This window comes from Amycolatopsis sp. NPDC021455 (genome assembly GCF_040640995.1).
In the GTDB taxonomy this organism is placed as follows: domain Bacteria; phylum Actinomycetota; class Actinomycetes; order Mycobacteriales; family Pseudonocardiaceae; genus Amycolatopsis.
The window spans coordinates 1-56,969 of the sequence record NZ_JBFACT010000024.1; the positions used below are offsets into that span (position 1 = coordinate 1).

Below are 56,969 nucleotides of genomic sequence, written 5' to 3' on the forward strand. Positions count from 1 at the left end.
CAATTACATGTCTCATATTTCTCCCCCCCAACAAAAAATTCTTCATTTTTGTTTTTTTTTTTTTGTGCGTGCCGCGCGCGCGGCGACCCCCCGGCCGCAGCCGTGCGATCGCCGAGCAGGCTGGTGTCAGCTACGGACATGCGCGGCGTGGCGCGGTGGCGTAGCTGCCACCCAGATAGCCCTGGAAGTTGGTCTCGGACAGCTGCGCGCCCGGGTAGCGCACGAAGATGTTGCTGAAACAGCTGTAGTTGTGCCGGTTCGCCATCTCGAGGTGCACGTGGGCACCTTGCCAGCACGACGTCCAGTTGTAGCTGCCTACGGTGCCGATCTGGGTTCCCCAGCGATTGATCCATTGCCCAGCCGACACGGACGGGTTGACGTGGCCGTACGTGACGGTGCCGATCTTGGTCGACCCGGCGTAAACGCCGACAGTGACGCGATAGCCGCCATCGGCGACGCGGCCGGACGCGCATGCCGGACCCACGGCGTCGACGTGCGCCGATACGCTGTAGCCGCTGTTGACCGGCGCCGCGTACAACATCACGCGTTGCCCGGCGGAAACGCCCTGGTCGTCGGCGGCCCAGTCGTTGACGGTCGTGCCCCAATCGAACGACGACGAGTACACGATGTGGTGCACCGTCGGCAGTGAGCAGGCATCGCTCGGGTAGCCGGCTCCCGAGCATCCTGAGGTGTTCGGCCACGTGCCGTTCACTGGCGAGCCGACCCACACCGCTGGATCGGGGGTACTCGCCGAGGCGCTCGTGGTGGCCAAGGCGAGGGTTGCGATCAGCGTCAGAGCGGCAGCCAGAGCCGCTCGGACGGCTGTGCGGTGGGCAGCCGGCGGGGCGATCGCGTGCCGTGAGCAGAGTTTCGGTTTCAAGATTTGCTCCAGGGATCCGGACGACGGGACAGAACGCGCTCGTCGGTCTGTTGCCGCTTCGCGCGTCTAAGCAGTCCTAGCCGCGTAACGCCTCGATCGGTGTCGGCGACGGTGTATGCACCAGCGACGGACAATGGCGGACAACTCATTTTGGGGAGATCACCGTGGTAGGGCGGCCGGAACGACCACTCGATCCCAACGCCGGCCCGGTGCAGCGCTTCGCCGCGGAGCTCCGCAAGCTGCGCGTCGATGCCGGGGATCCCAAGTATCTGAGCATGTCGCGCCGGACTGGCAGGTCGCGGACGGCGCTTGCCGAGGCGGCAGGCGGCGACCATCTGCCGACCTGGGAGACCGTGGCCGCGTTCGTGACCGCATGCGACGGAGACGTTCACGAATGGCGTATCAAATGGGAACGTGCGCGCGACGAACTGCGGCCGATCACATCAGACCGGACGAACCCGCCGATGCCGGAGAACCCCGTCCTCGGCTCGTCCGTGACCGCTACCGGCGGGGACCAAGTCACATCCGGCGACGGGCAGCCGCGGCCGGAACGTCGCTCTCTCGTGATGCGTCTTGCGCCATTCGTCGTCACAGCTGGTGTCGCGGCCTTACTCGGTGCCGCAGCGACCCTGGTCGTCGTCGGCAACGCCGACGGTTGGTCGCCAGTAGTCGCGCCGGCCGCGTCCGACCCTTCGCGGGCGGCTGTGATCACCGTTCAGAACAAGGTGGCCCTCGGCGCCGACAAGCTCCTGGAAGACTCCACGCCGTCTTATTTGTGCCAGAAGGCCGTGCCGTACTGCGCCAAATCCGGCTTCAAAGTCGATGGAACCGACATGGCGAGCGGGGCCATGCTCGTCGCCGTTTGTCATACGACTGGCCCGGAGATGGTCAACTACAACGTGAACTCGCCGGAGTCGAAGAGCAACCCGCACAAGGCGGACTCCGCGCTGTGGTACAAGGTCGTATTGCCGGACGGACGGTTCGGTTTCATCTCCGAGGTGTACATCGTGGAAGGTGATCGCGGTGGCAAAGAACTGACTCGATGCCAGCAGTAGCTTGGGCCGGCCGGTCGCGTCCTTGGGTTGCCTAGCCGGTGATCGCCGTGCGGCGCGCTGTCCCCGCCGCGGCCGTCAGCACGATCGCGAACAACGCGTAGGACGCCAGCAGCCCCGCGGACCCGCCGGTCGAGCTGAGGGTGCCGCCGATCGCGCGGCCCAGCAGCTGCCCGGTGCATTCGGCCGTGATGACCGCGGTGGCGAGTTCCGCCGCGGTGAAACCGCTCGTGCCCACGGTCGTCCCCCTGATGTACACCGGATACGCCAGTCCGACTCCGACGCCGCCGACGGCCCAGGCGGCGGCCGTCGCCGCGAACGGGATGGCGACCACCAGCCCGGCGGCGAGCACGGCCGTGCCCAGCGCGGCCAGGCCCAGCCCGGCGGCGGGAAAGCGCCCGGAGGTGAACCGGGCGGCGAGCAGGCTCGTCACGCCCCAGGCCAGCGGGGCGGCGCTCAGGACGATCGCCGCCTGCCCGAGGCTCATCCGCAGGCCGGCCGTCAGCAGCACGGTGATCAAGCTGTCCGCGCCGAAGTAGCCGACCGCGAACAACACCATCACGGCGAGGGCCGCCGGGGTGCCCCGCCGGAAACGCGCGGTTCCCGCGGGCAGGATCGTGAGCATTCCCGCCAGCGCGACGACCGCGCCGGCGATCGCGAGCGGCCACCACCCCGTGCTCAGCACCACCCCCGCGGCACCCAGGGGAATCAACAGCGTCCGCGCCAGCGGACGGGGTCCGGACTCGTCCGGCGGGTCTCCGCGGACCGCGCGGACCACGAGCAGGCGTCCGAAGAACACGAACGGCACCGGGACGAGCAGCGTCCACCGCCAGCCCACGAGGTGCTCCAGGCCCAGCGTGGCGGCCGGGCCGGCGAGGGCGGGCAGGATCCACATCGCCGACGACGCCGCCACCACGCGCAGGCGCAGCCGCTCGTCGAGGTGCCGGATCGCGGAACCGATGCCGAACACCGCCAGGAGCCCGCCGGCGAGCCCGTTCGCGAACTGCCCCAGGGCGAACACCCACGCCGTTCGCGCGGTGGCGGACAGGACGAGCCCGCCGATGTAGACGACGATTCCCGTCCCGAGGGTGCCATTGGTGCCGAGCAGGCGGAGAACGCGGCTCGCGAGCGGCAGCGCCACGAACAACCCGAGCGTCGACCCGGCGATCAGGAGGGCCAGGCCGGCGCGCGCGTCCAGATCGGCGGAGATGACGGGCAGGAGCGTGGAAGCGACGAAATTGGTCACCGCGGCGGCGAACTCGAGGGAAACGATTCCCACCGCGAGAACGCCTGCCCCCGTCCGTTCGTCCAGCCGGCCGCCCCTCATTCCGACACCGTAGGCGATCGGTCCGGGGCTCGTCAGGTCCCGGCCGCGCCGAGTTGACGACGCCGGGAGGCCGGGAGAAGGTGGGCGGATGGAATTAGGTGTCCTCGCGCGGAAACGCTGGCTTGCGTCCGGATCTTCAACGGCGCGCTCGGGCTGTTCGCGCCCGCCAGGATGGCGGAAAGCCTGGGCGGTGAGCTGGGGGAGGACAAGCGGTTCGGCTATCCCGCCCGCATGTTCGGGATCCGCACGCTGGTCCTCGGGGCGGATCTGCTGCTGCTGAAGGCGGACGACGCGTCGGCTCCGCGTGTTCTGCGCCAGGCCGTCCTGATCCACGCGACGGACACCGCGGCCGCCGCCTACGCCGGCGCGCGTGGCGAACTCCACGGCAAGGCCGCGAAGTTCACCGTCGCGATTTCCGCGCTCAACACCGCGCTGGCGGTGGTTTCCCTCGTGACCGCCAAGCCGCGCTTCGCGCAGCATCCGCTCGACCGACGGCGGGTTCTCCTCCGGGTCAGACGTTGAGCACGGGGCCGGGGTAGGCGCCGTCCGGGTGCAGGCGGTGCCCGGCGCGCTCGGGCCGGATGTGGGAACCGCCGGACCGGGAGTCCGGCAGCCGGTGGCCGGCGGCGGCGATCGTCTCCTCGTCGAGGCGGATGCCCAGGCCGGGCTGCTCGGCGAGGACAAATGCGCCGTCCTCGACGTGGTGGGCGAACGAGACGCCCTGCGGTGGCGTCAGGTCCTGCAGCTCGGTGACCAGGTGGTTGGGCACCGCCGTCGCCGCGTGGAGCAGGCCGATCGGTGACGTGCCGATGGGGCTGACCGGCAGGTCGTGGGCGTGGGCGAACGCGGCCACGCGCAGGAAGTGGGTGACACCCCAGCCCCCGGCCGTCTGGACGATGTCGACCGCGCCCGCCGTGACGAGCGGGCGGTGCTGTTCGAGCCCGGTGAGGTTCTCGCCGGTGGCGACCGCCGCGCGCACACCCCGGCCGACCGCCGCGTGCCCCTCCACGTCCCAGCGCCGGACCGGCTCTTCGACCCAGGTCAGGTCGAGCGTCCGCTCGAGCTCGGCGACGTGGCGGACCGCCTGCTTGCGCGTCCAGGTCTCGTTGGCGTCGAGCATCAGGCTCGGCCGCGCGCCGTGGCCGGCCTCGGTCAGGACGTCGCGGACCAGCGTCAGCCGGTGCCGGTCGCGGTCGACGTCGAGGCCGCCCTTGAGTTTCGCCGCCCGCAGCCCGCGGTCGGCGTAAACCTGGTACAGCGCCACGAGTTCGTCGTCGCCCAGCGCGATGTCCAAACCGGACGCGTAGGCGGGCACGCGGCGGTCACGGCCGCCGAGCAGCCGCCACAGCGGTTCTCCCGCCGCCTGGGCCTTGATGTCCCACAGCGCCGTGTCGAGGGCGCCGATGGTGCCGAAGACCGCGCCCGCGTGGCCCGCCTTGAACGTCCGGCGCAGCATCCGGTCGTAGAGGGCGGTGACGCCGCGCGGGTCCTCGCCTTCGATGGCGGCGAAGACGCCGTCGATCTCGACGTGCGGTCCGAGCCCGACGCCGGTGATGCCTTCGTCGGTCTCGACGACGACGATCGGCACCCGGACGAGACCGTCGGTGTACACGCCGTTCGCGTCGCCGATCGGGCGGCCCCAGTCCTGGACCGTGGTGAGGGTCCGGTAACCAGCGATGCGCATGTCAGCCCTTCGTGGATCCGGCGGTGACGCCGTCGGCGATCTGGCGTTGCAGGAAGAGGTAGACGACCAGGACGGGGATCGCGGCGATCAGCACGCCGGAGGCGAACGTCGGGATGTCGTCGGAGTACTGCCCGCGCAGCGAAGTGACGCCGACCATCAGCGTGCGGTGTTCGGCCGAGGGCATCATCAGCAGCGCGATGAGCACGTCGTTCCAGCAGAAGAGGGCGTTGAGCACGCCGACCGACAGCAGCGCCGGCGCGCCCATCGGCAGCATGATCCGCCAGTAGACCCCGTACACGCTGTTCCCGTCGATGCGCGCGGCGTCGACGATCTCCGCCGGCACGGTCGAGTAGTAGCTGGTCATGAGGAAGATCGTGAACGGCAGGAACTGGGCCACGTAGACGAGGACCAGCCCGGGATAGGTGTCGATGAGGCCGGCGTCCGCCATGATCCGCGCCAGCGGAACCATGATCACCTGGAACGGGATGAACAGCGCGGCGAGGATGCCCAGGAAGAGCGCGCGGGAACCGCGGAAGCGCAGCCGGCCGAGCGCGAAGCCGGCCATCGACCCGAGCAGCAGGAGCAGCACGACCGAGCACACCACGACGATCACCGAGTTCAGGAAGTACCGGGACATCCCGACGCTCGTCCACGCCTTGACGATGTTGTCCCAGCGCAGGGAACCGGTCAGGGAGAACCGGTCGAGGATGTACTCGCGGCGCGTCTTCATGGCGACGTTGGCGGTGAACACCAGGGGGTAGAGGGTGGCCAGCGCGAGGACGGCCATCGGGACCGCGACCACCCACTTCGTCAACCGGGTACCGGACATCAGTCCTCCTTGGCCGCGCGTCGCAGGATGCCGATCTGGGCCAGTCCCACCACGAGCATGATCAGGAACAGCACGGTCGACGCCGCCGAGGCGAGCGCGGGCCGGTTCATCTGCCCCTGCTGGATCCAGATGTAGTACTCGGGCAGGTACGTCGACCCCGACGGCCCGCCGCTGGTCATCACGTACAGCAGGCCGAACATCGACGTCAGCATGCCGATCATCGTGGTGACGAAGACGAACTGGATGGTGCGCGACAGGCTGGGGACGATCACGTGCCGGATGGTCTGCGGCAGGGAGGCACCGTCCACTTTGGCCGCGTCCAAAAGGGACGCGTCGAGGGTCGAAAAGCCCGCCAGGAACACGACCAGCGCCATGCCGAACGTCGCCCAGACGTGCACCCCGACGACCGCGAAGATCGCCACGCCGGGATTGCCGAGCCAGTCCACCGGCCCGAGGCCGACGGTGCCGAGGAGCGTGTTGAGCGGCCCGTCGAAGGCGAGCAGCAGGTTGAAGATCGCCCCGACGATGACGGGGGAGAGCACCGCGGGGAAGAAGTAGACGCCGCGGTAGAGCCGGTGCCCCGGCACCTTGAGGTAGATGAACGTGGCGAGCAGGCCCGGAATGGCCACCGCCACCGGGAGCAGCAGCACGAGCAGGCCGACGTTGCGCAGCGCGGTGCGGAACAGGGGATCGCCGAACAGCGCCAGGTAGTTGTCGAAGCCGACCGGCGTGCCGTTGCGGTCGCCGTCGCCGGTGAAGGAGAAGTTGACGCCGAGCAGCAGCGGCCACAGCCGCAGCGCGACGATGACCAGCACCGCCGGGGCCAGCAGGACCAGCGGCGCGAGGCGCTCGGCCCCCGACCCGCGGCGGGTGCGCCGCCGCGACGGCCCGGACGGTGGGATGGCGGGCCCCTCGGCCGGCCCGGCGGTGGCCGGGCCGGCCGGGGACAGGGAATGTCCGGCCACGCCGATCAGCCCTTGTCGGAGGCGGCCAGCTGCCGGACCGCGTCGTCGACGGAGACCGAGCCGCTGAGCAGCTGCTGGGAGAGCCGGCCCATCAGGTCGAGCGTCTTGGAGGACAGCGCGACGTGGAGGGCGGGCTTGCCGGTCTTGACCTCCGAAAGGATCGTCTTGACCGCCGGGCCGCCCTGGCTGACGTCGATCGTGGTGTCGGAGGCGATCGCGCCGCCGTCCTCGTAGAAGGCCTTCAGCGCGTCGGTCGACGTCAGCGACCGCACCAGGTCGGCGGCCGGCTTCGGGTCCTTGGTCCACTTCGCGACGCCGTACCCGATGCCGCCGTCGTAGGGCAGGGTCGGGGCCGCCGCGGGGTTGACCGCGGGCGGTTCCATGACGCCGACCTTGTCCGCGCCGAGGAACTCGGCGAAGTCCTTCCAGTGCCCGACGTCGGACATCAGGCCGATGACGTCGGCCGCCTTGCCGGACTGGAAGAGCGCGAACGAGTCGTTGAACATCGCGGTGGAGTTGGGCCCGTCGTTGTTCAGGCCGGCGTCGTTGACCTGCTTCCACAGCTCGAAGATCCGCTTGACGTCGGGCGACGACCAGTCGCGTTTCCCGGCGATCCAGCCGTCGTACTCCTGCGGCGTCAGGATCGCCGATCCCATGGCGGACAGGAAGAACTGGATGCCGTCACCCTCCTTGTTGCCCAGCGCGAAGCACTTCGCGCCGGTCTTCTGGGTGATGACGCCGCAGTTCTTGACGAACTCGTCCCACGTCTTGGCCGGCGCCTCCGGGTTCAGGCCGGCCTTTTCGTAGAGCGCCTTGTTGTAGTAGAAGGGATGGCCCTGCAGGGTGACCGGTTCCGCGTAGATCTTGCCGGCCTTGGTGAACGCGTCCCAGCCGGCCAGCCGTCCCTTGTCGTCGGCGACGTAGGAGTCCAGCGGGGTGAGCGCGTCGGCGCGGTCGCGCAGCTGCCCGCCGCCGTTGAAGAGGATGACGTCGGGGCCCTTGCCCGCTTGGATCGCCGCGCCGAGGAGGGTGTAGTACTGGTCGTAGGGCTGGGCCACGAACTCGACGTTCACACCGGGATGTTTCTTGGCGAAGTCGGCCTTCGCCTTCGCGACGTAGCCGGCCGCCTTCGCGTCGCCGGACTTCCAATCCCAGACCACGAGCTTGTCGCCGGGGCTGCCGGACGGCGAACCCGGCCCGGCGGCGCTGCCGCATCCGGCGGTCAACGCCAGGCTCGCGACCAGGGCGGCGGACCAAAGTGTGCGCTGCTTCATTGCTGCTCACTTCTTCAGACGGGGTGAGTGGCGTAAACATAAGTCGTATGACGTGTGACGTCAACGCTCTTCGTGCCGTACACTCGGCGGGGAGAACGTGCGCGCCACCGGAGGACAGATGACGGCTTCAGGCCAGGAGACGACCGCGCCGGGCCCTCCGGCGTGGGTGCGGCGGCCGGCGAACCTCGCGAGTGCGGTCACGGCCGAGCTCGTGGACCGCATCGTGCGCGGGGTGCACCGGCCCGGGACGTCGCTGCCGGCCGAGCCCGCGCTGTGCGAGGCGTTCTCGGTGAGCCGGACCGTCGTCCGCGAAGCCGTGAAGGTCCTCCAGGAGAAAGGCCTGGTCCAGGTGCGCCAGGGCGCGGGCACGGTGGTGACGCCGCCGTCGATGTGGAACATGCTCGACGAGCTCGTCCTGGGCGCCGTCGTCGCGGAGGACGACACCCTGACCGTCCTCGACGACGTGGTGGTCACCCGCAGGCTGCTCGAAGCGGACATGGCCTACGTCGCCGCCCGCACCGCCGGCCAGGACACGATCGACCGGCTCGGTGCCCTGGTGGACCGCATGGACGAGCTCGTGGACGACGTCCTGGCCTATCGCGACCAGGACCTGGCCTTCCACGACACGATCATGCAATGCTCGGGCAACCGCATCGCCCGCGGCGTCGTGCGGGCACTGGAAAGCCAGGTCGGCAACACCGCCCGCTACACGGGCCGCAGCGAGCGCGCGGGGTGCGAGGCGTCCAACCGGGGACACCGCCGCGTCTACGAGCGGATCGCGGCGCACGACCCCGACGGCGCCGCCGAGGCCATGTCCACCCACATCACCGAGGCGTGGCTGCTGCGCCGTGGGGGATCCGTCGATCCCGGCCGCCTGGACCGCTGAGCCGGCCGGGCTCAAAGTGTCTCAGCCGCCGGCCAGGGCGTGGTCGAGGAGGGGGAGCAGGCGGTCCCAGTGCAGCCGCAGGGCAGCGGGGTCGAAGGCGTCGGTGTCGGACATGGTGAAGCCGTGGACGGTGCCGGGATAGATCTCGGAGGTGTAGCCGACCCCCGCGGCGTCCAGGGTCCGGTTGAGTTCGCCGAGCGCCTCGGGTGTCAGGTCGGTTTCGGCGTGGCCGAAGTGGACGCGGGCGGTGAGCCGGTGCAGGGTTTCGGGTCCGGCGGCGCTCACCGGAGCGTGGAACGCGGCGAGGGCCGCCACCCGGCCGGGGTGGGCTGCCGCGGTGCGGGTCGCCAGGAGACCGCCGATGCAGTAGCCGGTCACCGCGATCGGTCCGGCGCCGACCTCGGGCCGGCTGGTGAGGAACTCCAGGTAGGCGTCGGCATCGCGCAGGACGCGTTCGGTGATGTGTTCCTCGATCAAGGGCATGAGCCGGGCGAAGATCGCGGGCCTGGCGTCTTCGCCGATGTGCTCGGGAAGGTCGATCACCGGTGCCGGGCCGTGCCGGTAGAAGATGTTGGGGACGAGCACGTAGTACCCGTGACCGGCCAGTTCGAGGGCCATCTCCCGCAGCACGGGCCGGATGCCGAAGCCGTCCGGGTACATCAGCACCCCGGGGTGCGGCCCGTCCTGGCCGGGGTAGGCGGCGAAGGCGTCGGCCTGGCCGTCCGCGGTGGGGATCTGCAGTGTCTCGGTGGGCATGGAGTTCTCATAGCACAGGCCATCGGTCGATTAGCCGGCCGGGGCGACGGACGAGTGCAGGCCGCGCTCGTAGGTCTCCGACAGGCCGAGCTGGCAGCCGAAGGTGATCAGCGCGATGACCACGGCGTAGGCCGTCACCGACCACGACGAGCCGGTCGCGCCGTACAGCGCGGTGGCGACCAGGGGGAACACCGCGCCGCCGAGGATGGTGCCCAGCTGCAGACTCAACGAAGCTCCGCTGTAGCGGATCTCCGTGGGGAACAGCTCCGCGAAGAACGCCGGCTGCGGCCCGATGTAGGCCGCCTGCAGGACGAGCATCACCACCAGGTCGACCAGGATCAGCGGGACCGACGCCGTGTCCGCCAGCGGCAGGAACACCGCGGCCCACACGACCAGGGCGGCGCAGCCGAGGGTCATCACCCGCCGCCGGCCCCACCGGTCCGACCACCGGGCGAACAGCACGACCGTGGCGGCGAAGGCGACCGACGCGATGATCAGCAGGGTGAGGACCGTCGTGGTGGGCACGTGGAGCTGCTTGTTCGCGTAGGAAACGAAGTAGACGATCACCAGGTACCCCAGGCCGCCGATGCCCAGGTACGTTCCCGCCGCGAGCAGGATCGTGCGCGGGTGGCTGCGGAGCACGTCGACCAGCGGGGCCCGGCGGCGCCGGCGTTCGGTGGCCAGCGCGGCGCGGAACAGCGGGCTCTCCGCGATGCGCAGCCGGACGAACAGGCCCACCCCGACCAGCACCGCGCTCGCGAGGAAGGGGATCCGCCAGGCCCAGTCGGCGAACTGCGCCTTGCTGGTCGCCCCGGAGACCACCAGGAAGACCAGGTTCGACAGGACGATGCCGGTGGGCAGGCCGAGAGCCACGAAACCGCCGAAGAAGCCGCGACGGCGTTCGGGTGCGTGCTCGACCGCCATCAGCACGGCCCCGCCCCACTCGCCACCCAGCCCGAACCCCTGCACACACCGCAGGATGACGAGCAGGATGGGGGCCCACACGCCGATCTGGGCGTACGTCGGCAGGACGCCGATGAGGAACGTACTGCAGCCCATCAGCATCAGCGACCACACGAGCATCGATTTGCGGCCGATGCGGTCCCCGAAATGGCCCATCACGATTCCGCCGAGCGGCCGGGCCGCGAACCCGATCGCGAACGTCGCGAAGGAGGCGAGCGTGCCGGCGAGCTCGGAGGCCTGCGGGAAGAACTGCGGGCCGAACACCAGGGCCGCCGCCGTGCCGTAGATGAAGAAGTCGTACCACTCGATGGTCGTGCCGACCGCTCCCGCGAAAGCCACGCGGCGGGCTTCGGAGGTGCCGGAAGTGTCGGTGTGGCCGGAAGTGCTGCTCGACATTGAGCCTCCTGGCTGGGCTTCGCGCCAGTGGGAGTCCGTGCCGCTCAAAGTTATATTCCCGGTTGACGGCCGTCAAAGCCTCGGCGAAACGATCTGCGGCGAGGGCCCCGGCCTGCCTGCTTTTGCCGATTCCGGTGCGCTGATCGGCTGATTTCCGGCTGCACCCGGCTGCGCCGGGCCGTCGTCGATGCCACGGTGAGGCAAAACCGGAGCGAACAGGAGCGCTGATGGACACGGCCGCGCGTGAGCCTCTCCCGTACCCGTTCGGAGCACCGGTGGCGTTGGAGCCGCACGCCCGTTTCGAAGATTTGCGGCGGAGCGAAGCACCGGTCCGGATCACGATGCCCTACGGCGGCGATGCCTGGCTGGTGACCCGGTACGAACAGGTGCGGTTCGTGCTTTCCGACCCGCGCTTCTCCCGCGCGGCGGCGGCCGGCGCCGACGTCCCGCGGGCGCGGCCCGGCTTCGAGCCGGTCGGCAACCTGCTGTGCATGGACCCGCCGGACCACAGCCGGATCCGGTCGCTCGTCGCGAAGGCCTTCACCGTCCGCCGGGTCGACCGGCTGCGGCCCCGTGTCCAGGAGATCGTCGACGGCCTGCTGGACACGATGATCGAGGCCGGTCCGCCCGCCGACTTCGCCGCGGCGGTGGCGTGGGAGCTGCCGGTGCAGGTGATCTGCGAGCTGCTCGGCGTTCCGCTCGCCGATCGCGGGGTGATCCGCCGGTGCACCGAGACGATCGTGGCCGTGGGTAAGGACGTCACCCCCGCGGACGTCAAGGACGCGCGCGACCAGCTGGTCGGCGGCCTGACGACCCTGATCGCCCAGCGGAAGGCCGAACCGGGGGACGACCTGCTGACGGCACTGGTGGCCGCCCGCGACGAAGGCGATCGGCTCGGCGACAACGAACTGCTGATGCTCGGCATCGCCCTGCTGACCGGCGGCCACGAAACCACCGCCAACCAGATCGGCAGCTTCGTCTACCAGCTGCTGTCCCAGCCGCGCCAATGGGACGCGCTGGCCGGTGATCCCGGGCTCGTCCCGGCCGCGGTCGAGGAGCTGCTGCGGTTCGTGCCGCTGGTGACGGTCACGGACCTGGCCCGGATCGCCACCGAGGACCTCGAAATCGGCGGCCGCGAGATCCGTGCCGGGGACGCCGTCCTGGTGCAGCTGGATTCGGCGAACCGTGACGAGCAGGTGTTTCCGCACGCCGGGGAAATCGACTTCGGCCGGAAGGCCAACCACCACCTCGCGTTCGGCTTCGGCGTGCACCGTTGTGTCGGTGCGCCCCTGGCCAGGCTGGAATTGTGCGTGGTGCTCGAGACGCTGGTCCGACGGCTCCCGAGCCTGCGCCTCGCGGTGCCCGCCACGGACGTCGAATGGTCGGCCGACCGCCTGATCCGCGGCGTCCGGAAACTGCCGGTCGCCTGGTGAGCCCGGTTCAGTCCGCGGCGGGGGACTCGGCCGTCACCGCGCTCGGTTCCCGGGACTTCGGCTTGGCCCCCAACGCGATCGCCAGCACGGCGCCGGCGACCATGCAAGCGCCGACCACCCAGAGGCCCGTCCGCTGGCTGCCGGTCAGGTCGCGCAGCCAGCCGGTGATGTAGGGCGCGGCGAACCCGCTGACGTTGCCCAGGGAGTTGATCAGCGCGATCCCGCCGGCCGCGGCCGAGCCGGCCAGGAAGCTCGACGGCAGCGCCCAGAACGTCGGCAGCGCCGAGCAGACGCCCACCGCGCAGACGGTGACCGCGGCCATCGCGGCATACGGGTTGCCGAGGTAGAGCGCGATGGGGATGGCGATGCCGCCGAGCAGCATCGGCAGTGCGACGTGCCACGTCCGCTCGCGGGTCCGGTCGCCGTGGCGCGCCCAGATCACCATGACCACCGCGGCGACCGCGTACGGCACCGCGATGACCAGCCCGGCCTGGAGCACCGAAAGCTTGGTGCCGAACTGCTGGCCGAACCCGGCGACGATGGTCGGGAGGAAGAAACCCAGCGCGTAGAGGCCGTAGGCGATCGCGAAATAGACGAACGCCAGCCCGAGGATCCGCGGGTGCGTGAGAGCTTTCCGCAGCGGCCAGTGGTGCTCGGTCTCCTTCGCCTGCCGTTCCCGGTCCAGTTCGGTGACCAGCCAGTTCCGCTCGTCGTCGGTCAGCCAGTTCGCCTTTTCCGGCCGGTCGGTGAGGTAGAACCAGGTGACGAACGCGAGCAGGATCGCCGGAATGCCTTCGATCAGGAACATGAACCGCCAGCCGGCCAGCCCGAAGACGCCGTGGCCGTTGACGATGAGCAGGCTGGACAGCGTGGAGCCGAGCGCCGAGGACACCGGGATCGCCGTCATGAACAGCGCGACCGCCTTCGCCCGCTGCGCCGCCGGGAACCAGTACGTCAGGTAGAGGATGATCCCGGGGAAGAACCCGGCTTCCGCCACGCCGAGCAGGAACCGCAGGATGACCAGGGTGGCCGGGTTGGGCACGAAGGCCATCACGGTGGCCACCACGCCCCACGTGATCATGATCCGGGCGATCCAGCGGCGCGCGCCGAACCGGTGCAGCGCCAGGTTGCTCGGTACTTCGAGGATCAGGTAGCCGAGGAAGAAGATGCCGGAGGCGAACCCGAACGCGGTCGCGGTGAGGCCCAGGTCCTTGTTCATCCCGTTGGGGCCCGCGAAGCCGATGTTGACGCGGTCGAGGTAGTTGACGAAGTAGAGCAGCGCCAGGAACGGCATGATCCGAATGGCGACCTTGCCCAGCACCCGGTTACCGGCCTCGGCGGGAACCTCGGCATGTTCGATCGGTTTCATGACAAAGTTCCTTCTGGCGATACCGCGGAGCGGTAATGTGACGTGCCTGACATTGCTGAGCGAGTGTTTAACACAACGCCGCACAGGGGATCAAGGCAGCCCCCGCGCCGGCCCGCGATGGCGAGCCGGGGATTTCGTCATGGCCTGATTGACAATTCGGATCGCGGCTAAGACCGCGCCATGGTGCCCGCGATCAGGGTGGCGACGGCGTTCTCGAGCGTGGTGCGCAGGTCCAGGCGGAGCGCGGCCACGGCCGGGTCGGCTTCGTAGGCGGCCAGCGCGCTGGGGGAGGGCCGGCAGTAGGCCGAGAGGGTGCCGGCCAGGATCAGCGTCAGCATGGCCAGGCTCCGGGCGCCGTCGCCGAGTTCCGGCAGGTACCGGCGGAGGAGGCCGTCCGCGGTCGTGAGGTCGGCGAGCGCGGACCGCTTGTGCCGCACCACGACGTCGACCGACACGTTGTGCTCCAGCACGTTGGTCTGGGCGTTGACGAGATCGAGCAGCACCGTCTGGCGGGCGAGGGACGCGCTGAGCACGGCGGCGACCCGGTCGCCGCGTTCGCGCGCCGGCAGGTTCGGATCGACGCCCGCGGCCAGCTCGTCCGGCACCTCCGCCAGCCAGTCGCCCATGGCGCGTTCGAGCAGCTGGAACAGCACGGCTTCGCGGGACTCGAAGTACCGCAGCACGTTCGACTTGGCCAGCCCGACCCGCCGGCTCAGTTCGTTGAGGCTCACGTCGGCGACCGGCATCTCGTCGAGCATCGCCAAGGCCGTGTCGAGGATGGCCTGACGCCGGATCTCCCGCTGCTCCTCGTTGCGCGCCCGCTGGAATGTCATGCGCCACAGTTTACAAACCGCCAGTCTCTTGACAGCAGACCGGAGGTCTCTTACGGTCGGAAGCATAAGAGACCGACAGTCTTTAAGGAGACCGCCATGAAGTGGACCGAGCGCGACATCCCGGATCAGCGGGGCCGGGTCGCCGTGGTGACCGGCGCCAACACGGGCCTGGGCTTCGAAACCGCCCGTGCGCTGGCCGAGCACGGCGCCTCGGTGGTGCTGGCCGTGCGGGACGTCGAGAAGGGCAAGAAGGCCGCCGCGCGCATGGCCGGCGACGTCAGCGTGCAGGAGCTGGACCTGACCTCGCTGGATTCGGTCCGCGCCGCCGCGGACGCGCTGCGCGGCACGCACTCGCGGATCGACCTGCTGGTCAACAACGCGGGCGTGATGTACACCCCGAAGCAGACCACGCGCGACGGGTTCGAGCTGCAGTTCGGCACCAACCACCTCGGCCACTTCGCCTTCACCGGGCTGGTCCTGGACCTCCTGCTGCCCGTGGCCGGGTCGCGCGTGGTGACCGTCAGCAGCGTGGCGCACCGCATCCGCGCGGCGATCCACTTCGACGACCTGCAGTGGGAGCGGTCCTACGGCCGGGTCGCGGCGTACGGCCAGTCGAAGCTGGCGAACCTGATGTTCACCTACGAACTGCAGCGCCGGCTCGCGGGACACGGCACGACGATCGCCGTCGCCGCGCACCCCGGCCTGTCCGACACCGAGCTCACGCGCAACTCCCCGGCCGTCGTCCGGGTGTTCAATCCCCTGATCGCGCCGCTGACCTCCCAGAAGCCGGACCAGGGCGCACTACCGACGCTGCGCGCGGCCACCGACGCGGCCGTTCTCGGCGGCCAGTACTACGGCCCGGACGGGCTGGGCGAAGCACGGGGGTACCCGCGGGTCGTCACGTCCAGCCCGCAGTCCTACGACGTGACCGTCCAGCGGCGGCTGTGGTCGGTGTCCGAGGAGCTCACCGGCGTGAAATTCCCGGTGTAGGCGAAAAGCCTGCGGGACAAGGGAAATCCGGCCCCATTGCTCCCGCCGGGTGACGGCCGGGCCGACCGCTTCCTCCTCGGGCACGCTTTCCTCGCCCGACCGGATGAATTTCCTGCCTCTTGGGGCCGCCGAATGTTCGAGGCCGCCCGGGGGAACCGGTTCCTGCGTACGATTATCGGGCGGAGGCAGGGGGGATGTGCGGTGGATAGCGACCGGAATCCGCAAGTCACACTGGAAGTGCTCGTCATCGCCGGGATCCGGTTCTATCGTGACGGACTGGCCGCGACATTGGCGGGATTGCCCGAAGTCGGCGAGGTGCGCACCGCGGCCGGCGGCGGTGACGGGCTGGCCGCCGTCCGCTGGAGCGCACCGGACATCGTGTTGCTGGACATGGGTTTGCCGGACGCGGTGTCCGTGGCCCGGGCGTTGTCGCGGGTCGCGCCGCGGGCGTCGATCGTCGCGCTCGGCCTGCAGGAGACCGAGGACCGGGTGCTCGCCTGCGTCGAAGCGGGGATCACCGGGTACGTCGGCCGGGAGAGCTCGCTCGGCGACCTGGTCCGCGCGGTGCGCGCCGCGGCGCGCGGGGAAGCCGTGTGCTCGGCCCGGATCACCGGGAGCCTGATGCGCCGCGTCGCCGCCGTGGCCGGGGCCGTCCCGGCGGCCCGGCCCACCCGGCGGCTCACCGCGCGCGAGCGGGAAATCGTCGAGCTGATCGCGAACGGGCTGGTCAACCGCGAGATCGCGGACCGGCTGGGGATCGAGCTGTGCACGGTGAAGAACCACGTGCACAACATTCTCGACAAGCTCGGTGTCACCAATCGTGCCGCCGTCGCGGCCTTCGCGCGCGCGGCGATCTAGGGAACACCGCCGAGTCCGGGACGCCCGTAAGGGCAAGGGATCCGGATCCCCGTCCCCGCCGGGGACCGGACCGGTCCGGTCCCCGGATTCATTGTGCCGCACCGGCATCTTCGGTCTTACTGGGCGCGTCCACGCCGACCCGAGCCAGGAGACGAACCGATGGCCGAACCGGACACGACCCCCGCCGACCCCGAGACCGTGCTGCAGGCGCTGCGGGAGCACGCCGCGGAGGAGACGGCCGAGGCGGATGCCCTCACCGCGGACGTCAAGTCGCTCACCGAGGCGATCGCGGCGCTCACCAAGAGCCGGGACGACATCGTCAAGGCGGATCTGGCCTACCAGAAAGCCGATCACCCCAAGGCGATCGCCGCGGTCGAGGCCTACGCGGAGCAGAAGCGGTCGTGCGTCGACTCGTCGCTGGGCGACCGGCTCGAGGCCGCCGAACGGCTCGTCCGGGAGTTCACGGCGGAAGTGGACACCGTCGCCGAACAGCTCGAGACCGCGGAGACCGAACTGCGGAAAGCGCAGCAGGACGCCGCCGCGAAGACGAAGACCCTCGCCGACGCCAGTGCGCGCTTCGCCGCGCGGCTCGCGTTGCCGGACAGCCTGAAGCCCCCGGTCGACGCGCTCGCCAAGCTCCAGACCGACCTCAAGGCCGCGATCGACGGCAGCGACCACTTCGGCGCGTTCGCCATCGACCGCGAGCTGCTGCGCGCGTCCGGCGAACTCGACCCGCCGGCGCTCACCGAGTACCGCGGCCTGCTGATCGCCGACTGGAACGCCGTCGCCACCGCCCAGCAGGACGCGCGGGACGCGGGCAAGACCGTCGCGAGCCGGCAGGGCGACGTCGACAAATTGACCCTGCGCCTGGCCGCGCTGACCGCCGACCGGGTCGCGGAGCTGCGGCGCCGCTGGGCCGTCCAGGCCGGGTGACGCGCGCCATGGCCACCGTGAGGGTGGTGCTCGTGGCCTGCTCGGGACTGCTGGGCGGGCTCATCCGCGAATCGCTCGCGGCGCTGCCGGAGGTCCGCGTGGTGCGTGACCTGCCGGGCAGCGGCAGGCTCGCCAGGGTGGTGCGCCGCCGCCGTCCCCACGTCGTGGTCTGGCGGCTCGACGACGACGGGATCCTGACTTCGCGGCTGGACCTGTTCGGGGCGTCCGCGACGACGTCGGTGCTCACTGTCCGGTCGGACGGCGACCGCGGCGCGCTCTGGCGGCTGCGTTCGGAACGCACGGCGCTGGCCGCGCTCTCGCCGGGGTCCTTCGCCGAAGCCGTCCGCGAGGCGGCGCGATGAGCGGGCACCTGGCGCTCAACGCGGTCAGCGGCGTCCTCCGCGACCTCGTCGTGCGCGCCTGCGCCGGCGACCCGGTGCTCGGCGGGCTGATCCGGGACAAGGGCGACGTCTCGCTGGCCAACCCGACCGAGACGGCGGCCCAGTCCCACCAGCGGATCTCGCTGTGGCTGTACCGGATCACCGAGAACGAGTTCCTCAAGAACCTGCCCGCGCCCGAGCCGGGCCGGGTGTCGTCCCTGGCGCTGGACCTGCACTACCTCGTCACGCCGTTCACCGGCAACGCCGAGAACGACCAGGTCCTGCTGGGCCGCGTGCTGCAGGCCCTGCACGAGAACGCGAGCGTCTACGTGTCGCGGCCCGCCGACCCGGTCGTCGAGGAGATCCGCGTCGTGTTCTGCCGGCTGCCGCTGGACGAGATCACCCGGATCTGGGAGGCGCTGGACGAGCCCTACCGCCTCTCGGTCTGCTACCTCGTGCGGGTCGTCCGCATCGACGCCGAGCGGCTGCGCGCCGACGCCCCGGTGCTCGAGGTGACCACGGGGACCGGAACCGGGGTGACGCCATGAGGGAGTACCGGAGCAGGACCGCGGTGCGCGTGTTCGACCCGGTCGACCAGCTGGCCCGGGAACGCGGCCTGGAAGGCACGCGGCCGCGGCCGATCGGCGCCGTCCGGCTGTTCCTGCTGGCCGACCACACCCCGGGCGCGGAACGGGAGTACGCGGACCCGCCCGAGCTGGTCACCGGCCGCAACACCCTGGGCCACGTGATCAGCCACGGCCGGCTGCGCACCACCGGCGGTCGCCTGCTCGAAGGGACCTTCGGCGGGGGCCCGTTCGACCTGCGCGTGACCTCGGCGTTCTACCAGGCCGCCGAGTTCACCGGCGTGCGGATCCCGGCGACCGGCACCCAGCCCGAGCCGTTCGAGCTGCTGCTGCGGCCCGCCTGCACCTACCCGTTCCCCGACGTCGTGGTGCCGCCGGTCCCCGACATCACCGGAGCCGCACCGCCGGCGCTGGCGCTGCTGCGCGGATCGGTCCTGGCGCCCGACGCCTCGGGGGTCGCCGGCGCCGAGGTGAGCGCGCCGGGCGCGATCCCGTACCGGACCGCCGCCGACGGCGAGTGGGTGCTGGCCTTCCCGCGTGGCGCCGCCGATCCCGTCGACGTCACCATCGCCGCGCCCGGGTCGCCGCAAGTCGTCCTCCGCGGCGTCGCATTGACGCCGGCCGGGACCACGTCCCTCGCGCAGACGGCCCTGCGCGGGCGGATCTCCGCGCCCGGCGCCGACGTCACGACCGCGGCGGTGACGGTGTCCGGAGCACCCGGGACCGCCGGCGTCCGGGCCGACGGCACCTGGGTCTTCTGCTTCCCGCCGGACCGGGCGGCCGGTTCGGTCACCGTCACCGCGACCCTGCCGGACGGCCGCTCCCGCACGACGACCGCGGCCGTCACGCCGAGGACCACGACCACCGTGCCCGAGTTCACGTTCCCGAGACCCTAGATGAGGAGTTCCGATGCCTGAGTACCTCGCTCCCGGCACGTACGTCGAGGAGGTCCGGAGTGCCGTCGTGCCGATCCAGGGGGTGGGCACCAGCACGGCCGGCTTCGTCGGGCTGACCGAGCGCGGGCCGGCCGAGCCGATGCTGATCACGTCGATGCCGGAGTTCCAGCGCTGGTACGGCGATCTGCTCACCCCGGCGCAGTCCGTGCTGCCCTGGTCGGTGCACGGCTTCTTCGCCAACGGCGGCAGCCGGGTGTTCATCGCCCGCGTCACCCGCGACGACGCGGCCGCCGCGACGCTGGCTCTCGGCGGGCTGACGATCAGCGCCCACGGCAAGGGCGAATGGGGCAACCGGGTCCGGGTGTGGGTGCGGAAGTCCTTGAAGGACCCCGACCACCGCTTCCGCCTGACGGTGGCCTACCTCGGGGCCGGGGTGACGGCCGAAACCGACCCGCTGAAGCTGCTGGGCCAGCCGACCGCGGTCGTCGAGGACTACGACGGGCTCAGCCCCGACCCGAAGGACTCGCGGTACGTCGTCGGCGCGGTCAACTCCGCGTCGCACCTGGTCTCCCTGACCGTGACCGGCACGGTGACGAAGCCGGCCGAGTCCGCGGGCTTCACCGTGCTCGCCGGTGGGGGCGACGGCAGCACGGACCTCACCGCCGAACAGTTCACCGGACCGGCGGACGCCCCGGCGGACCGGCGGACCGGGCTCGCCGCGCTGGCTGCGATCGACGAGATCGCCATCCTGGCGGTCCCGGACGCGGTGAACGACCAGGTGCTGGCGGACCCGGGTGACCGGGCCGCCGTCGTCGGGGCCGTGATCGGGCAGTGCGAGCTGCTGCGCGACCGGTTCGCCGTCCTGGACATCCCGCCCGGCCACGGGAACCTCGGCGCGGAGCTGGCCACCGACGCGGGCGCCATCCTGCCCGACCGGTCGCAGTTCGCCGCGATCTACTACCCGCACGTGCGGGTGTTCGACCCGCGCAGCCGCACGACGTTCCTGATCCCGCCGAGCGGGTTCGTCGCCGGGATCTACGCCTTCAACGACGTCACGCGCGGGGTGCACAAGGCGCCGGCGAACTACGGCGTGCGCGGGATCCTGTCGACCGATCTCAGCCCGACCGAAGGACCGCTGGAGTTCACCGTCACCAAGGGCCAGCAGGACATCCTGAACCCGCTGGGGGTCAACGCGCTGCGGGACTTCCGCGGCAGCGGCCAGGGCATCCGGGTGTGGGGCGCGCGGACGCTGTCGGCCGATCCCGAGTGGATCTACGTCAACATCCGGCGGCTGTTCAACTTCGTCGAGGAGTCGGTCGACGAAGGTCTGCAGTGGACGGTGTTCGAACCCAACGCCGAGCCGACCTGGGACCGGGTGCGCCGCACCGTCTCGACCTTCCTCGAACGCGTCTGGCGCGACGGCGCGCTGAGCGGGACCAAGCGCGAGGAAGCGTTCTTCGTCCGCTGCGACCGCACCACGATGTCCACCGACGACATCCTCAACGGCAGGCTGATCTGCCTGGTCGGGCTGGCCGCGGTGCGGCCGGCGGAGTTCGTCGTGCTGCGCTTCTCCCAGTTCACCGTCGAGTCGGGCAACTGACCCGCCTTCCCAAGGAGGAACCGCCATGGCCGAGCCCGCACGACGGATCGACCCGTTCCCGGCGTTCAACTTCGTCCTGGAGCTCCCGATCGGGGTGTCCGGCTTCTCGGAGATCACCGGCGCGAACGCCGAACAGGACCTGATCGAGTACCGCGAGGGCGCCGACCCGGTCGGCTGGGTGAGCAAGATCCCCGGCCTGAACAAGTTCGGCGACGTCACGCTCAAACGCGGCTACACCGTCAACAAGGCGCTGTGGGAGTGGCGCGAGCAGCTCATCGACGGCGAGGTCGTCCGTTACGACGGTGCCATCCACCTGCGGGACGAGACCCGCAGCAACGTCGTGCTCACCTGGAAGTTCGAGAACGCGCTGCCGAAGAAGCTATCCGCGCCCGCGTTCAACGCCAAGACCAACGAGGTCGCCGTCGAGGAGCTCGTGCTCGCCGTCGAAAGCCTGAAGCTGGACACGCAGTGACCACACCGGCGACCACACCGGCGACGCGGGCCGCCCCGCTCGGCGCGTACCGGACCCCGGGGGTGCGGCTCGAATGGCTCGACGCCGCGCCTCAGTCCCGCGGGCTGGTGCGGACCGACATCGCGGGGTTCGCGGGCATCGCGATGCGCGGGCCGCTGGGCCGTCCGGTGCGGGTGGACAGCTGGGAAGGTTTCCGCGGGGTGTTCGGCGAGCACCTGCCCGAGGCCTACCTCGCGTATGCGGTGGAAGGGTTCTTCGCCGGCGGCGGGGACCGCTGCTGGGTGGTGCGGGCCGCGGACCCGGCCACCGCCGCGCCGGCGTCGGTGACGCTGCCCGGTGCGGCCGGGCCGGTCGCGCTGACGCTCACGGCGAGCAGCCCGGGGGTGTGGGGCCGGCGCGTCGGCTACCGCGTCGACGCCGTGCCGGGCGGCCGGTTCACCCTCACGCTGCGGTTCGGCGAGGTGACGGAGGTCTGGCGCGACCTCGGGCCCGGCCGTCCGCCGGCGGACCTGCTCAACGACCCCTCGACCGGCTCGCGGCTGGCCCAGGTGCCGGCCTTCCACGGGCCGCCCGCCGCGGCGGCCGGCTTCCTCGACGGCGGGTCCGACGGACTCGAAACCCTGACCACCGAACACTTTTCCGCCGCGCTGGGCGAGCTGGACCGGGTGGCCGAGGTCGCGCTGGTGGCCGCGCCCGACCTGTGGGCCCGGCCGGTTCCGGCCCCCGCGAAGCCCCGGCCGCGCAAGCCGCGGTGCGAAGTGCTCACCGGTACGGCGGACCCCGCGCCGCCGACGCCCCCACCCGCGCGGCGTCCCGATTTCGACGTCGAGGAGATCGCCCTGCTGCAGCAGGACGTCCTCGCCCGGTGCGAGCGGCTCGGCGACCGCGTCGCGCTGCTGGACGCGCCCCCGGGCGCCACGCCGGTGGCGGCGCTGGACTGGCGGCGGCGGTTCGACTCGCCGTTCGGCGCGCTGTACCACCCGTGGCTGCTGGTGGTGGACCCGTTGTCGGCCACCGGCGACGTCGCCGCGGTCCCGCCCGCCGGGCACGTCGCGGGCGTGTGCGCGCACGTCGACCTGACCGCCGGCGTGCACGAGCCGCCGGCCAACGAGCTCGTGCCGCTCGCCGTCGACACGGTGTCCACTGTGGACGAAGTCACGCACGGGGACCTCAACGACGGTGGCGTGAACGCCATCCGGCCGGTGCGCGGGATGCGGGTGCTCGGGGACCGGACGCTGGCCCGGGCCCTGCCCGAATGGCAGTACCTCAACGTGCGCCGGCTCGTCCTGGCCATCGAAGAGGAGATCGTCGAGGAGACGGCCTGGACGGTGTTCGAGCCGAACGGCCCGCGGCTGTGGCGGGAGGTCGACCGCGTCGTGCGCGGTGTCCTGGAACAGGCGTGGCAGCGCGGCATGCTGCGCGGCGCGAGCCGGGAAGAGGCCTACTCCGTCACGTGCGACGCCACGGTGAACCCGCCGGCGGACGTCGCCGCGGGCCGGCTCGTCTGCCTGATCGGCCTGAACCCGCCGCCGCCGGCGGAGTTCGTCGTCGTCCGGGTGATCCGGACCCCGTCGGGTGTCGCGGTGCGGGAAGGAGCGGGTGATGGCTGATTCCGGTGTCCTCACGGCGTTCCGGTTCCAGGTCAGCAGCGAGGTCCCGCTCGGCGGGTTCAGCGAGTGCGGCGGCCTGCAGGTGGAAACCGAGGTCCAGGACTACCCCGAGGGCGGCCAGAACGCCTACGTGCACAAGCTGCCCGGCCGCGTGAAGCAGACGAACCTGCGGCTCAAACGCGGGCTGGCGACCCAGGCGCTGTGGGACTGGTACGCCGCGATCCTCGACGGCGACATCGCGCGCCGCAGCGTTTCGGTCCGGCTGCTCGACGGCACCCGGACCGTGCGGGCGGAGTGGCGGCTGTTCCGCGCCTACCCGGTGAAGTGGATCGGCCCGGACCTGAACGCGACGCAGAACCAGGTGGCGGCCGAGACGATCGAGCTGGTCCACGAAGGCATCCAGAAGGGGTGACGGCGATGCCGATGTACATCGACAACCTGAGCAGCCGGGTACACGTGGCCACCGGCGACCTGCCGTTCACCGACGCGCAGCTCGACCGGCTGGCCGACCTCGTGCGCGCCCGGCTCGCGCGGCACGAGCGCGACGCCGAGGCCGACGCCGAAGCCACCCGCCTGTACCGCAGCGTCGCCCCGGCCGACCCGGTGCGGGACTGAGGGCCGCCGCATGCCGATGACCGTGACGAAGCTGCGCTTCGACATCCTCGACCCGCCGACGTCGAGCTTCACCGCGCAGTTCAACCCGACCGACTACAGCCGCACGAAGGCCGCGCAGATCGCCGAGATCGGCATCCCCGGCATCGACTCGCCGATCCTGCAGTTCGTGCGCGGCCAGAACGAGCGGCTCACCGTCGACCTGCTGTTCGACAGCACCGAGACCGGCGGCCTCGGCGCGGACGCGGTCGCCGTCACGACCCTGACCGACCAGGTGTACCGGCTGGTGAAGATCCGGTCGCAGACGCACGCGCCCCCGAAATTCCGCGTCACCTGGGGCACCGGGCTGACGTTCGTGGCGATCGCCGAGCAGGTGCAGCAGAAGTTCACCCTGTTCAGCCCCGACGGCGTCCCGCTGCGGGCCACGGTTTCGCTGTCGCTGCGCGAATACAAGACCCTCGCCGGGCAGCTCGCCGAGCTGAACCTGCAGTCGCCGGACCACACGAAGGTCCACGTCGTCAAGCGCGGCCAGACGCTCTCCGACATCGCGGCCGCCGAGTACGGCGACCCCGGCGCGTGGCGTGTGATCGCGGAGGCCAACGCGGTGGCCGATCCGCGGCGGCCGCGGCCGGGTGCGTCGCTGGTGATTCCCGCGCTCGATCCGAGGGGAGTTCGCGCATGACCGCGCCCGCGCCCGTGCAGCCGATCGCCCAGGGGCAGGACTTCTACGTCCCGGCGTTCGAGGTCCGCCGGCCCGGTCGGCCGTTGCCGAAGGACGTGCTCCACGACGTCGTCTCGGTGACCTACACCGACGACCTCACCCAGATCGACAAGTTCGAGATGGTCGTCAACAATTGGGACGCCGGCAGCCGGTCCTTCAAGTACAGCAACGGTTCCACGTTCCTGCCCGGGCAACGGCTCGAACTGTGGATCGGCTACCGAGGCAAGGACCCGCTGCGGCTGATCACCACCGCCGAGATCACCTCGCTGCGGCCGAGCTTCCCCGCCGCGGGCCAGCCGACGCTGACCGTGAGCGCGCTGAACGTGCTGCACAAGTTCCGCACCAAGCAGGTCACCGAACGGTACGAGAACATGACCGACAGCCAGGTCGCGGAACGCATCGCCGGGCGGCTCGGCGTCAAGCCGCACACCCAGCCGCTGAACGAGAGCCCGTATCCGTATCTGTTGCAGGACAACCAGTACGACATCGTGTTCCTCTTCGAACGCGCCCGGCGGATCGGCTACGACCTCTGGGTCGAGGAGGACGGGCAGACCGGCGAGCCGACCCTGCACTTCGAACCCTCGGAGAACCTGCGCCGGGTGACCTACGAGCTCGTCTGGGGCCGTTCGCTCGCCGAGTTCCAGCCGACGCTGACCACCGCGCGGCAGGTCGGCACCGTGACCGTGCGCGCGTGGGACCGCGTCCACAAGAAGATGATCACGGGCACCGCCAAGCGAGCCTCGCTCGGGGCGAAGCAGGACGAAGGCGTCTCGCAGGCGTTCAACGAGCGCGAAGAGATCACCAGCGTCGTCGTCGCCGACCAGGCGGAGGCCGACCGGATCGCCCAGGACCGGTTGCGGGACAACGCCCACGAGCTGGTAAAGGCCAGCGGCTCCACCGTCGGCCTGCCCGACCTGCGGGCCGGCCGGACCGTACGGATCGGCGGGCTGGGCGGCGACCGCTTCGACGGCGGCTACTTCGTGACCGGCACCAAGCACAGCTTCACCGACGCCGGGTACACGACCTCCTTCGACTGCCGGAAGGAGGACTGACATGGCTTCGGCGCGGGGAAACCTGCTCGTCGGCGTGGTCGCCGACCTCGACGACCCGGACCGGCTCGCGCGGGTGCGGGTGAAGTTCCCGGAGCTGGGCGACGTCCTGAGCGACTGGGCGCCGCTGGTGACGCTGATGGCGGGCGACCGGCGCGGGACGCTGTTCCGCCCCGAGCCGGGCGACGAGGTGCTGGTCGGCTTCCTGCAGGGCGACATGCGCGCGCCGTACGTGCTCGGCGGGGTGTGGAACCAGCCCGAGCCGCCGCCGGCCGACGACGGGAAGCAGGAGAACAACTGGCGGTCCATCACCTCGCGCAGCGGGCACGTCCTGCGGTTCGACGACACCGCCGGGAGCGAGCGCGTCGAGGTGATCGACTCCGCGGGCCAGCGCCGCGTGGTGCTCGACAAGCAGAAGATCACCGTGTCCGCCGACTCCGGCGACGTCGAGGTTTCGGCGCCCAGCGGGTCGATCACCCTGTCGGCCCGGGACATCACCGTGCACGCGACCGGCTCGCTGGCGCTGACCGGCGACACCGGCGTCACGGTCAAGGGCCTCACCGTGGACATCAACTAGGGGAGCAGATGGGCCAGCTTCAAGCGCCCCAATGTGGCGTTCGGTGCGTCCAGCGCACCCAATGTGGCGTTCGGTGCGTTGGACGCAACCAACGCCACATTGGGGCGCATCGGCCCGAACGTGAACCAACGTGCGACGCGCAACACCAAGGGGAGCAGATGGGCCAGCCAGCCGCGAAGCAGGGCGATCGGATCACCGCGCTCGACCTGCACCTGATCCAGCCACCGGCGTCGTCACCGCCGGCGCCGGTGCCGCACCCGTTCAGCGGGGTCCTCGACGCCGGTCTGTCCTCGGACGTGCGTATCGAGGGACGCTTCGCCGCCACCGTCGGCAGCACGGCGACGAACACCCCGCCCCACGTCCCGCAGGGTGGCTCCTTCGTGAAGCCGCCCTCCAACCAGGGCCGCGTCACGCTCGGCAGCAAGACCGTGCGGATCAACGGCAAACCCGCCGCCCGCGCCGGTGACACCGCGCTGACCTGCAACGACCCCGCGGACCTCCCGGTCGGGACGGTCGTGGCCGTGAGCACCGTCGGGATCGGGGGTTGAGATGACCGCGTTCCTGGGCCGCGGCCCGGCCTTCCCGATCGCGCCGGGACCGGCGGGAAGCCTGCCGATGACCGAAGGCGAGGAGAAGGTGCGCCAGAGCATCCGGCTCATCCTCGGCACCGCGCCCGGCGAGCGGCGGATGCGCCCCACCTTCGGCTGCGGCATCCACGAACTGGTCTTCCAGGCCAACACCGCCGCCCTCCACGGCGACGTCGCGCACCGCGTGCGGACGGCGCTGCTCGAGTGGGAGCCGCGGATCGAGGTGCTCGACGTCGTCGTCGACGCGCCGCCGGACGCCCCGAACACGCTGCTCGTGCGGATCTCCTACCGGATCCGGGCGAACAACTCCGTCTACAACCTGGTCTACCCGTTCTACCTCACCGAAGGGACAGGGAGCTGACATGGCACTCGAGGTCCCCGACCTGGACACGCGCACCTTCGACCAGCTCGTCGAAGAGGCGAAGCGGCGGATCGCCCGGTACACCCCGGAGTGGACCGACTTCAACACCAGCGACCCGGGCATCACGCTCGTCGAGCTGTTCGCCTGGCTGACCGAGATCACCCTGTTCCAGCTCAACCAGGTCCCCGAGCTGACCTACGTCAAGTTCCTCGACCTGCTCGGGCTGACGCAGGACCCGGCGCGGCCCGCGACCGCCGAACTGACGTTCACGCCGACCCCCGGCGCGGGCCCGGTGCTCGTGCCCGAGCGGACGCAGGTTTCGGCCACCGGCCCGGACGGCAGCCCGCTGGTGTTCGAGACCGACCAGGGCCTCGCGCTGATCCCGTACCCGCTGAGCGACGTCGTGGTCGACGACGGCTCCGAGTTCAAGGAGTTCACCGGCGCGAACGACGCCGAGGGCGTCACCTTCCACCCGCTCGGCTGGATCCCGCAGCCCGGCAACGCGCTCTACCTCGGTTTCACGCCGCCGCGGACCCCGGGCCCCGCGCGGTTCCCGCCGGAACTGCGGCTGCGGGTGAGCCTGCCGGCCGCCGCGCTCGCCGGGGTCCCGCAGCGCGCCGGTGCCCGGGTGCGCCCGCCCGACCCGCCGGTCCGGCTGGTGTGGGAGTTCCTGCCCCGGAAGGACGCGAGCTGGCGGCGGCTGAACACCTACGCCGACGACTCGGGCGCGTTCACCCGCGAGGGCTACCTGACGATCGCGGGCCCGGCGGGCATCGAGCCGGCGGCGGGCATCGCCGACGTCGACGAAGCGCGGTACTGGCTGCGGGTGCGCCTGGTCGGCGGCGCGTACCCGGCCGGGCACGAACCGGAGATCGACGGGATCACCCCGAACACGACCCCGGCCCGGAACCTCGCCACGGTGACCGAAGAACTGCTGGGCGTCTCCGACGGCAGTCCGAACCAGACAGTCCACACGCGACGGAAGCCGGTCGCGGAGCTCACCGTCGAGGTCCGGGGCGACGAGACCGGGCAGTGGGAGCTCGTCGAGGACTTCCTGGCGTCGGGGCCGGAAGACGAGCACTACACCCTCGACGCCGACAGCGGCACCGTGACCTTCGGCGACGGCGTCCGCGGCCTGATCCCGCCCGCCGGAGCCGAGCTGGTCGCGGTCGAGTACCGCTACGGCGGCGGCGCGGCGGGCAACCTGCCCGCGGGCGCGATCACCGCCCCGCTGTCCGCGCTGCCCGGCGTCGGCTCGGTCACCAACCGGCGGCCCTCGGCGGGGGGCACCGCCCGGCAGTCGCTGGACGACCTGAAGCGCGACGCGCCGGCGTTGCTGCGGCACCAGCAGCGCGCGGTGACCGCCGACGACTACGCCGCGCTGGCCCGCAAGGTCGGCGGGGTGGCGGACGCGGTCGCGCTGCCGGTGACCCACCCCGGCCACCCGGACGTCGAGGTCGCGGGCGCGGTCACCGTGCTGATCGTCGCCGACACCGACGACCCGGAACCGGCGCCGAGCGCGGAGCTGATCGCGGCGGTGTGCCGGGACCTGGAGCCGGCCCGGCTGCTGGCGACCGAGCTGTACGTCAGCGGCCCGGTCTTCGTGCCGATCGCCGTGCACGCCACGGTGACCGTGAACCCGTATGCCGCGGCCGACGCCGTCGCACGCGCGGCGGAGCAGGCGGTGAAGGACTTCATCGGCCCGCTGCACCGGCAGCCGGACGGCCGCCGCACCGCGCGGTTCGGCCGGACGTTCCAGCCGACCGGGCTCTACGGCGCCCTGCTCGCGGTGCCGGACGTCGTCGCGGTGACCCAGCTCGACCTGGTCGTCGACGGGCGGCCGGTCGACGACCCGCGGCAGCCCGTCCCGCTCCCGCCGCTCGGGCTGCCCGTGTCGGGCGAGCACCTGATCCGCGCGCAAAGTGAGGTGAGCCCGTAGTGCCGAAGCATTGGCTCCTCGACGCCCGGACGGGGTGGCGCACCGGCGCGGCCGACGGCGTCGCCGCCGGGGCACGGCTCACGCTGGCCGCCGCGGCGGACGGCCCGCTCGCGTTCGCCGCGGCCGACGGCAGCCTCGGCGGGCTGCGGCTCCCGGCCGGGATCGCCGTGTCGCGGCACGGGATCCGGTACCTGCTGGATCCACCCGGCCGCCTGATCCGCCGGTACGACCCGCGCCGGCACGAGTTCGTCCCGGTTCTCGGCGGGCGGCCGCCGGTCGACAGCTCGGCGTTCGGCGACGTCGCGAACATCGCCATCGCCGGCGACCTGCTGTACGTGGCCGACCGGCGCGGGCGGCGCGTGCTCGCCTTCGGCGTGCCCGACCTGCGGTTGCGGCACGTCTGGACCGGCTACCGCGACCTGGCCGACGTCACCGCGGCGGGCGGGGCGGCCTACTTCCTCGACCGCCACGAGACGCGGGTCTGGCGCCACGAGCCCGGCCACGACCACCCCGAGCTCGTGGTGCGGGACGTCGTCCGAAGTGGACGGATGAGCCGCGTCGCCGTCGACCGGACCGGGATCGTCCACCTGTACGACCCGGCCTACGACCGAGTGCGCGCGTACAGCCGTCCCCCTGCCGAGTACCGGGACGCGGGCGAAGTGCGCGACCGGTTCCCCGCCGTGCCGATCCGGGTCCTGGACGGGGTTTTCGTCCTGCCGGACGGCTCCGCGTTCGACCGTTCGGGCCGTCCGGCCGGGCAGGTCCGGGCGAGCCGGGGCCCCGCGCCCTACGTCCGCGCCGGGCAGTGGCGGACGACCGTGCTGGACGGCCGGGTGTACCGGTGCGTCTGGGACCGGATCGAACTGGACCTCGCCGACCTGCCCGCCGGCACGGCGATCGCCGTCGACACCGCGACGTTCGACGAGCCGTCCGCGGACCTCGCGGCGGCGGACTGGACGACGGCCGGCCGTCAGGCCGGGACCGAGCACGCGCCCGGGGCGGCCGCTGCGTCCACTGTGGACTGGCCGGTCCGCGGCCGGCCCGGCCGGTACCTGGCGGTACGGCTGCGGCTGTCCGGCGCCGGCCGGGCCACGCCGTCGGTGCGCGCGGTCCGTGCCCGCTACCCGCGTGAGTCCGCGCTGGAGTTCCTGCCCGCGGTGTTCGCCGCCGACGAGGAGAGCAAGGACTTCCTCGAGCGGTTCCTCGGCGTGTTCCAGGCCGAATGGGACGCCCTCGCCGCCCGCGTCGCGGACCTGCCCGCCTACGCCGACCCGGAGGCCGTGCCCGCCGGGGCGCCGCTCGAGTTCCTCGCGAGCCGGCTCGGCATTCCGCTCGACGCGCGGTGGGACACGGCGGCCAAGCGGCGGTGGCTGCGCGCGAGCCTCGCCGTCCTGCGCCGCCGGGGCACGCCGGGCGCCGTGCGGGACCTGCTCGCCGCGCTGGCCGCCAACCTGACCGGGATCGAACCCGGTCCGGACGGGCTGCCGAGGCTGGTGGAGGGGTTCCGCCTCCGCGGACGGCAGACCGTCGGGGCGGGCGTCGGCTCGGCTCCACTGTGGAGCCCGGACGTGGTCGGCCGGCTGCGCACGCCGTCCTACGCCCGGGTCGGCACGGCGAAGCTGGTGTCCGTTTCGGACCCCGCCCACGACCTGTTCACCAGCACCGCCAACAGTTTCCGCGTCTACCTGCCCGCCGCGTGGGTGCGGACCGCCGAGGACGAGCGGGCCGTGCGCCGGCTGCTCGCCGCCGAACGCCCGGCCACCGCACGGTACGACCTCTGCCTGGTCGAACCGCGGCTGCGGGTGGCCACCCAGGCCACCGTGGGCCTGGACACCGTGGTCGGGGCCGTCCCGGTCGCGCGGCTGGCCTGCCGGCACGCCACGGACGTCCCGCCCAGCCGTCCCCCCAGCCACCGGCTCGGCCTGGACACCGTGCTGGCCGCGCGGCCGGGACCCCGGGCCGTCACCGTGATCAGGCCGTCGGAATGAAAGTCCCGTCGGAATGAAAGTCGAGGAGTCACCGATGTCAGAGCGATCGGCACCGCACGGCGCACCCGTCGCCGAGCGGAACCGCTACTTCACCGGCAAGTTCATGGCCGCGCGGGACTTCGCCGCCGACACCGAGTACCTGCTGGACCGGCACCGGCTGCACAACCGGCTGCTGCACGGCTGGGGCATCGTGTGCGGCCTCGACGTCCGGCCGCACCCGCGGCCGGAGTGCGCCCGCGAATGGGTCGTCGTCACGGCCGGGTTCGCGATCGACTGCCACGGCCGGGAGCTGGTGCTCGCCGGCGACACCGCGTTCCGGCTGCCGCTGCCGCCCGGGCCGGACAGCGAACCGCTCGGCGAGGACTGCCCGCCGCGGCACGACCCGTTCCTGCTGTGCGCGCGGTTCTCCCAGGAGAAGATCGAGCCGGTGCCCGCGCTGTACGCCGAGGGCACCTGCGACCCGCACCACACCGAGTACAACCGGTACCGCGAAGGCGTCCGGCTCGTCGTCGCCGACGTCACCCCGGCGTGCTGGCCGACCGCGGAATGCGGGTGCGACGACGAAAAGCACCACGGCGAGGACTGCGGCTGCGGCTGCCACGGGAACTGCTTCGAACCGCACTGCCCGTGCGGCGACCTGGTCCCGCTGGCCCGGGTGGTCCCGCACCACCACGGCGGCGGTTACCGGCTCGACCTGGACGGCCGCCGCGTCCAGCCCCCGCCGCCGGCGATGCTCACCCACGTCACCGGGATCAACTGGCCGCACGGCGGCCGGGTCACCCCGCACGAGCTGCGGCGGGACATGGACGGCAAGCTGCGGATCAGGTTCGACCGCCCGCTGCGGAAGTTCGAGGACTGCGGCGCGCGCGGAGTGAACGAATACACCTTCGTCGTCCAGTTCAGCGGGTCGACGCAGGCCCTCGAGTACGTGCCGTTCCCGGACGGGAAGCCGCCGGAGCTGGAAGACGACGGCTGCACGGCGGTGTTCACCATCGACGACGACTACCTCAACGAACGCGGCAGGCGCGGACTGCGTGACGTCGTCGTCCACGTGTCCCTGCGCTGCGACTTCATCCCGGACTGCCGGGGCATCCCCGTCGACGGCAACCACCTGCGCGGCAGGCTGCCCTCCGGCGACGGCGTCCAAGGCGGACTGTTCGAGAGCTGGTTCGAGGTGCGCGAACACCATCATCACCACGACCACCACGACGGTGACGAAGAGGGGGCGGAGGCATGACGAGCACACTCACGGAGCCCGGGTGCGGCTGCGGGTGTGACGGGGAGCGGACCTGCGAGCTGCGGGCCCCGGTGCGGCCCCGGTTCTTCTGCGGCCAGCTGCTGACCGACCAGGACCTCTCCGGACTGGCCGCCTGGGTGAAGGACAAGCGGGCGCTGGCCCGGTACCGCGAGGGCTGGGGCGTGGTGTGCGGGCTCGACGTCCGCGCGGACCCGGACCGGGCGAGCGGGGTCGTGGTCCGGCCGGGGCACGCCGTCAGCTCGTGCGGCGAGGACGTCGTCGTCGCCGGCCAGGCCGCGTTCGACCTCGGGCCGAGCTGCCCGGCGCCGGCCCCGTGCGCCACCCCGGGCGAGGAGCCTCCGCCGGACGACTGCGTGCTGGACCTCGGCGTCGCGTACGCCGAGGTAGCCGACGACCCGGTGGTCGCGCTCGGGCGGTCCGCGTGCGGCCAGGCCGGCGAGTGCGAGAACAGCCGGATCGTCGAATCCTTCCGGCTGGTCGCGTCGCGGGTGCTCGGCGGCGCCGAGCCGGACCGGCCGGACTGGCGGCGCTGGCAGGAGGGATACGCCGAGGCGGTTTCCCCGCTGGAGCGGGCCGAGGCCGACGGCGTCGCGGGCGACGGCGTGTCCGCGGCGGACCGGCTGGCCTGGCTGCGGGACCGGATCCGGGACCACCCCCTGGCCCACTTCGGGTTCGTCGAGGACTGGCTGACCCAGTCCGAGGTGACCCCGGCCCGGTTCGTCTCCCTGCTCTACTGGCTGGTCCAGGACCGGCTCCTGAGCTTCTACGCCGACGGCTGCCCGCCCGGCTGCGCGGGCGAGCCGGTGCCGCTGGCGCGGATCTGGCTGCACCGCACGCGCACGCCGGACGGCCGCCGCCAGTGGGTGGTCAAGGCCGTCGACCCCGGCCCGCCGTACCGGCGGCCCTTCGGCCCGGCCGGGTGGCCGGCCGGGCCGGGCAAGGCGAACCTCGGCCAGGTCGTGTGGCACCGGCCGGAGGACGCGTGCCTCGAGGTCAAGCGGCTGGGCGTGACCGTGTCCGGGACGGCGGACTGGCCGATCCCGTCCACTGTGGACGAGATTCGCCGGATGCTGGGCAGCCCGCCGGTGTCCGGCTGCGGGGACGCGGTGACCCTGCGGACGGTCGCCATGCCGGACGGCGCGTTCCTCACCGGGGCGCGCGTGGTCGGGTTCGTCGCCGATCCCGCGACGGAGAAGGCCGCCCCACGGGTCAGCAAGGCGACGCGGCGGGTTCCGCCGCCGAAGCCCGCCCGGCGCCGGACGGACGGCAAGCCGTGACCGACCGGCCGCGCTACCGCGAGGGCCGCCGGCTGGACGCCGGCGTCCTGACGACCGAGCAGGACTACCTGACCGAAGGCCGGAGAACGCACGACCGGACCGCGCACGGCTCCGGCGTCGCCCGCGGCCTCGCTCTGACCGCCACCGCCGCCGGGGTCACGATCGCCCCCGGCGTGGCGGTGGACGAGGCGGGCCGGTCGCTGGTGGTGCCCGCGCCGATCCGGCTGCCGTGGAGGGATCTGCCCGGTGACGCCGCCGGGCTCGACCTGTGGCTCGCCTACCGGGAGACGGCCACCGCGGACCGGATCGCGGCCGGCGTGTGCGTCCAGGTGGAAGTCGTGACGGCGACCGCGGCGGCCGTCGTCACGCCGGAGTCGGCGGTGTTCCTCGGCCGGCTGCGCCGCGGCGGCAACGGTTACGTCGTGGAGCCCGGCGGAGTGTCCTATCCGGACGTCGTGGCGTCCGCGGTCGCCGCGCCGGACGTCACGCTGCGCCTGGACGCCGAACCGCTGCTCACGGTCGACGGCCCCGGCCCGGCCCGGCTCGCGGTGACGTCGTCCGCGACGAGCGTCACCGGCACCCTGGCCGCGCCGGACGGCCGGGTCGCGGGTCCCGTGCGGTTCGGCCGCCCCGGCCCGCCGCCGGGGGAGGCCCGGCCGTGGCGCTGGTACCGCACCGGGCGCGAGCTGCGGGCCGAGATCGCCACCCCGGCGCCGACCGAGGTCCCGGAATGGTCCCGGTTCGCCGTGCTGACCTGCCGCGGCTCGGCTCCGCTCGCCGTGGACTCCGGCGGGACCATGACCGTCTCCGGCGACCTGACCGTCGAGGGGCCCGTCGTGCAGGCCGCCGCCGGGACGGACCCCGACGACCCGCGGCTGCGGGCCCGGATGCTGAGTACCTGGGTCGACGCGGTCGACGTGGCGAGCCGCGCGGTCGACGACCGGTTCCGCGGCCCGGCCGTCGACCCCTCGGTGCTGACCGTGACGCTCACCCCCGGCCCGGCGGGCCCCGGTGTCCTGCCGTACCGGCTGGTCGTGAGCACCACGGGCGCGGCGCTCGTCACCGACGTCTCGGTGGTCGCCACGACCACTGTGGACACGGCGACGTCGACGGCGACGCTGGCCACCGGGCGGCAGGTGGCCTCGAGCCAGGCGCTCACGCTCGACGTCTCCGTGCCGCTGCCGTCGGCGTCGTCGCGGGTGCACGTGTCGGCCGCCGTGCTCGGCGTGCTGCCGGGCAGCCGGGTCGCCTACGCCAGCGGGACCTTGGACTTCGTGGGCCCACCGCCCATTCCCTGACCGACACCGACCATCGGAGGTGCGAAGTGGACGCGGACCGGATCGCCCGGGTGCGGTACTTCGACGGGCAGTACCTGCGTCCCCAGGACTTCACCGACGAGCAGGGTTACCACGTCGCGATGCGGCGGCGGCACAACCTCGCCGGGCACAGCTGGGGGATCGTGTCCGGGCTGGCCGTGAAATCCGCCGGCGCGGTGTCGGCGATCGAGCCGGGACTGGCCGTCGACGGCTACGGGCGCGAGATCGTCGTGCCGCGGCGGCTTCCGGTGCCGCGCCTGCCCGCGCCGCCACCCGGCGCGCCGCCCGCTTACGACGTCTGGATCTGTTACGACCGCGTCGGTTCGGACCAGCCGCCCGACGGCTACGCGGCCTGCGGGGCGAGCGGCACGGCCTACTACCGCTGGCAGGAGCAGCCGCGCGTGCTCGTCACCGAGGCCGACTCGGATCCCGATCCCACGTCCCCGCCGGGTGTCCCGGACGGCGACCTGGACTTCGGGCCCGAACGCACCGCGCCGGAGGAGAACCGGCCCTGGCCGGTGTTCCTCGCCCGGCTCACGCCCGCCGAGATCGCCGGGCAGTACCTCGTGGACGGCACGGCCCGCCGGTACGCCGGGGTGGTCGCCGCGTCGGTGGTGCACCCGGCCGGGGTGGCGCGGGTCGACCTCGCCCCGGCCCCGGAGACGGTGTTCTCCGTGCGGGACGGCTCCGATACCGACCGGTTCACCATCGGCGGCGACGGCCTGCTGACCGCGCCGGGTGGCCTGCGGGTCGACGGCGAGCTGCGGATCGACACGGGGGCGCTGAACCTGCCGCCTTCGGCGTCCGACGGCAAGGAGCCGTGGCAGATCCGCGCGGTGGAGGAGGACGGCGTCCGCGAGCTCCAGGTGGTGATCGCCCCCGGCGGCGACGCCTCGTTCTCCATCGGGAAGTCCGCGTCGGACGGCCGGTTCGAGCCCGCCCTGACCGTGACCGGTGACGACCGGGTCGTCGTGCACGGCGCGCTGCACGTCGCCGGCAAGCTGACCGCGCGGGAGATCGCGACCCAGCGGTCGGACCCGGCGACCCAGGCGCTGATCACCGGGACGATGCTGAGCGGGATCGCCGGCGCGGCGGGTGTCGCGGCGAAGCTGTACCAGCCGCCGGCGGCGGCCGTGGCCCTCGCGGACGTCCTGGCCGCCGACCCGGCGCTGCTGCGCGAGGTGGCGGCCAAGCTGCGGGCCGACCACGCCGAAGTCGCCGACGGCCTGATCCAGCAACTGTCCACTTTGGAGGGACCGGCATGACCGGCCGGATCGGGACGTTGACGGCCGATTACGTGGCCTACGGCCCGGCGGCCTGCGCCCAGGCCTCCCGGCTCGACACGATCGCCCGGCTCGAACTCGGCGCGGCATTGGACCGGGCGCTGGGCGACGACGGCACCGTATACGTCCTGCGGGACGTCCACGCGGAGCTGACGCTGCGGGTGGACGAGCCGGACGCCGCCCGGCGGTGGGCGGAGGCACTGGCGGGAGCGGTCACCGAAACGATCGACACCGACGACGGCGCGCGGGTGGTGACCTTTCCCGACGAGGCCGCGTACCTGGCCGCCTACCTCGCCGACCACGTCCGCGGCGAGGCCGCCGCGCACTGGTACTTCGCGACGCTGCGGCGGTTCCACCACCGGCCGCTCGCGGAAGTACTCCCGGAGCTGTTCGCGGACACGCCCGCGGACCTCGTGTTCGCCGCCCTGCACCGGCAGGGCCGCCTGGCCGAGGTGCTCGCCGCCGTCCCCGTGGCCGTCCTGGCCGAGGTGACCACCCCGGCCGGACCGGCCGACGACCTGGCCGGCCTGTGGCCGTTGCTGGTCGCCGCCACCCGGATCGCCGACGACTGGGCACTGTGGACGTCGGCACCGCTCACCGCGCCGGAGGTGGCCCGCCGGTACCGGGCCCGCCCGGTCCCGGACTGGCGGGATCCGGTCGCGCTGACGTCGATCGTGCTCGACGTCCTGCGGACCCTCCCGGAGACCGGCCGCCCGGCGGGCCCGCCCCCGTCGTCGCTCGCGGCCGAGCTCGGCTGGCTCGACCTGCCGTTGCTGGTCCGGGGCCTGACCGGCGACCGACCGGTCCGCCGTCCGGCCCCGCGCGAGACGGCGATCCGGGCGGAGGTGCGAGCGGTGGCGGACCGGCTCGGCCCGATCGGGACGGACCCGGCCGCGGTCCTCCGCCTGCGTGCGGCCGTGTTCGCCGAGCGTCCGGAGTGGATGGACGACCCGCTGGTGGAGTCGGTGCTGGCCGCCGTCGCCGTGGTGGACTCGGTTGAGAGCGAGTGCGCGGGTGTGCTGCTGTTCCTGCGCGGGGTGTCCGACCTGCGGCTCCCGGCGGTGCTCGCCCGTGCCGGTGCCGCGGACGCGCTCGTGCCCGCGCTGCTCGCGGTGGCGGGCGGGCTCAGCGGGGCCGGTCCCGAGGATCCCGCGGTGGCCGCGTTCGCCGGCAGGCCCGACGACGTCGAGGCCGAGACGCGGCATTGGCCGGAGATCGAAGCACGCCACGGTGCCGCGATCCGGCGTGAGCTGGACGCCGTCTTGCGCGGGCTGCGGATCGACGCACCCGCCGGCGCGGATCTGGCCGACGCGCTGGCGCAGTCCGTGCTCGCGGCTTGGCGACGTTGGCTCGGTACGTGCGCCGGCCTGTCCGGGCCGGACTTGCTGGCGCACTTCGCGCGCCGGCCCGGTCGCTTGTCGTGGTTGCCGCGGGAGCTGCGGGCCGACCTCGACGCGAGCCTGCTGGATGTCGCGCTCCGGCAGGCGGGGTACGACCAGCCGATCGAGGCGGTGCCGTGGCTGGGCGACCGCCGGGTGAGTTTCCGGCTGGTGGCGCGATGATCGGCCGTGCGGACAGCGTCAGCGACCGCCGGGTGAGCTTCTGGCCGGTGGCGCGATGACCGGCTACCCCGACAGCGCCACCCACCTCGCCGACGAACTGGCCCGCGCCCGTCACCTGCTCCGGGCGCAGCTCGCGTGGTTCCGCGAAGGGCTGGGGCTGGTCAAGCCCGGTGACCAGTGGGGACTCCCGAGCGTCGGCGAGGCGGAAGTGGCCGCCTACCTGGCCGGGGACGGCACCCCGCCACCGTTGCCCGAGGCGGTCCGCGCCGAACTGGCCGCCGCCCGGGAGGCCGCCGATCGGATCGCCGGGCGCGTGCGGGCCACGACGGGCGGCCTGCGGCTCGTGGACCTCGTCTCGCGGTTCGAGCTGGACCAGTTCGAGCGCGACGTCGTCCTGTTGTGCCTCTTGTCCGAAGTGGACAGCCGATGCCGCCGGCTGTTCGGCTACCTCGCCGACGACGCGACGGTCACCGGGCCCACCGCCGAGCTGGCCGTGCGCGCGGTCGCGCCGGAGCTGAGCGGCACCGGCTGGGGCCGGGCGCTGTTCTCGGCGAGCCGGCCGCTCGCCGCCCACGGCCTCGTCGTCCGCGACGAGCGGGACGTCCTGCGGCTCGACCGGCGGATCGCGGGCTTCCTGACCGGCGAGGACACCCCGGACGACCGCGTCACCGGCGTGCTCGCCGTCGCCGGGCCGGGGCCGTCGCTGGACGAGCTGGTGCTGGAGCCGGAGTTCCGCGACCGCCTGCGCGCGCTCGCCCGCACGCTGGACGACGACACGTTCGTGCTGCTCCACGGCCCGCCCGGGGCCGGGCGGCGAACCCTCGCGGCCGCGCTGTGCGCCGAAGCCGGACGGGAGCTGCTGTACGCGCGGGTCGCCGAGCCCGACGTGATGGGTCTCTGCCGCCGGGAAGCCACCTTGCGCGGTGCCGCGCTGTGCTGGGTGGGCCTGGAGGCCGGCTCCGGCGAGCTGCCGCCGCGGTCCGGCCTGACGTTCGGCACGGCCGAAACGGCCTGGGACCCGGCGGGGGAGGGGCCTCGGTCCGGCTTCCTGCGGGTCGACCTGCCGGTCCCCGGGTTCGCGGTGCGCCGCGACCTGTGGCTGGCGATGCTGCCGCCGGACGCCGAGTTCGCGTCGCCTTCGCCGTCGCGCAAGACACTGGCGGAGCTGCTGGCCAACACGTTCCAGCTCACCCCCGGCCAGATCGCCGACGCGGTCGGCTCGGCCCGTGGCGTCGCGAGGGTGCGGGCGCCGGGCGGCACGAAACTGCGTGCGGAGGAGCTGTACGAGGGTTGCCGGCGACAGTCGGCGCGGCGGCTCGTCGCGTTCGCGCGCCGGATCGAGCCGCGGACCGAGCTGACGTTCGACGACCTGGTGCTCCCGCAGGCGAACCGGCTCCAGCTGGACGAGCTGCGCGGGCGGATCACGCTGCGCAGCCGGGTCTACGGCGGCTGGGGCTTCGAGCGGCGGCTGAGCCTCGGCCGCGGCGTCGTCGCGATGTTCACCGGCGGCTCGGGCATGGGCAAGACCATGGCCGCGACCTTGCTCGCGGCGGAGCAGGGCGCCGATCTGTACAAAGTGGACCTCGCGGCGGTGGCGAGCAAGTACGTGGGGGAGACGGAGAAGAACCTCGACCGGGTGTTCGCCGACGCGGAGCAGACGAACGCGATGATCTTCTTCGACGAGGCCGACGCGCTGTTCGCCAAGCGCGGCGAGGTGAAGGAGGCCAAGGACCGCTGGGCCAACGTCGAAATGGCGTTCCTGCTCCAGCGCGTCGAAGAGTTCAGCGGGGTCGTGGTCCTCGCGTCGAACCTGCGGCAGAACATCGACACGGCGTTCCTGCGCAGGCTGCACGCGGTGGTCGACTTCCCCCCACCGGACGCGCACGCGAGGCTGCGGATCTGGCGCGGCATGTTCCCGGCGGCGGTCACGGCACCGGAGCCGGACGAGCTGGCACGGCTCGCCGAACGGTTCCCCCTGTCGGGCGGCAGCATCAAGAACGTGGTGCTGGACGCGGCTTTCCGCGCGCTGCGAGCCGACCCTTCGGCCACCGGGGTGAGCCTGCGCGACCTCGTCGTCTCGGTCGGGCGCGAATACCAGAAGCTCGGGCTCCCGATCACGCCGGGCGAGTTCGGCGAGCCGTTCTACGACTGGTTCGGGGAGGGACTGCGGCATGGGTGAGGAGAAGACGCGAGCGGACAAGAAGCCGGAGCCGGCCCCGCCGGAGCCGGCGAAGCCGCCCGCGCCCCAGCAGCACGACGGAACCATCCGCAAGGAGACCCCGAAGCCTCCGGACACGGCGGCGGCTCCGCAGCAGCAGGCGCGGAACACGGCGCAGTTGCAGCAGAGCGTCGGCAACCAGCAGGCCAATCGGCTGTTGCGCGCCGCGCGAGACCAGGCGGGACCGCCGGCGCTGCCGGTCAGCCACCCGGGCGACAAGGCGGAGCAGGAAGCGGAGGCCCTGGCCCGGAAGGTGACGGCGGAGGCGTCCCGGGTGTCGGGCGACCCTGAGACGGTCGCCGGCGACCCGCCTGTGGTCTCCCAGCCGGCCGGTGGTGCTCCGGCCGCGGCGCCGCACCCGGCCGGCGGCGATGCGGGGGTCGTCCATCGGCTGGCGGAGCCGCAACCAGGCGGCGGCCCTGCCGCGGCGACCGCCCACCAGCTGGCGGAAGCGCCCTCGACGGGCGGCGGCCCGGCCGCGCTGCGGCATCCGGCCGGTGGTGACTCGGCGATGACCGATCGTCTGGTGCAGGCGCATCCGGCCGGGGGCGGCCCGGCCGCGGCGCCGCATCCGGCCGGGGGCGAGGCGGCCGTGGTCCACCGCTTGGCGGAGTCACACCCGACCGGCGGAGAACCGGCGACCCACCACCCGGCAGGGCCGCAGCCGCAGCCACCCCCGGCCCCGGCTCAGGCCCCCGACCCGACGTCCCCGGCGGCGATCGTGAACCACCCAGGCCCGGGCAGCCCCATCCCGCAGCCGACCCGCGGGATCCTCGAACGGCGGCTCACCACGGACCTCCGCCACGTCGTCGTCCACCACGACACCCAGTCCGACCTGGCGGCCCGTGCCCTGCACGCCCGCGCCGTGACGAGGCAGAACCACATCTGGCTGGCGAGCGACGCCTCACCCACCGACCTGCACCTGATGGCCCACGAGGTCGCCCACGTCCTGCAGCACCACGAGCACGTCGTCCACCGCGCGGCCGACAGCGACAACCTGCAGGCCGGGAAGGGACCGAAGGCCACCGGGCCGGCCGACGGGGAGTTCCGGCCCCCGAGCGGGTCGCAGTCGAAGTACGCCTTGGCCATCAACCCGCTGCCGATCCCCACGTTCAAGGTCCCGTTCACGGAACCGCACGTGCCGCTGGAGAACCTCCGCCCACCGGGTGGCGAGCGGGAGACCGCCCAGAACTCCTTCTGGCGGGGGCAGGCGAAGAGCAAGGTCACCACCGGGGTGACCGGTTACATCGAGCACGGCCGGGACGGGAAGAAACCCGTCAAGGTGCAGGTCGGCAAGGCCGACGCCGTCTACTACTTCAAAGCGAAGGCGTCGGAGACGTTCGTCTTCGGCGAGGCGGCCGACATCGCCGAAGCCGCGCTGATCCCGATCTGGGACAGGAAGGGCGACGCGGCCAAGTTCCAGATCGACCACAAGCTCGAATCACAGCTGGGCGGGACCGACGACAAGCCCACGGACAACCTCTGGCTCCTGCAGGCCCGCGCGAACGGGAGCGTCGGCCCGATCATCGCGGCGAGTGTGCGCAACGCCAAGAAGGAGGCTTTCGCGGCGGCGATCAAGAAGTGGCAGAAGGACGACCCGAGCAAGGAGCCACCGGAGAACCTGCGAGACCCGGCGACCGCGTACCCGGTCGTGGTCGACAAGATCGTCGACAGCAAACGGACGGTGGCCGGCTCCGACATCAACTGGACCCTGGGCGAAATCCAGGAGGGCAAACAGCTGGACGCCCTCGTGCCGATGGGGGAGAAAGAGGTCGTCCAGTACAACCTCGCGGGGTCGCCGACGAAGCTCGCGATCTACCTCGGCAGCTCCGGGGGCAAGTTCGACCTGCCGTGGAAGGACGACAAGCCGGACCTCGCCTCGCCGGAGATGAAGAAGAACCCGTTGTACAAGACCGACTTCCAGGTCCAGTCGGGCACCTTCGAGAAGGGCAAGGGCGGGGTGCTCGTCGGGACGTCGTTCTCGCGCAGCAAGAAGATCAAGAAGATGACGATCTCGTTGCCCTTCGTGCCCCAGAAGGGCATCGAATTCGGCGGGACGGTGACGGAGCACGCCGTCCGGCAGGCGCTCAAAGCGGGCAATCCGGAGTCGCCGGTGTTCAGCCCGCTGGACTTCACCCAGGCGGACATCGTCAAGGGCATCGGCATCGTCGCCCGCGGCCGGCTGATGCCCACCGTGCCGCTGTTGTCGGGGCTGGGGATCGACGCGGTCCTCGAAGGCAGCAGCCTTGGCCTGGAACGGACGTTCGTCGCGAACGAGCTGCCGCTCCCGAAGCCGTTCACCGCTTCGGGCGAGGTGACGGTGTTCGCCGGCCTCGACGACGGCGGGGACGCGAAGGCCAGTGTCACCGGCACGCTGAACTTCGCCCTGCCCGGCGTGGCCCAGGGCGAGATCGACGCGTCCATGGGTGCGGAAGGCTTCGAACTGAGCGGAAAGCTCGGCTTCGACAGCAAGCTCTTCGATCCGGCCCAAGCGGCCTTCACGTACAAGAAGGTCAACGGCGAGTACCAGTGGGGCCTGTCCGGGCTCCTCGGCGTGGGCGGCGGCAAGGTGCCCGGCATCAAGTCGGGTCAGCTGGCCGTGCAGTACGAAAACCAGGTCTTCACCGCGTCCGGTGACGCCCAGCTCGCCATCCCCGGTGTCGAAAGCGGCAAGCTCGACGTCAAGTACGGCGAGCGGGAAGGCCTGACGATCGGGGGTGCCTTCCAGCTGTCGAAGGACGTTCCCGGCATCGAAAGCGGGTCCATCGACGCGACCGTGACCCGCAAGCCGCCCGCGAACCAGTGGCAGCTCGCCGCGCACGGCACCGCGAAACCCAAGATCCCCGGTGTCGACGCGACGCTCACCGCGTCCTATGAGGACGGTGTCTTCACGATCGAAGGCGACGCCGCCTACGCACGCGGCATGCTGTCCGGCAGCATCCACATCGGAGTCAGCAACCAGCCGCCCGCACCCGGCGGAAAGCCCGGCGAACAACCGGGCGGAAAACCCGGCGGGAAGCCGGGCGCCCCGGGTTCGGCGCTGTCCGTCCACGGTGGCGGCCGGCTCACGCTGCGCCTCGCGCCGTGGCTGGAGGCGACCGCCGCCGTCCAGCTCGACCGCGACGGGCAGGTGCAGCTCGACGGCGAGGTCAAGCTGCCGGAAGCCATCGACCTGTTCCCCGCCAAGGGGATCAAGAAGAACGTGCTCACCGTCGGCTTCGACATCCCCATCGTCGGGATCGCGGTGTTCGGCCAGCGCGTCGGCATCTTCGCGACCATCCAGGGGGGTCTCGACGCGGAGGCGTCGGTCGGGCCGGGCCAGTTGCGGCAGCTCGGGCTCAAGGTGCACTACGAGCCGGGTCGGGAAGAGAACACGTCGATCACCGGCGGCGCTCAGCTGCACGTGCCCGCGGAGGCCGGGCTGCGACTGTTCGTACGCGGCGGGATCGGCGCGGGCATCCCGCTCGTCAGCGCCGAAGCCGGCCTGGAGATCGGCGGCAAGCTCGGTCTGCAGGGCGCGTTCGACGCGTCGACGCAGATCAACTGGACGCCGAAGCAGGGCCTGGTGCTCGACGCGCGGGTCGACCTGACCGCCGAACCCCGGTTCGTCTTCGACGTCACCGGGTTCGCGAAGGTCGAGGTCGGCGCGTTCGGCTTCACCAAGGACCTCTACGACAAGAAGTGGAACCTGGCCGCCTTCGAGTACGGCTCCGGCCTGCGGATCGGCGTGCACGCGCCGGTCCACTACGAACAGGGCAAGCCGTTCGCCTTCTCGCTCGACGACGTGCGGTTCGAGCTGCCGAAGGTGGATCCCGGCCGGATCCTGCAGGACCTCGTCAAACGCATCGCCTGAGTCGGAGGAGCCGACCATGAACGCACCGGTCACCGAGCTGGAACTGGGAGTGCTGCGCCACCTGCGCGGCGACCTCGAAGGCGCCGAGGCGCTCTACCGCGCGGCGCTGGCGGCCGAGCCCGCCGACCCGGTCACGCTGAACAACCTCGGCTTCGTGATCGCGCAGGCGGGCCGGTTCGCCGAGGCCGTCACCTGGTACGAGCGGGCCCTCGAACTGGACGCGGGCCGCGCGGTCGCCCACCTGAACCTCGGCAACGCCCGCGCGGCGCTGGGTGATCTCGACGGCGGGATCGAGGAGCTCCGGCGGTCGGCCGAGCTCGCCCCGGACAACGCGACCGCGTTCGACAACCTGGGCCAGCTCCTGCTGCTGGCCGGCCGGTACGCCGAAGCCGAGACGGCGTGGACCGAAGCCGTCCGGCTCACTCCGGGCGACCCCGCGCCGCGGACCGCGTGGGCGACCGTGGTCGCGGCGCGCGGCAGGCTGGAGGAAGCGGTCGGGATCCTGCACCAGGCACTGGCCCTCGACGACGAGTACGCCCCGGCGTGGGCACAGCTCGGCGCGCTGCTGGTGGTGCGGGGCGACCTGGCCTCCGGCTGCGGCGCGCTGGCCCGCGCCAAGGCGCTCGCCCCCGGCGACACCGACGTCCGCCGGCACCTGGCGGTCGCGCTGCTGTCGCTGGGCCGCCGCGACGAGGCGGCGGCCGAGCTCACCGACCTGCTCCGCCTCGACCCGGCGGCGACGGAGGCCCGCGTCGACCTGGCGGTGCTGCACCTGGCCGCGGACCGCCCGTCGGCGGCGCTGGCCCAGCTCGACCGGGCACTGGAGAAGGCGCCGGACGACGACCGCGCGCTGCTGCACCGCGGCCTGGCGTTGCGCGAACTCGGCCGGACGAGCGAAGGGGACGACGTCCTGCGCGCTCTGGCGAAGTCCGGAAGCGCTCACTCGTCCCGTGCTTCGGAGCTGTCCGAACCAGACCCGGGGTGACGCGGGGGGCCGCCTGAGGTTGCCCGGCTGTGATCAATCCGACCGCGGTGCAGCCGATCCGCGGGGCAGCGCGTGTAGTGATCATGAAATTGAGAACGAAACTCTTCGCTGTCGTCGCGTTCGCGCTGTCGGCGGTCGTGGCCGGTACCACGCCGGCGCCGGCCGCCCCGGCCCAGACCGTGGAGGTCGCCGCTCCCGCGGGCAGCGGTCTCCCGGCCTACGTCGCCGTCATCAAGCCGGTCACCGCCGAACGGCTCGGGAACAGCTGGCACGAGGGCTGCCCGGTCGGTCCCGACCAGCTGCGCCTGGTGAACCTGAGCTTCGTCGGCTTCGACGGCGCGGTGCACCGCGGTGAGCTGGTCGTCAACGCCGACCGCGCCACCGAGGTCGCCCGCGTTTTCGCCGACCTGTACTTCGCCCGGTTCCCCATCGAGCGGATGGAAACCGTGGAGAAGTACAACTCAGACGACGACGCCTCGATGGCGGCGAACAACACCTCGGCGTTCAACTGCCGCGCGATCACCGGCGGCACGGCGTGGTCCAACCACTCCTACGGCCGCGCCATCGACATCAACACCGTGCAGAACCCGTACATCTCCGGCAGCGGCGCGGTCTACCCGCCCAACGGCGCGCCCTACGCCGACCGCACGCAGACCGTGCCGGGCATGATCCACCTGGGCGACAGCACCGAGCAGGCGTTCACCACCCGCGGCTGGACCTGGGGCGGCTCGTGGGACACCCCGATCGACTACCAGCACTTCGAGAAGCCCTGACACTGGCGGGAAAACTGGGGTGTGACGCGGTCCTGAGGGGACCACAGCCACGCGTACTGGGGTAACGAGCGGAACGCGCCCGGGATCGTCGCCGGAATGACGGCGATCCCGGGCGCTTCGTCGTGGCCGGCGCGCACCACCGTCGAACCCTGCCCCAGGAGCAGGGTCAACCCTCGATGCCGAGATGGTCGCGCAACGTGGAACCGGTGTACTCGGTCCGGAACGAGCCGCGCTCCTGCAGCAGCGGCACCACCGTGTCGGCGAACTCGTCGAGGCCGCCGGGGGTGACGTGCGGGACGAGGATGAAGCCGTCGCTCGCGTCGGCCTGGACGAGGTCGTCGATGGCCGCCGCCACGGTCGCGGCCGAGCCGATGAACGTCTGCCTGCCGGTGACCTCGATGATCAGGTCGCGGGTGGACAGGTTCTTCGCCTCGGCGAGCTGCCGCCATTCGCGGGCCGTGGCGAGGGGGTCGCGGTACATGCGGACGCTGGCGCGGCCGGGCGCGATCGTCTCGCCGACCACCGGGTCGAAGGACGGCAGCGGCCCGTCCGGGTCGTGCTCGGACAGGTCGGTGTTCCAGACCTGTTCGAGGAACTTGATCGCGGTCTGCGCGCTGACCTGCTGCCGCCGCACGACGTGGGCGCGCTCGTGGGCGTCGGCGTCGGTGTCGCCGAGCACGAACGTCGCCGCGGGCAGGATCACCAGCTGCTCCGGCTTGCGGCCGTACTTCGCCAGCCGGCCTTTCACGTCGGAGTAGAACGCCTGCCCGGCTTCGAGCGTGCCGTAGCGGCTGAAGATCGCGTCGGCGGTGGCCGCGGCGAACTCGCGGCCCTCGTCGGAGTCGCCGGCCTGGATGATCACCGGGCGGCCCTGCGGGCTGCGCGGCACCGGGAACCGGCCCTCGATGTCGAAGTGGGCGTCGTGGTGGGCGAAGGCGCCCGCCGCGGGGTCCCGCAGGAACTCGCCGGTCTCCTGGTCGGCGGCGATCTCGTCGCCGCGCCAGGAGTCGAACAGCTCCCAGGCGGTGCGCAGGAACGTCTCGGCACGCTCGTAGCGCTGGTCCTGCGGCAGGAACCCGCCGCGGCGGAAGTTCTCGCCGGTGAAGGCGTCCCACGACGTGACGACGTTCCACGCGGCGCGCCCGGCCGAGAGGTGGTCGAGCGAGGCGAACTGGCGGGCCACCTCGAACGGCTCGTTGAACGTCGAGTTGATCGTGCCGGCCAGTCCGAGCCGCTCGGTGACCGCGGCCAGCGCGGACAGCACGGTGAAGGTGTCCGGGCGGCCGACGACGTCGAGGTCGTAGATCTGCCCGTTCTGCTCCCGCAGCCGCAGCCCCTCGGCGAGGAAGAAGAAGTCGAACTTCGCGCGCTCGGCGGTCTGCGCGAGCTTCACGAAGGAGCTGAACTCGATGTGGCTGCCGGCTTCGGGGTCGCTCCACACGGTCGTGTTGTTGACGCCGGGGAAGTGCGCCGCGAGGTGGATCTGCTTGCGGGACATTCTCGCGCTCCTCAGACGGCGGCGTAGCGGTTGGCGGGGCGGGCGAGGCCGAGCAGCCCGCGCAGGGTGCTCGCCTCGTACTCGGTGCGGAAGGCGCCGCGGGACCTCAGTTCGGGCACCAGCCCGCGGGTGACGGCGGTCAGGTCGTGCGGGACCGCGCCCGGCCGCAGCCGGAAGCCGGAGAGCCCGGCGGCGTGCCAGTCGAGCAGCAGGTCGGCGAGGCCGGCCGGGGTGCCGGTGAAGACGAGGGCGTCGGAGGTGTATTCCGCGCCCGCCAGGTCGTCGAGCCGGGCCTTGCGGCCGGCGGCGGCCTGTTCGGTCTCGTCGAGGAACACGACGACGTCGCCGAAGACGTGCAGCGTCTCGCCGGAGCGGCCCGCCCGGTCCTGCTCGTCGCGCACCGCCGTGAGGATCGTCGTGGCCTGCTCGCGGTCGAAGGGGGTCACGTAGACGACGTCGGCGGCGCGGGCGGCGAGGCGGTAGGGGATCGCGGCGTGGGCCAGCGCGGTGACCGGGGGCTGGCCCTGCGGCGGGCGCGGGGTGATCGACGGGCCCTTGACCGAGAACCACTGTCCCGCGAAGTCGATGTAGTGCAGCTTGCCGCGGTCGACGAACCGGCCGGTGGCGACGTCGCGGATCTCGGCGTCGTCCTCCCAGCTGTCCCACAGCCGGCGCAGCACCTCGACGTAGTCCGCGGCTTCGTCGAACAGGTCGGCCAGGGGGCTCGGCTTGTCCGGCTCGGCGGCGTCCTCGAGCCGGAACTCGCCGAACTCCCGGCGCCCGAAGTGCCGGTTGTCCTCGGCGCGCCCGGCGACCTGGACGCGGACGCCGGCCCGTCCGGTGCTGACGTAGTCGAGCGTGGCGATGGCCTTGGACAGGTGGAACGGCTCGGTGTGGGTGACCACCGCGGTCGGCACCAGCCCGATGTGGGAGGTCAGCGGGGCGACGCGGGCGGCGGTGAGCACGGCGTCGAGGCGGCCCTGGACGATGCCGGTCCGCTCGCCCGGCCGGTCGAGCGGGTTGACGGTCTGCAGGGCCAGCGAGTCCTCGATGGTGACGAAGTCCAGCTTCCCGGCCTCGGCTTCGCGGACCAGATCGGCCCAGTAGCCGGCGGTGAGGAGCTCGCGGGGCCGTGCACCGGGTTCGCGCCACGCGGCGGGGTGCCAGCCCGCCCCGTCCAGTGCGACAGCGATCCGTGGGCCGGTTCCTGATGCCATCCCGCGTTCCCCTTCTCCTCGGCTGTGTCCGCAGTGTGCGCCGGATTCAGCGCCTCGGGCCGGGATGGCCAACTGCTGGGACAGCGCCGGGTCACGGGAATAAACCTGCCGCGGCCCTGTGGTGTCCGAGACCCGGGACGGCCGACAACGGGACTTCGCGCAGGGCGTCGGCCAGGATCGGGGTAGACGCCGCCCCGGGTGTCGATGCCGAAGATCCGCAGGGGGCGGACGGAAAAGAAGTTCATCTGTGGACGGTCGGCAGGCTGAGGTGTGTTCGCGGGCAAAAGGGGAAGCCGGACCGGACCTGTCCCCGAAGAGGAATCGAGGAACTCGCATGAAGTGGCCGATCGGAGCACTCGCCGTCGCGGGGGTCGCGGTGAGCACGGCGGCGGCGCGGCGGAAGTCCGCGGAGCAGCCGAACCGCTGGCTCGGCGTCACCGTCAACCTGCCCCCGGACGAGGTCGAGCGGGACCCGCGGTTGACGGACGCGTTCGCCGCTCTCGCCGGGGAAGCCGAGACGCGCGTGCGCCCGGCGCCCGGCGGACGCGGGACCGAGCTGGCGGCCCGGCCGCTGGAACCGGCCCCGACCGGCCTGGGCGGTGCCGCGAAACGGCTCGCCGGCCGCGACCCGCGGCAGCCGGTGCGCAGCGCGCTGCGCGACATCAAGTCACTGCTGGAGACGGGCGAGGTGATCCGCCCGGACGCCCCGGCCACCGGGAAGCCGACGCCGGGCGGCGCGCTCGTCCGCCTGGCCACCCGGCGCGCCGGCGGGGAGGGACGGCTGTGAAGGCACTGTGCTGGCAAGGTGTGAACGAACTCTCGGTCGAGCAGGTCCCCGACCCCGAGATCCGCAACGAGCAGGACGTGCTCCTCAAGGTCACCACGAGCACCACCTGCGGCTCGGACCTGCACCTCATCGGCGGGTACATCCCCGCCATGGAGGCCGGGGACGTCCTGGGCCACGAGTTCCTCGGCGAGGTCGTCGAGGTCGGCTCCCAGGTGCGCAAGCACAAGGTGGGCGACCGCGTGGTGGTCTGCTCGTTCATCGGCTGCGGCCGGTGCTGGTACTGCGCGCACGACCTGTGGGCGCTGTGCGATAACAGCAACACCAACCCGGGCATCGGCTCGGCGCTGTTCGGCTACGAACCCGGCGGCATCTTCGGCTACTCGCACGCCATGGGCGGATTCCGCGGCAGCCACGCGGAATACGTGCGCGTGCCCTTCGCCGACTACGGCGCCTTCCCGGTGCCCGAAGGCCTCGACGACGACAGCGCGTTGTTCGCGTCCGACTCGGTGCCGACGGGCTGGATGGGCGCCGACCTCGGTGGTGTCCAGCCGGGCGACACGGTGGCCGTGTGGGGCTGTGGCGCGGTCGGGCAGATGGCGGCCAAGGCGGCCATGCTGCTCGGCGCCGAACGGGTGTTCTCCATCGACCGCTACCCCTACCGGCTGCGGATGACCGAACAGCACATCGGCTCGGAGACGATCGACTACTCGAGCACCGACGTCGGCGCCGAGCTGCGGGAACGCACCGGCGGCCGCGGCCCGGACGTCTGCATCGAGGCCGTCGGCATGGAGGCCCACAGCGCCGGCGCGCACCACCTCTACGACCAGGTCAAGCAGCAGCTGCGGCTGGAAACCGACCGGCCGGACGCGGTCCGGGAAGCGATCTACGCGTGCCGCAAGGGCGGCACCGTGTTCGTCCTCGGCGTGTTCGCCGGCGTCGTCGACAAGTTCCCGCTCGGCGCGGTCGTCAACAAGGGCCTCACCGTGCGTGGCTCGCAGCAGCACGGCCAGCGTTACGTGCCGATGCTGCTCGACCGGATGGCCCGCGGCGAGCTGCCGGTCGCCCACCTGGCCACCCACCGCCTGCCGCTGGACGACGGCCCGCGCGCGTACGACCTGTTCAAGCACAAGAAGGACGACTGCCTGCGGGCGGTCCTGCACCCCTGACCCGGGGCCGTCCGGGAAACCCCATCGGGGCACTTGTGCGCGGGGCAGGGGAGGACGAAGCTGCAGAGCGGTCGATCACGGAGGTGCGGGATGGGGTCCTGGACGGTTCTGCGAAGCGCCGTAGCCGCCGCGGCGTTGCCGGCTCTGCTGGCGAGCGCCGGGACGGCCGTCGCGTCCCCCGACCACGGTGCCCGTGGCCGGGGGATCGACCACATCGTGGTGATCTACGAGGAGAACCACAGCTTCGACAACCTCTTCGGCGGCTGGGAAGGCGTCGACGGCCTCCGGCGGGCCCGGCCGCAGACCCAGGTGGCGGCGGACGGCCAGGCGCTGCCGTGCCTGCCGCAGAACGACGTCAACCTCACGTCGCCGCCGCTGCCGGTCACCTGCAGCGGGACGATCGGGACGACGCCGGTCAGCTCGGCGTTCACCAACCGTCCCTTCGAGATCGACCGCTACATCGGACCGGCCGACACGACGTGCCCGGCACCGGGGGTGTTCCAGCCCAACGGCGTGCCCAAGGGGCAGGGGCTGCCCGGCGGCTGCACCCGCGACCTCGTCCACCGCTTCTACAACGAGCAGTACCAGATCCACGGCGGCGCGATGGACCGCTACGTCGCGGGCAGCGACGCCGTCGGGCTGACCATGGGCCACTACGACACCCGTGGCCTGCCGATCTACGAGTACCTGCACGGCCGCAACGCACCGGACTACGTCGTCGCCGACCGCTTCTTCCAGGGCGCGTTCGGCGGGTCGTTCCTCAACCACCAGTGGCTGATCACCCCGAACACGCCGGTCTGGCCCGGGGCGGTCCGCGACGGCGGTGCCGACGACCTGCACTCGGTCGTGGGGCCGGACGGCTTCCCCGCGGGCACGCCGCTGCACCCCGCGACCCCCGGCACGGCCGACCGGGCGCTGACCCAGGCCGCGAACGCCGACGGCAGCTGCGTCGTCCCCGCGAACGTGGGGGCGCCGCCGGCCGGGACGGCGTGCGGCGACTACGCGATCAACACCATCCAGCCGCCCTACCAGCCGTACCAGCCGGGCACCGCGGTGTCGCGGCGGCTGCCGCCGCAGACCACGCCGACCATCGGCGACCGCCTGTCGGCCGCGAACGTGGACTGGGCCTGGTATTCCGGCGGCTGGGACAACGCCAACGGCAACGTCGGCGGCCCCGGCTGGACCAACGGCACCACCCCGGGAACCTGCGCCAGCCCGCGCACCGCGGCCGGCGCGGTCTACCCGAACTGCCCCGACGCCACCTTCCAGTACCACCACCAGCCGTTCAACTACTACGCCAGCCTGGCGCCGGGCACCGCGGCCCGCGCCGCCCACCTGCGGGACGAGGTCGAGTTCGTCAGCGCCGCCAAGGCGGGACGCCTCAAGCCGGTGAGCTTCGTCAAGCCGGTCGGCGAGGAGAACGAGCACCCCGGCTACGCCAGCGAGGACGCCGGCAGCCGCCACCTCGTCGACCTGATCAAGGCCGTGGAGAACGGCCCGGACGCCGCGCACACGCTGATCGTGGTCACCTACGACGAGTTCGGCGGCCAGTGGGACCACGTGGCACCGCCGGCCGGACGGCACGCCGTCGCGGACCGGTGGGGGCCGGGCACCCGCATCCCCGCCCTGCTGATCTCGCCGCAGCTGCGCCGGCCGTTCGGCGTGGACCACACCTCCCACGACACGACGTCGATCATGGCCACCATCGAGCACCGCTTCCGCCTGGCCCCCTTGGGCACCCGCGACGCCCGGGTGGCCGACTTGCTCGCCTTCTGCCGTTGACCGGGGCCCGCTGTGCCGCGGGCTGCGATGTCTTGAACGAGTCGTTCAGGACGTGGGAGGTCCTGAACGACTCGTTCAAGACATGAGCCGAGCCGCTTACTGAGCCGTTCCACGAACCGGACGGGGAAAGCAAGTATCGTTCCGCATCCTGGGATGGTGGATCGATCACCGCACTGACTGCTTAAGGTCCCTGATCGTCACTCGATCGGCTGAACCTTGAAGGTGCTGTGTCCGTCCCCGCTCCGCCGCCGCTCGCGGCGCGCTCCCTGCCCGCCGCGGTCTGGCGCGCCGTCCGCTCCGGGCGGTGGACGTCCGTCTGCGCGGTGCTGATCGTCGTCATCGTGCTGCTCGCCGCCGGGGCCGACCTGTTCGTCCTCGCCGAGGGTCGGAGCCTCGTCCCGGACATCACCACGCTCGGCCCGACCGGGCTGCCCGCCGGGGCGCTGGGCGGGGTGAGCGGCGCCCACTGGTTCGGTGTCGAGCCGCTGACCGGCGTGGACCTCTTCGCGCTCGTCGCCCACGGCGCGCGGACGTCGCTGCTCGTCGGGCTCGGCGCCACCGTGCTGGGCACCGCGCTCGGCGTCGTGGCCGGGGTCAGCGCGGGCTACCTCGGCGGCTGGTGGGACCGCCTGGTGACCTGGACCGCCGACGTCATCCTCGGCTTCCCGTACCTGATCTTCATGATCGCGCTCGGCGCGGTCCTGCCGGTCGACTTCCCGCGCCAGATCACGCTGATCGTCGTCCTCGGGCTCTTCGGCTGGCCGCGCGTGGCCCGGATCGTCCGGGCGCAGGCCCTCACGCTCGCCAAACGCGACTTCGTGGCCGCCGCCCGGGTCATCGGCGGCGGCCCGTGGCACGTGCTCACCAAGGAACTGCTGCCCAACCTGTGGGCGCCGATCATCGTCGTCGCCAGCCTGGCCGTCCCGTCGATGATCGGCAGCGAGGCCGCGCTGTCATTCCTCGGCGTTGGCGTCCTGCCCCCGACGCCCAGCTGGGGCCGCACCATCAGCACCGCCATCGACTTCTTCGAGACCGACCCGATGTACCTGGTCTTCCCCGGGCTCCTGCTGTTCGGGGTCACCCTGGCGTTCAACGTCGTCGGTGACGCGATCCGCGACGCGCTCGACCCGCGTTCCGGAGGTGCGGCCTGATGCGCACCGCGCGGTTCGTCGCCTCCCGCTTCGCCGGGATGCTCCTGGTCCTGCTCGTCGTCGCCTTCGTGACGTTCGTGGTGTTCTACGTCCTGCCCGCCGACCCGGCCCGGATGGCCTGCGGCCGGCCGTGCTCGCCGGAGGGGCTGCGGCTCGCGCGGGAGTTCATGGGCTACGACGTCCCGTGGTACCGGCAGTTCCTGGACTTCCTCGGCGGGATCGCCGGCGGCCGCACGTTCGGCGCCGGCACCGCGGCGATCCACTGCGCCGCCCCCTGCTTCGGCTACGACTTCCAGAACAACGTCGACGTGCTCAGCGAGATCGGCGGCCGGATCGAGGTCAGCTTCTCCGTCGCGCTGGGCGCGGCCGCGATCTGGATCGTCCTGGGCGTCGGCCTCGGCGTGCTGTCGGCGCTGCGCCGCGGGACCGCCGTCGACCGGATCACGATGGCCGCCGCGATGGCCGGCGTGTCGATGCCCGCCTACCTGGCCGGGATGATCGGCATCACGATCTTCGCCTTCGCCCTGGACGTCGTGCCCAAGTCCGGGTACGTGCCGCTGACCGAGAATCCCGCCCAGTGGGCGTGGCACCTCGTGCTGCCGTGGTTCGTCCTGGCCTTCCTGCACGCCGCCATCTACGCGCGGCTCACCCGCGGGCAGATGCTGGAAACCCTCGGCGAGGACTACATCCGCACCGCGCGGGCCAAGGGCCTCACCGAACGGAAAGTCGTCGGACGGCACGCGCTGCGCAACGTCCTGCTGCCGGTGGTCACGGTGTTCGGCGTCGACCTTGGCGCGTTGCTGGCGGGGACCGTGATCACCGAGCGGATCTTCGGCATGGCCGGCGTCGGGCGGCTGCTCGTCGACGCCATCGCCTCGCTCAACCTGCCGGTGCTGCTGGGCGTGACGCTGTTCTCGGCCCTGCTCGTCACGGTCCTGAACTTCCTGGTCGATCTCTGCTACGGCGCGCTCGATCCGCGAGCCCGCCTTGTCTGAAAGGGGCACGATGAAACTCAGGTTCGCGGCGGGGGTGACGGCGGCCGTCCTGCTGCTGACGGCGTGCGGCGCCAACGACACACCGGCCTCCCAGGGCGGCACCGTCAAGCCGGGCGGCACCCTCGTCCTGCTCAACGACGCGCCTTCGATCACGTGGGACCCGGCGAAGAGCTCGAACCTGGTCGTCACCACGCTCGGGCTGATCCACCGGCGGCTGACGTCGTGGGACGTCGCGCCGGGCAAGGACACCACGATCGTGCCCGACCTGGCCACCGACACCGGACGGCCCAGCGACGGCGGCAAGACGTGGACGTTCACCCTCAAGGACGGCCTCAAGTACGCCGACGGCACGCCGATCAAGAGCGACGACGTCAAGTGGGGCCTCGAGCGCTCGTTCGCGCCCGCCTTCTCCGGCGGCCTGGCCTACCACAAGGACCTGCTCTCGCCGGGCCTGGCGTACAAGGGCCCGTTCGACGGCGGCAAGGAGCTCGACTCCATCCAGACGCCGGACCCCAAGACCATCGTCTTCCACCTCGCGCGGCCGTACGGCGACTTCAACTGGGTCGCCAGCACCCCGGCGTTTTCGCCGGTGCCGAAGGGCAAGGGCGCCGAGGCGAACTACGGTGACCACCCGGTCGCCTCGGGCCCGTACCAGCTGGCGAGCTACGAGCGCGGCAAGTCGGCGAAGCTGACGCGCAACCCGAACTGGAGCCGCGACGAGGACAAGACGCGGCTGGCCAACCCGGACACCATCGAGTTCCAGCTCGGCCAGGACACCAGCGTCATCTCCAAGCGCCTGATCGACGACACCGGCACCGACCGGAACGCCTTCGGCATGTCGTTCGCCTCGCCCGCCCAGCTGGCCCAGATCCAGGGCAACGCCTCGGCGAAGTCCCGGCTGGTGACGTCGGAATCCGGGGCGCTGGCCTACCTTTCCCTCAACACCCAGCGCGGGAACTTGACGAACCCGAAGGTGCGCCAGGCTTTCCAGTACGCCGTCGACAAGGCCGCGTACCAGGTGGCCAGCGCGGGCAGCGCCCAGCTGGCCGGTGACGTCGCCACGACGCTGATCACGCCGGGCCTGCAGGGCCGCGAGCAGTACGACCTGTACCCGGCGCCGCCGTCCGGCGACCCGGCGAAGGCCAAGCAGCTGCTGGCTGAGGCGGGCTTCCCGAACGGTCTCGACGGCCTGGTCCTGGCGACCCACAACGAGAACGGCTACCCGGAGAAGGCGGCGGCGATCCAGGCGTCGCTGGCCCGGGCGAACATCAAGGTCACGATCAAGCCGCTCGACGACGACACGTATACGTCCGAAGTGGACACCAAGGGGCTGTCGGACTTCGACCTCACGCTGACCTCGTGGCAGCCGGACATCCCGTCGGCCAACGCGAACATCCAGCCGCTGTTCCAGTCGACCGAGATCGGCAACGGCGGCTACAACGAGTCCCGGTACAACAACCCCGAGGTCGACAAGCTGATCGCCGAAGCGCAGGCCACCGTCGACCCGGCCGAGGCCGGGAAGAAGTGGGCGGCACTGGACAAGAAGATCCTCGCCGACTCACCCGTCGTGCCGCTGATCTACACCCGCAACTCGTTCCTGCACGGGTCGCAGGTCGGTGACGTCCGGATCGGGCGCTTCCCGGCCTACGTCGACTACCGCAAGTTCGGGATCGTCCAGTGAGCGGAGCCGGGCTCCTGCGGCTGCACGACGTCGCGGTCTCGTTCGGGGACGTCGAAGCCGTCCGCGGGGTCGGCTACGACGTCGGCGCGGGCGAAGTCGTCGCGGTGGTCGGGGAGTCCGGCTCCGGCAAGACGGTCACCGCGATGTCCCTGCTCGGCCTGCTCCCGCCCACGGCCCGCGTGACGGGCCGCGCTGAGCTGGCCGGGCGGGACCTCTACGCGATGACCCCGGACGAGCTGCGGGCGGTCCGCGGCGGCGACGTCGGGATGGTGTTCCAGGAGCCGATGAGCGCGCTGAACCCGGTGTTCACCATTGGTGACCAGCTCGCCGAGGCCATCCGGGCGCACCGGGACGTGACCGCCGCGGTCGCTCGCGAGCGGGCGGTCGATCTGCTCGGCCTGGTCGGGCTGCCGAACCCGCGCGAGCGGCTGCGGTCCTACCCGCACGAGCTGTCCGGCGGGCAGCTGCAGCGCGTCGTGATCGCGATGGCGGTGGCGAACGAGCCGAAGCTGCTGATCGCCGACGAGCCGACCACCGCACTGGACGTCACCGTGCAGGCGGAGATCCTCGAGCTGCTGCGGGATCTCCGGGAACGCCTCGGCACGGCGATCCTGCTGATCACGCACGACATGGGCGTGGTCGCCGACCTCGCCGACCGGGTCGTCGTGATGCACGACGGTCGCGTGGTCGAGCAGGGTCCCGTCGGGGCGATCTTCACCGCGCCGGCCGAGGACTACACGCGCCAGCTGCTCGGCTCGGTCGTCTCGCTCAGCAGCGCGGCCACGACCGGGCTCGAACGCGCGGTGGCCGCCGAAGTTTCGGTGGGGCCGGGCCACGTCGCCGCGGCGGAACACCCGGCGACGGCGTCGGTCCCCGACGTCCCGGCCGTGGCGCCGCTGCTGCGGGTGGAGAACCTGTCGGTGACCTACCGCGGCCGGTTCCGCGCGATGATCGTCCACGCCGCTTCGCGGGTGAGCCTGCACGTCGAACCGGGCGAGGTCCTCGGTCTGGTCGGGGAGTCCGGCTCGGGCAAGAGCACGGTGGCCCGCGCGGTCACCGGGCTGCTCGCGCCGACGACAGGGTCTGTCCACATCGGAGACACCGACATCGGCCGGGCACGCGGGCGGGCCGCGAAGGCGCTGCGGCGGCGGATCGGCGTGGTGTTCCAGGACCCGCTGTCGTCGCTGAACCCGCGGACGACGGTGGGGGAGAGCGTCGCGACGCCGTTGCGGCTGCATCGTGCGGCGGCGAAGTCCGAAGTGGACGGAAGGGTTGCGGAACTGCTTTCCGCGGTGCAGCTTTCCCCGGCACTGGCCGCGCGCTACCCGCACGAGCTGTCGGGCGGCCAGCGGCAGCGGGCCTG

The 56,969-nt window shown here is 72.2% G+C and carries 51 protein-coding genes (1 of these 51 running past the window's edge); 39 read left to right on the forward strand and 12 right to left on the reverse strand.

Annotation, left to right across the window (positions count from 1 at the left end):
* Positions 1–130: 130 nt before the first annotated feature.
* Positions 131–880 carry a M23 family metallopeptidase gene (locus tag AB0G28_RS25155; protein ID WP_361093532.1) on the reverse strand — a complete coding sequence of 250 codons (750 nt, stop codon included), beginning with the start codon at positions 878–880 and terminating at the stop codon, positions 131–133.
* A gap of 209 nt (positions 881–1,089) precedes the next feature.
* Here AB0G28_RS25155 and AB0G28_RS25160 point away from each other — a divergent pair, with 209 nt between their 5' ends.
* Positions 1,090–1,935: a helix-turn-helix transcriptional regulator gene (locus AB0G28_RS25160; RefSeq protein WP_361093535.1), complete on the forward strand. Its 846-nt coding sequence runs from the start codon at positions 1,090–1,092 to the stop codon at positions 1,933–1,935.
* 31 nt (positions 1,936–1,966) lie between these two features.
* Here AB0G28_RS25160 and AB0G28_RS25165 read toward each other — a convergent pair whose 3' ends face one another.
* Positions 1,967–3,259, reverse strand: coding sequence for an MFS transporter (locus tag AB0G28_RS25165; protein ID WP_361093538.1), 1,293 nt, complete (start codon positions 3,257–3,259; stop codon positions 1,967–1,969).
* 171 nt (positions 3,260–3,430) lie between these two features.
* Between AB0G28_RS25165 and AB0G28_RS25170 the strand changes: the two genes are divergently transcribed.
* Positions 3,431–3,781: a hypothetical protein gene (locus AB0G28_RS25170; protein WP_361093541.1), complete on the forward strand. Its 351-nt coding sequence runs from the start codon at positions 3,431–3,433 to the stop codon at positions 3,779–3,781.
* Here AB0G28_RS25170 and AB0G28_RS25175 read toward each other — a convergent pair.
* From AB0G28_RS25175 to AB0G28_RS25190, 4 genes are read right to left on the reverse strand one after another with little or no spacing between them, the layout of a single operon-like run.
* Complete coding sequence (locus AB0G28_RS25175) at positions 3,771–4,943, reverse strand: mandelate racemase/muconate lactonizing enzyme family protein (protein ID WP_361093544.1); 1,173 nt, start codon at positions 4,941–4,943, stop codon at positions 3,771–3,773. The two genes, AB0G28_RS25170 and AB0G28_RS25175, sit on opposite strands and share 11 nt — an antisense overlap.
* Position 4,944: 1 nt before the next feature.
* Positions 4,945–5,772: a carbohydrate ABC transporter permease gene (locus AB0G28_RS25180; protein WP_361093547.1), complete on the reverse strand. Its 828-nt coding sequence runs from the start codon at positions 5,770–5,772 to the stop codon at positions 4,945–4,947.
* On the reverse strand, positions 5,772–6,737 hold the full coding sequence (locus AB0G28_RS25185; RefSeq protein WP_361093550.1) for a sugar ABC transporter permease: 966 nt from the start codon (positions 6,735–6,737) through the stop codon (positions 5,772–5,774). The genes AB0G28_RS25180 and AB0G28_RS25185 overlap by 1 nt, the downstream gene beginning before the upstream one ends.
* A 5-nt stretch (positions 6,738–6,742) precedes the next feature.
* Entirely contained in the window at positions 6,743–8,011 is a 1,269-nt protein-coding gene (locus tag AB0G28_RS25190; protein WP_361093553.1) for an extracellular solute-binding protein, read from the reverse strand.
* A 118-nt stretch (positions 8,012–8,129) separates the two neighbouring features.
* Between AB0G28_RS25190 and AB0G28_RS25195 the strand changes: the two genes are divergently transcribed.
* Positions 8,130–8,897 (forward strand): FadR/GntR family transcriptional regulator, encoded by a 768-nt coding sequence (locus AB0G28_RS25195; RefSeq protein ID WP_361093556.1) that lies wholly within the window; start codon positions 8,130–8,132, stop codon positions 8,895–8,897.
* Between the two features lie 21 nt (positions 8,898–8,918).
* Here the strand turns inward: AB0G28_RS25195 and AB0G28_RS25200 are convergent, their stop codons facing one another.
* Both AB0G28_RS25200 and AB0G28_RS25205 read right to left on the reverse strand, forming a co-directional pair.
* Positions 8,919–9,653, reverse strand: a complete 735-nt coding sequence (locus AB0G28_RS25200; RefSeq protein ID WP_361093559.1) for a dienelactone hydrolase family protein — start codon at positions 9,651–9,653, stop codon at positions 8,919–8,921.
* A 30-nt stretch (positions 9,654–9,683) separates the two neighbouring features.
* A complete protein-coding gene (locus tag AB0G28_RS25205) occupies positions 9,684–11,012 on the reverse strand; it encodes an MFS transporter (RefSeq protein ID WP_361093562.1) in 1,329 nt (442 codons plus the stop codon).
* Between AB0G28_RS25205 and AB0G28_RS25210 the strand changes: the two genes are divergently transcribed.
* Positions 10,999–11,163 (forward strand): hypothetical protein, encoded by a 165-nt coding sequence (locus AB0G28_RS25210; RefSeq protein WP_361093565.1) that lies wholly within the window; start codon positions 10,999–11,001, stop codon positions 11,161–11,163. The two genes, AB0G28_RS25205 and AB0G28_RS25210, sit on opposite strands and share 14 nt — an antisense overlap.
* Positions 11,164–11,239: 76 nt before the next feature.
* Positions 11,240–12,445, forward strand: a complete 1,206-nt coding sequence (locus AB0G28_RS25215) for a cytochrome P450 (protein ID WP_361093568.1) — start codon at positions 11,240–11,242, stop codon at positions 12,443–12,445.
* A 7-nt stretch (positions 12,446–12,452) separates the two neighbouring features.
* Here the strand turns inward: AB0G28_RS25215 and AB0G28_RS25220 are convergent, their stop codons facing one another.
* Together AB0G28_RS25220 and AB0G28_RS25225 are read right to left on the reverse strand one after the other, a co-directional pair.
* Positions 12,453–13,814, reverse strand: a complete 1,362-nt coding sequence (locus AB0G28_RS25220; protein ID WP_361093571.1) for an MFS transporter — start codon at positions 13,812–13,814, stop codon at positions 12,453–12,455.
* 167 nt (positions 13,815–13,981) lie between these two features.
* Complete coding sequence (locus AB0G28_RS25225) at positions 13,982–14,647, reverse strand: TetR family transcriptional regulator (RefSeq protein ID WP_361093574.1); 666 nt, start codon at positions 14,645–14,647, stop codon at positions 13,982–13,984.
* A gap of 96 nt (positions 14,648–14,743) precedes the next feature.
* Between AB0G28_RS25225 and AB0G28_RS25230 the strand changes: the two genes are divergently transcribed.
* The 27 genes from AB0G28_RS25230 to AB0G28_RS25360 all read left to right on the forward strand — a co-directional run bounded on the left by AB0G28_RS25230 (position 14,744) and on the right by AB0G28_RS25360 (position 45,329).
* Positions 14,744–15,637 carry an SDR family NAD(P)-dependent oxidoreductase gene (locus AB0G28_RS25230; protein WP_361093577.1) on the forward strand — a complete coding sequence of 298 codons (894 nt, stop codon included), beginning with the start codon at positions 14,744–14,746 and terminating at the stop codon, positions 15,635–15,637.
* A 201-nt stretch (positions 15,638–15,838) separates the two neighbouring features.
* The gene (locus AB0G28_RS25235; protein WP_361093580.1) at positions 15,839–16,495 is read left to right on the forward strand and encodes a response regulator transcription factor; all 657 of its coding nucleotides are present in this window, start codon (positions 15,839–15,841) and stop codon (positions 16,493–16,495) included.
* 159 nt (positions 16,496–16,654) lie between these two features.
* Entirely contained in the window at positions 16,655–17,428 is a 774-nt protein-coding gene (locus AB0G28_RS25240) for a hypothetical protein (protein WP_361093583.1), read from the forward strand.
* A gap of 8 nt (positions 17,429–17,436) precedes the next feature.
* Complete coding sequence (locus AB0G28_RS25245) at positions 17,437–17,790, forward strand: hypothetical protein (protein WP_361093586.1); 354 nt, start codon at positions 17,437–17,439, stop codon at positions 17,788–17,790.
* Positions 17,787–18,356 carry a DUF4255 domain-containing protein gene (locus AB0G28_RS25250; RefSeq protein WP_361093589.1) on the forward strand — a complete coding sequence of 190 codons (570 nt, stop codon included), beginning with the start codon at positions 17,787–17,789 and terminating at the stop codon, positions 18,354–18,356. Before AB0G28_RS25245 ends, AB0G28_RS25250 begins: the two co-directional genes overlap by 4 nt.
* Complete coding sequence (locus tag AB0G28_RS25255; protein WP_361093592.1) at positions 18,353–19,288, forward strand: hypothetical protein; 936 nt, start codon at positions 18,353–18,355, stop codon at positions 19,286–19,288. The genes AB0G28_RS25250 and AB0G28_RS25255 overlap by 4 nt, the downstream gene beginning before the upstream one ends.
* A 13-nt stretch (positions 19,289–19,301) precedes the next feature.
* Complete coding sequence (locus AB0G28_RS25260; RefSeq protein ID WP_361093595.1) at positions 19,302–20,888, forward strand: phage tail sheath C-terminal domain-containing protein; 1,587 nt, start codon at positions 19,302–19,304, stop codon at positions 20,886–20,888.
* Between the two features lie 25 nt (positions 20,889–20,913).
* Positions 20,914–21,360 carry a phage tail protein gene (locus AB0G28_RS25265; protein WP_361093598.1) on the forward strand — a complete coding sequence of 149 codons (447 nt, stop codon included), beginning with the start codon at positions 20,914–20,916 and terminating at the stop codon, positions 21,358–21,360.
* Positions 21,357–22,970, forward strand: coding sequence for a phage tail sheath C-terminal domain-containing protein (locus AB0G28_RS25270; RefSeq protein ID WP_361093601.1), 1,614 nt, complete (start codon positions 21,357–21,359; stop codon positions 22,968–22,970). The genes AB0G28_RS25265 and AB0G28_RS25270 overlap by 4 nt, the downstream gene beginning before the upstream one ends.
* Positions 22,963–23,382, forward strand: coding sequence for a phage tail protein (locus AB0G28_RS25275; protein ID WP_361093604.1), 420 nt, complete (start codon positions 22,963–22,965; stop codon positions 23,380–23,382). Before AB0G28_RS25270 ends, AB0G28_RS25275 begins: the two co-directional genes overlap by 8 nt.
* 5 nt (positions 23,383–23,387) lie before the next feature.
* Positions 23,388–23,585, forward strand: a complete 198-nt coding sequence (locus AB0G28_RS25280) for a hypothetical protein (protein WP_361093607.1) — start codon at positions 23,388–23,390, stop codon at positions 23,583–23,585.
* A gap of 10 nt (positions 23,586–23,595) precedes the next feature.
* Positions 23,596–24,264, forward strand: a complete 669-nt coding sequence (locus tag AB0G28_RS25285) for a LysM peptidoglycan-binding domain-containing protein (RefSeq protein WP_361093610.1) — start codon at positions 23,596–23,598, stop codon at positions 24,262–24,264.
* Complete coding sequence (locus tag AB0G28_RS25290) at positions 24,261–25,355, forward strand: hypothetical protein (protein ID WP_361093613.1); 1,095 nt, start codon at positions 24,261–24,263, stop codon at positions 25,353–25,355. Before AB0G28_RS25285 ends, AB0G28_RS25290 begins: the two co-directional genes overlap by 4 nt.
* A 1-nt stretch (position 25,356) precedes the next feature.
* Positions 25,357–25,929 (forward strand): phage baseplate assembly protein V, encoded by a 573-nt coding sequence (locus tag AB0G28_RS25295; RefSeq protein WP_361093616.1) that lies wholly within the window; start codon positions 25,357–25,359, stop codon positions 25,927–25,929.
* A 158-nt stretch (positions 25,930–26,087) separates the two neighbouring features.
* Positions 26,088–26,477 (forward strand): PAAR domain-containing protein, encoded by a 390-nt coding sequence (locus AB0G28_RS25300; protein ID WP_361093619.1) that lies wholly within the window; start codon positions 26,088–26,090, stop codon positions 26,475–26,477.
* 1 nt (position 26,478) lies between these two features.
* Positions 26,479–26,877, forward strand: a complete 399-nt coding sequence (locus AB0G28_RS25305; protein WP_361093622.1) for a GPW/gp25 family protein — start codon at positions 26,479–26,481, stop codon at positions 26,875–26,877.
* Position 26,878: 1 nt separating this feature from the next.
* The gene (locus AB0G28_RS25310) at positions 26,879–28,816 is read left to right on the forward strand and encodes a putative baseplate assembly protein (protein WP_361093625.1); all 1,938 of its coding nucleotides are present in this window, start codon (positions 26,879–26,881) and stop codon (positions 28,814–28,816) included.
* Entirely contained in the window at positions 28,816–30,804 is a 1,989-nt protein-coding gene (locus AB0G28_RS25315; protein ID WP_361093628.1) for a phage tail protein, read from the forward strand. Before AB0G28_RS25310 ends, AB0G28_RS25315 begins: the two co-directional genes overlap by 1 nt.
* Before the next feature lie 34 nt (positions 30,805–30,838).
* A complete protein-coding gene (locus tag AB0G28_RS25320) occupies positions 30,839–32,041 on the forward strand; it encodes a hypothetical protein (RefSeq protein ID WP_361093631.1) in 1,203 nt (400 codons plus the stop codon).
* Positions 32,038–33,339 (forward strand): hypothetical protein, encoded by a 1,302-nt coding sequence (locus tag AB0G28_RS25325; protein WP_361093634.1) that lies wholly within the window; start codon positions 32,038–32,040, stop codon positions 33,337–33,339. Before AB0G28_RS25320 ends, AB0G28_RS25325 begins: the two co-directional genes overlap by 4 nt.
* Positions 33,336–34,637 carry a hypothetical protein gene (locus AB0G28_RS25330; protein ID WP_361093637.1) on the forward strand — a complete coding sequence of 434 codons (1,302 nt, stop codon included), beginning with the start codon at positions 33,336–33,338 and terminating at the stop codon, positions 34,635–34,637. Before AB0G28_RS25325 ends, AB0G28_RS25330 begins: the two co-directional genes overlap by 4 nt.
* Before the next feature lie 26 nt (positions 34,638–34,663).
* Positions 34,664–35,920 carry a hypothetical protein gene (locus AB0G28_RS25335; RefSeq protein WP_361093640.1) on the forward strand — a complete coding sequence of 419 codons (1,257 nt, stop codon included), beginning with the start codon at positions 34,664–34,666 and terminating at the stop codon, positions 35,918–35,920.
* Complete coding sequence (locus AB0G28_RS25340) at positions 35,917–37,500, forward strand: hypothetical protein (RefSeq protein WP_361093643.1); 1,584 nt, start codon at positions 35,917–35,919, stop codon at positions 37,498–37,500. The genes AB0G28_RS25335 and AB0G28_RS25340 overlap by 4 nt, the downstream gene beginning before the upstream one ends.
* Before the next feature lie 55 nt (positions 37,501–37,555).
* On the forward strand, positions 37,556–39,679 hold the full coding sequence (locus tag AB0G28_RS25345) for an AAA family ATPase (protein ID WP_361093646.1): 2,124 nt from the start codon (positions 37,556–37,558) through the stop codon (positions 39,677–39,679).
* A complete protein-coding gene (locus AB0G28_RS25350) occupies positions 39,672–43,571 on the forward strand; it encodes a DUF4157 domain-containing protein (RefSeq protein ID WP_361093649.1) in 3,900 nt (1,299 codons plus the stop codon). The genes AB0G28_RS25345 and AB0G28_RS25350 overlap by 8 nt, the downstream gene beginning before the upstream one ends.
* Before the next feature lie 16 nt (positions 43,572–43,587).
* Positions 43,588–44,556, forward strand: a complete 969-nt coding sequence (locus AB0G28_RS25355) for a tetratricopeptide repeat protein (protein ID WP_361093652.1) — start codon at positions 43,588–43,590, stop codon at positions 44,554–44,556.
* Between the two features lie 83 nt (positions 44,557–44,639).
* Positions 44,640–45,329, forward strand: a complete 690-nt coding sequence (locus tag AB0G28_RS25360; RefSeq protein WP_361093655.1) for a M15 family metallopeptidase — start codon at positions 44,640–44,642, stop codon at positions 45,327–45,329.
* A 166-nt stretch (positions 45,330–45,495) separates the two neighbouring features.
* Here AB0G28_RS25360 and AB0G28_RS25365 read toward each other — a convergent pair whose 3' ends face one another.
* Both AB0G28_RS25365 and AB0G28_RS25370 read right to left on the reverse strand, forming a co-directional pair.
* Entirely contained in the window at positions 45,496–46,827 is a 1,332-nt protein-coding gene (locus AB0G28_RS25365) for an NtaA/DmoA family FMN-dependent monooxygenase (protein WP_361093658.1), read from the reverse strand.
* Positions 46,828–46,838: 11 nt separating this feature from the next.
* A complete protein-coding gene (locus tag AB0G28_RS25370) occupies positions 46,839–48,044 on the reverse strand; it encodes an LLM class flavin-dependent oxidoreductase (protein ID WP_361093661.1) in 1,206 nt (401 codons plus the stop codon).
* Positions 48,045–48,378: 334 nt separating this feature from the next.
* On the opposite strand from AB0G28_RS25370, the gene AB0G28_RS25375 reads away from it, so the two are divergent.
* From AB0G28_RS25375 to AB0G28_RS25405, 7 genes are all read left to right on the forward strand, one after another.
* A complete protein-coding gene (locus AB0G28_RS25375) occupies positions 48,379–48,831 on the forward strand; it encodes a hypothetical protein (protein ID WP_361093664.1) in 453 nt (150 codons plus the stop codon).
* A gap of 20 nt (positions 48,832–48,851) precedes the next feature.
* Positions 48,852–49,997: a zinc-dependent alcohol dehydrogenase gene (locus AB0G28_RS25380; protein WP_361093667.1), complete on the forward strand. Its 1,146-nt coding sequence runs from the start codon at positions 48,852–48,854 to the stop codon at positions 49,995–49,997.
* Between the two features lie 90 nt (positions 49,998–50,087).
* A complete protein-coding gene (acpA, locus tag AB0G28_RS25385; protein WP_361093670.1) occupies positions 50,088–51,779 on the forward strand; it encodes an acid phosphatase in 1,692 nt (563 codons plus the stop codon).
* Positions 51,780–52,006: 227 nt separating this feature from the next.
* Positions 52,007–52,930, forward strand: coding sequence for an ABC transporter permease (locus AB0G28_RS25390; protein WP_361093673.1), 924 nt, complete (start codon positions 52,007–52,009; stop codon positions 52,928–52,930).
* Positions 52,930–53,925, forward strand: a complete 996-nt coding sequence (locus tag AB0G28_RS25395) for an ABC transporter permease (RefSeq protein ID WP_361093676.1) — start codon at positions 52,930–52,932, stop codon at positions 53,923–53,925. Before AB0G28_RS25390 ends, AB0G28_RS25395 begins: the two co-directional genes overlap by 1 nt.
* Positions 53,926–53,935: 10 nt before the next feature.
* Entirely contained in the window at positions 53,936–55,606 is a 1,671-nt protein-coding gene (locus tag AB0G28_RS25400) for an ABC transporter substrate-binding protein (protein ID WP_361093679.1), read from the forward strand.
* Positions 55,603–56,969, forward strand: partial view of an ABC transporter ATP-binding protein gene (locus AB0G28_RS25405; protein ID WP_361093682.1) — the 5' portion only. 343 nt of this gene lie beyond the right edge of the window; 1,367 of the gene's 1,710 nt are visible here — the first part of the coding sequence; the start codon lies at positions 55,603–55,605; its stop codon lies off the right edge, out of view. The genes AB0G28_RS25400 and AB0G28_RS25405 overlap by 4 nt, the downstream gene beginning before the upstream one ends.

Excerpts from the sequence above, each read along its gene's own strand:
- AB0G28_RS25165 (WP_361093538.1), bottom strand. The coding sequence starts at position 3,259 with ATGAGGGGCGGCCGGCTGGACGAACGGACGGGGGCAGGCGTTCTCGCG.
- AB0G28_RS25170 (WP_361093541.1), top strand. The coding sequence starts at position 3,431 with ATGGCGGAAAGCCTGGGCGGTGAGCTGGGGGAGGACAAGCGGTTCGGC.
- AB0G28_RS25175 (WP_361093544.1), bottom strand. The coding sequence starts at position 4,943 with ATGCGCATCGCTGGTTACCGGACCCTCACCACGGTCCAGGACTGGGGC.
- AB0G28_RS25180 (WP_361093547.1), bottom strand. The coding sequence starts at position 5,772 with ATGTCCGGTACCCGGTTGACGAAGTGGGTGGTCGCGGTCCCGATGGCC.
- AB0G28_RS25190 (WP_361093553.1), bottom strand. The coding sequence starts at position 8,011 with ATGAAGCAGCGCACACTTTGGTCCGCCGCCCTGGTCGCGAGCCTGGCG.
- AB0G28_RS25195 (WP_361093556.1), top strand. The coding sequence starts at position 8,130 with ATGACGGCTTCAGGCCAGGAGACGACCGCGCCGGGCCCTCCGGCGTGG.
- AB0G28_RS25200 (WP_361093559.1), bottom strand. The coding sequence starts at position 9,653 with ATGCCCACCGAGACACTGCAGATCCCCACCGCGGACGGCCAGGCCGAC.
- AB0G28_RS25205 (WP_361093562.1), bottom strand. The coding sequence starts at position 11,012 with ATGTCGAGCAGCACTTCCGGCCACACCGACACTTCCGGCACCTCCGAA.
- AB0G28_RS25215 (WP_361093568.1), top strand. The coding sequence starts at position 11,240 with ATGGACACGGCCGCGCGTGAGCCTCTCCCGTACCCGTTCGGAGCACCG.
- AB0G28_RS25220 (WP_361093571.1), bottom strand. The coding sequence starts at position 13,814 with ATGAAACCGATCGAACATGCCGAGGTTCCCGCCGAGGCCGGTAACCGG.
- AB0G28_RS25225 (WP_361093574.1), bottom strand. The coding sequence starts at position 14,647 with ATGACATTCCAGCGGGCGCGCAACGAGGAGCAGCGGGAGATCCGGCGT.
- AB0G28_RS25230 (WP_361093577.1), top strand. The coding sequence starts at position 14,744 with ATGAAGTGGACCGAGCGCGACATCCCGGATCAGCGGGGCCGGGTCGCC.
- AB0G28_RS25240 (WP_361093583.1), top strand. The coding sequence starts at position 16,655 with ATGGCCGAACCGGACACGACCCCCGCCGACCCCGAGACCGTGCTGCAG.
- AB0G28_RS25245 (WP_361093586.1), top strand. The coding sequence starts at position 17,437 with ATGGCCACCGTGAGGGTGGTGCTCGTGGCCTGCTCGGGACTGCTGGGC.
- AB0G28_RS25250 (WP_361093589.1), top strand. The coding sequence starts at position 17,787 with ATGAGCGGGCACCTGGCGCTCAACGCGGTCAGCGGCGTCCTCCGCGAC.
- AB0G28_RS25255 (WP_361093592.1), top strand. The coding sequence starts at position 18,353 with ATGAGGGAGTACCGGAGCAGGACCGCGGTGCGCGTGTTCGACCCGGTC.
- AB0G28_RS25260 (WP_361093595.1), top strand. The coding sequence starts at position 19,302 with ATGCCTGAGTACCTCGCTCCCGGCACGTACGTCGAGGAGGTCCGGAGT.
- AB0G28_RS25265 (WP_361093598.1), top strand. The coding sequence starts at position 20,914 with ATGGCCGAGCCCGCACGACGGATCGACCCGTTCCCGGCGTTCAACTTC.
- AB0G28_RS25275 (WP_361093604.1), top strand. The coding sequence starts at position 22,963 with ATGGCTGATTCCGGTGTCCTCACGGCGTTCCGGTTCCAGGTCAGCAGC.
- AB0G28_RS25280 (WP_361093607.1), top strand. The coding sequence starts at position 23,388 with ATGCCGATGTACATCGACAACCTGAGCAGCCGGGTACACGTGGCCACC.
- AB0G28_RS25285 (WP_361093610.1), top strand. The coding sequence starts at position 23,596 with ATGCCGATGACCGTGACGAAGCTGCGCTTCGACATCCTCGACCCGCCG.
- AB0G28_RS25290 (WP_361093613.1), top strand. The coding sequence starts at position 24,261 with ATGACCGCGCCCGCGCCCGTGCAGCCGATCGCCCAGGGGCAGGACTTC.
- AB0G28_RS25295 (WP_361093616.1), top strand. The coding sequence starts at position 25,357 with ATGGCTTCGGCGCGGGGAAACCTGCTCGTCGGCGTGGTCGCCGACCTC.
- AB0G28_RS25300 (WP_361093619.1), top strand. The coding sequence starts at position 26,088 with ATGGGCCAGCCAGCCGCGAAGCAGGGCGATCGGATCACCGCGCTCGAC.
- AB0G28_RS25305 (WP_361093622.1), top strand. The coding sequence starts at position 26,479 with ATGACCGCGTTCCTGGGCCGCGGCCCGGCCTTCCCGATCGCGCCGGGA.
- AB0G28_RS25310 (WP_361093625.1), top strand. The coding sequence starts at position 26,879 with ATGGCACTCGAGGTCCCCGACCTGGACACGCGCACCTTCGACCAGCTC.
- AB0G28_RS25320 (WP_361093631.1), top strand. The coding sequence starts at position 30,839 with ATGTCAGAGCGATCGGCACCGCACGGCGCACCCGTCGCCGAGCGGAAC.
- AB0G28_RS25325 (WP_361093634.1), top strand. The coding sequence starts at position 32,038 with ATGACGAGCACACTCACGGAGCCCGGGTGCGGCTGCGGGTGTGACGGG.
- AB0G28_RS25340 (WP_361093643.1), top strand. The coding sequence starts at position 35,917 with ATGACCGGCCGGATCGGGACGTTGACGGCCGATTACGTGGCCTACGGC.
- AB0G28_RS25345 (WP_361093646.1), top strand. The coding sequence starts at position 37,556 with ATGACCGGCTACCCCGACAGCGCCACCCACCTCGCCGACGAACTGGCC.
- AB0G28_RS25350 (WP_361093649.1), top strand. The coding sequence starts at position 39,672 with ATGGGTGAGGAGAAGACGCGAGCGGACAAGAAGCCGGAGCCGGCCCCG.
- AB0G28_RS25355 (WP_361093652.1), top strand. The coding sequence starts at position 43,588 with ATGAACGCACCGGTCACCGAGCTGGAACTGGGAGTGCTGCGCCACCTG.
- AB0G28_RS25360 (WP_361093655.1), top strand. The coding sequence starts at position 44,640 with ATGAAATTGAGAACGAAACTCTTCGCTGTCGTCGCGTTCGCGCTGTCG.
- AB0G28_RS25365 (WP_361093658.1), bottom strand. The coding sequence starts at position 46,827 with ATGTCCCGCAAGCAGATCCACCTCGCGGCGCACTTCCCCGGCGTCAAC.
- AB0G28_RS25370 (WP_361093661.1), bottom strand. The coding sequence starts at position 48,044 with ATGGCATCAGGAACCGGCCCACGGATCGCTGTCGCACTGGACGGGGCG.
- AB0G28_RS25375 (WP_361093664.1), top strand. The coding sequence starts at position 48,379 with ATGAAGTGGCCGATCGGAGCACTCGCCGTCGCGGGGGTCGCGGTGAGC.
- acpA (WP_361093670.1), top strand. The coding sequence starts at position 50,088 with ATGGGGTCCTGGACGGTTCTGCGAAGCGCCGTAGCCGCCGCGGCGTTG.
- AB0G28_RS25395 (WP_361093676.1), top strand. The coding sequence starts at position 52,930 with ATGCGCACCGCGCGGTTCGTCGCCTCCCGCTTCGCCGGGATGCTCCTG.
- AB0G28_RS25400 (WP_361093679.1), top strand. The coding sequence starts at position 53,936 with ATGAAACTCAGGTTCGCGGCGGGGGTGACGGCGGCCGTCCTGCTGCTG.